This window comes from Sphingomonas natans, from assembly GCF_030546695.1.
Classification (GTDB): domain Bacteria; phylum Pseudomonadota; class Alphaproteobacteria; order Sphingomonadales; family Sphingomonadaceae; genus Sphingomonas_I; species Sphingomonas_I natans.
Genome location: NZ_JAUOTP010000002.1, coordinates 339,652 through 393,850 on the forward strand (window position 1 = coordinate 339,652; position 54,199 = coordinate 393,850).

A 54,199-nucleotide genomic window follows, 5' to 3' on the forward strand; every position below is an offset into this window, starting at 1 on the left:
CCGCAGCTCAGCGCATGCTGCTTCCACGAATAATTGAGGCCGGCCTTGGCGGTCACCGGGCCGAAGGTGCGCGAGACGTTGGCATAAGGCTCGAAGAAGTCGGTATTCCCGCTCGGGCCCGGATAGTAATAATAAAGCAGGCCGACATCGACGGTCGTGCCGTCATAGGTCTTCTTGTAGCCGGCATAGAGATCAATCTCCTGGTCGCTGCCCGCCGCGACATAATCGTCGATCGAGGAGCCCCAGGTGCCGACGTAAAAGCCGCTCGAATGGCTGACGCCGAGCGTGCCCTGGATCGCCGGATTCTTGTCCGTCTGGCTGATGCCGCGGAAGCGATAGTCGCTGGTCAGCGTCGCGCCGCCGGTGATCGTGAAGTCGCTGGCGGGCGCGTCCTGCGCCAGCACGGGCGCCGCGTAGAGCGCCGCGGCGAGGAGAGTGGAGCCGACGAGAATCGAGCGCATGGATGTCCCTTTCGCAAATTGCGTCATGTTCCGCTGCGCGCCGGTCGCGTCCTCACCTCTGCCTCCTTTTGGGAGCGGGGGAACTGCGTTCCGGCCCACCGGCATTGACGCAATATGTTGCTGGGCACAACGGCGGGAAGCCGCGCTTTCCTCAGGAAGTCACGCTTCCGTTGCGATTCAGCAACAGTTTAGAAACGTGGGATGAACGAATGCGGGAATCCGGCAACGAACGGCCGACTGCCGTCGTGAAACTGTGCGGTCCTCGTAGTGGCGCGAGGCCTGGACCCCGCCGGTCGTCAGCCCGCGATCCGCGCGAACCCCGCCTCCAGATCGGCGATCAGGTCGTCCGCATCCTCCAGCCCGATGTGCAGTCGCACGAACGCGCCCTCCGTGGTCCAGGGCCTTGCCGTGCGGATCGGCCGCGGATCGATCGGCAAGGCCAAGCTCTCGTAACCACCCCACGAATAGCCGATCCCGAAATGGCGCAGTCCATCGATGAAGCGCGTCCGGCCGGCATCGTCGGCCTGCTTCAGCGAGAAACTGAACAACCCCGACGATCCGCGGAAATCGCGCGCCCACAGATCGTGCCCCGGGCAGGACGGCAGCGCCGGGTGCAGCACCACGCCCACCTCCGCCCGCCCCCCGAGCCAGCGCGCGACCTTCAGCGCCCCCGCCTCGTGCGCGCGCAGCCGCAGCTCCATCGTCCGCAAGCCGCGCAGGCACAAAGCGGCATCGTCCGGCCCGACCACCTGGCCCAGCCCCTGGCTCGTCTTGCGCACCGTCTCGAAGAATCCGGCCCGCGCGGTCGTCGCCCCCATCATCAGGTCCGAATGGCCGCCGACATATTTGGTCAGCGCGGTGATCGAAATATCCACGCCCAGCGAAATCGCGGGCAGCAGCAGCGAGGTCGCCCACGTATTGTCGATGAGACTGACGATCCCCGCCGCGCGCGCCTTCGCCGCGATCCCTGGCACGTCCTGCACCTCGAAGGTCAGGCTGCCCGGGCTTTCGAGGAACACCGCCTTCGTGTTCGGCCCGAACAACGCCGCCACCGCGTCCGCGTTGAGCAGCGGATCGTAATAACGCGTGACGATCCCGATCTTCTTGAGGATCCCGCCGCACACCGCGCGCGTCGGCTCATAGGCCGTATCCACCATCAGCAGCTCGTCGCCCGGCGCGAGCACCGCGAGCAACGCCGTCGCCACCGCCTGCGCGCCGGACGAATGGAGCACCGTGCCCGCCGCGCCCGGCTCCAGCTGCGTCAGCGCCTCGGCCAGCGCCCATTGCGTCGGCGTGCCGCGCCGCCCGTAATAGAGGCCCGCATCAGGATTGCGCCCCGCCGCGCGCAGCGCCGCGACATCGTCGAACAGGATCGTCGAGGCGTGCCACACCGGCGGATTGACGATCCCGCGCGTCCATTCCTTGCGCCGACCGGCCGTCGCCAGCAACGTCGCCGGCCGGTCGCCCTCGTCGCTCATGTGACGCTTTCCTTGGGCGTCTGCGGCAGCGCGCCCCACTCGCTCCACGATCCGTCGTACAAAGCCCACTCGCTCTTGCCCGCCAGCGCGAGCCCGAACAGCAGGATCGATGCGGTGATCCCCGATCCGCACGTCGTCACGATCGGCGCGTCGGGATCGACACCGACGGCGCGGAAGGCGGCGAGGATCTCGTCGGCCGATCGCCAATTGCCCTCGGCATCGAACAGCTTCCCGTAGGGCAGGTTGTACGCGCCCGGCATATGCCCGCGCGCTACGCCCGGCCGCGGATCGCCCTCTTCGCCACTGAAGCGTGCCGCGCTGCGTGCATCCACGATCTGCGCCGCGCCGATCGCGACGAGCGCCTCCATCTCCTCCAGCCCGCGCACCAGCGCCGGATTGTGCCACGCGGTCGCATGGCCGCCGCCCGGCTCCCCGGCAGGTCCGGTCTCCAGCGGCCGACCTTCCGCCTTCCACCGCGCGAGCCCGCCGTCGAGCAGCGAAACATGCTCGAAGCCGAACAGCCGGAACAGCCACCAGGCGCGCGCAGCGGTCTTGTGTGGCGCCTGGTCGTAGAGCACGACGCGATCGTCGCTATCGATTCCCAGCGCACGCAGCCGCGCCTGGAACTGCTGCGCGGGCGGCGCCATGCTCGGCAGCGCGCTGGCATGGTCGTGCAGCTCGCCCAGATCGAGGAACAGGGCGCCCGGCACATGCCCGCTCTCGAAATCGGCGCGCGCGTCGCGCCCCGGCTCCAGCGCATAATAGGTCGCATCGAGGATCGTCGCGCCTGTGTCGGCGGTGAGATCGGCGGGGGTCATCAGGATCTTCATCGCCGAAAACTAGCCGCCGGCTCCCGCCACGTCACCTCCCCCGATGACGGACGCCGCCCGATTGCCTACATAAACACGATGAGCCTCACCCATCTTGGCCAGCCTTCCGCGCTGCCCGCCTCGCCCGAGGCCGCCGTCCTCGATTATGTTCCCAACCCGCGCACGGGCCGGCCCTATCTGGTCCGCTTCACCGCGCCCGAATTCACCTCGCTCTGCCCGGTCACCGGCCAGCCCGATTTCGCGCATCTCGTCATCGATTATGCACCCGGCGCGACGATCGTCGAATCCAAGTCGCTCAAGCTGTTCCTCGGCGCCTTCCGCAACCACGCCGCCTTCCACGAGGATTGCACGGTCGGCATCGGCGAGCGCCTAGTCGCCGAGATGGCGCCGCTCTGGCTGCGCATCGGCGGCTATTGGTATCCGCGCGGCGGCATTCCGATCGACGTCTTCTGGCAATCGGGCGCGCCTCCCGAGGGCCTCTGGCTCCCCGATCAGGGCGTCCCCTCCTATCGCGGCAGAGGCTGAATCCGCCACCCCACCGCGCCCCAACCCGTTCGGTTCGAGCGAAGTCGAGAACCCCCAGCATCGAGCGAAGTCGAGATGCGTCGCCACAGGAACCACGCATGAAAAAATTGCCAGCCCTCCTCGCCGCCGCCCTCCTTGCCACCCCGCTGGCCGCGCAGACCCCCGACGCCGCGATGCGCACAAGCCGCCAGATGGCGGCGCTCCCCGAGATCCAGCGCTACGCCGCGATCCGCCGCGCGATCCAGGATAACGGCCTGTGGTGCCCGCGCGTCGCCGCCGCCGCCTTTCAGCAACCGATCAAGAATCTCGCCATGTGGGTCGCACGCTGCGACGCGATCACGGCTCCGAAGAAGACGCTCGCCGGCACGATGCCTAAGTCGAGCGAAACCTACGGCGTCTTCATCGGCCCCGACGGCACCGTCCAGGCCGGCCAATGCTCGGAAATCACGAAGGTCAAATGGCCCGCCTGCCGCCCCCTGCCGGCAACGCCCGCACCGAAGAAAGGCTGACGCCGCGCTTCGAAAGACGAAAGAAGCTGATTTACGCAGAGGCGCGGAGGCGCAGAGACGTCCCGCGCGGCGCAGGCGCATCGAGTAAAATCACCGGTTACAGTAACGGACGAAGGCGTCGGCGAAGACCGACACCTCTGCGTCTCCGCGTGAATCAAATCTTCTTTAGTTCGCCACCACAGCCACGGTGATCCCCGCCGCCTTCGCCTCGCTCAGATCGAGATGCCACACGCCGGGCGCCAGATCGAAGCTCACGATCTTGGCGATGCCCGAGCAGGCCGGGCCATGCCCGTGCGCGGTCGATGGCGCCTCGCCCGCCGCGCGCAGGACCGAGATCCACGCCCCTTGCGACAAGGCGACGCGATACGTCCCCGCCTTCACCACCGTCAGCAGATAGGCGCCCGCAAAAGTGCCCGGCTTGAACGGCCGCGCGCCCGCCACCGGCGGCGGCACATCGACGCGCTTCAGCGTCAGCGCCACGGCCTTGCCGATCGCCGGCGCGCCCGTCTCCGGCCGCCCGAAGCTCTCGAACCCCGGCACGATCTCGGCGCGCACGCACACCGGCTCCGCCTTGGGCGCCTCCTGCGCGAAGACAGCGAAAGGCGCGAGCGCCGCGAGAGCCAGCCACCGCTTCATGCCAGCTTGATCTCCCGGAGCCGCTCGTAAAGATAATCATGCGCCGTGATCGGCACCGGATACAGGTTCGGCCGCTCATCGCTCACGCAGCCCGGCAGCGTCTCGATCAGATAATCGGGCCGGAAGTGGAGGAAGAACGGCATCGAGTAGCGCGCGAAGCCGCGCCGCTCGGGCGCCGGGTTGAGCACGCGGTGCGTCGTCGATCGCAGCACGTTGTTGGTCAGCCGCTGCAGCATGTCGCCGACATTGATGGCCAGCTCGCCGGGCTTGGGCTGGACGGGCAACCAATTGCCGTCGCGGTCGAGCAGTTCGAGCCCTGCTTCCTCCGCGCCGAGCAGCAGGGTGATCGTGTTGATATCCTCGTGCGCGCCCGCGCGGATACTCGGCCCGTCAGGCCCCATCGGCGGATAATGGAGCAGCCGCAGCACGCTGTTGCCGTTCAATATCGTCGCGTCGAAGAAATCGGGCGTCAGCTCCAGATAGCGCGCGATCGCCTGCAACAGCCGCCGCCCCGCTTCCTCCAGCGCGTCGTACAGCGCCAGCTCCGCGCGGCGGAAGCCGTCGATCTCCTCGGGCCAGACGTTGGGCGGCATCACCGCCTCGAGCGGATCGCCCTTCGGCAGCTCGCGCCCGACATGCCAGAATTCCTTCAGGTCGTGCGCCTTCGCGCCCTTCGCGGTCTCGATCCCGAACGGAATGTAACCGCGCTGGCCGCCGCTGCCGGCATTGGCATAGTTCCGCTTCACCTCTTCGGGCAGCGCGAAGAATGCCTTGGCCTTCGCATCCGCCTCGGCGATCAGCTCGGGCGACACGCCATGATCGGCGACGATCGCGAACCCGTAGCGCGCGAAGGATCCGCCCAGCGCCTGCGCGAATCCGTCCGGATCGCGCACTGCATCGGCGAGGCTGACGGTGGGGACGATGGGTGTGTCGAGGATCGTGGCCATGGCGATGATGTAGGCCGCTCGATCGCTCCCCTCAACCGCCCAGGTCGTAACGGGACGGGCGACGCTGGCGCCCGTCCCGACTTCGTCACGCCTTCTTGCGCGCCCGCTTCGGAGCGGCGGCGGCGGCGACATCCTCTTCCTCGTCCGGCTGGTCTTCGCCGGCCTCGGTCAGCGCCTCGCCCAGCGCCTTGAGCTTGTCGCCATATTTATCGGCCTTGTCGGCGATCTTGGTCGTCGCCACGCCCAGCCGGTGGACGAGCGCATGGACGCGGTCCGCGTCGGGCTCGGGCTTTTCGAGCTGCTTGCGGAGCGCACCGAGGTCGCGAAGAATGCCCTTCGCACCGGGAATGTCGACTTCAGCCAGCGCCGCTTCCCAATCCTCGACCATGTCCGCGCCCTTGGTCGGCTTGGTGTCGTCGAGCCCGCGATTGATCGCGTTCATCGTTCCGGCAAATTTGATCGCCATCCGTGTGATCCTCTCGTGCAGGGAAATCCCGTCTGCCAACGAGGTGCCCCGCCGTTAGGTCCGCCGGGGGAGGCCGCCTGATCGGAAAAAGACTTATGGAACAAACAGATGGTGGAGGTGTGCAGGAACGTCCGCCTTGGACGCAGAGAAACGCACCCTGCCGTTTGCGTCGTCTAGCGCTTGAACAATCCCCCCAGCAGCCCGCGCAGCAATTGCCCGCCCAATTGCCCCGCCACCTGCCGCCCCACCGACGATGCGACCGAGCGCGCCGCCGACTGGATCATCTTGTCGGTGAAGGTCGGCTTGGCCGCCTCCCTTTCGGCGGCGACTCGCGCGCGCTCCTCGGCCTTGGCCTGCGCCGCCGCCGCACGCTCGGCCTCCTTGTCGCGGCGCGCCTGCTCGGCGGCGTCGAGCTTGGCCTGCGCCGCCGCCGCCTTCGCCGCCTCCGCCTGCTGCTTGGCGAGTTCGGCATCGGCCTTGGCCTTCTCGACCGCCGCCTTCGCGTCGCCCGCCTTGGCAGCGAGCATCTCGGCCGCCGATTCGCGATTGACGGCGGTGTCGTATTTGCCCGCCACCGGAGAGGTCGAGACCATCACCGCCCGCTCCTTGTCGGTCAGCGGCCCGACCCGTGAGCAGGGTGGCCGGATCAGCGTGCGCGATACCGGCGCCGGGCTGCCGTCGGGGAGCAACAACGAGACCAAAGCCTCACCCACCTTAAGCTCGGTGATCGCGGTCGCGACATCCACGCCGGGGCTCGCGCGGAAGGTCTGCGCCGCCGCGACGACCGCCTTCTGCTCGCGCGGGGTGAAGGCGTTGAGCTTGTGCTGCACGCGGTTGCCGAGCTGCCCGGCGACATCGTCCGGCACGTCGATCGGATTCTGCGTGATGAAATAAACGCCCACCCCCTTCGAGCGGATCAGCCGGACGACCTGCTCCACCTTGTCGATCAAAGCCGGCGCGGCATCGTCGAACAGCAGATGCGCCTCGTCGAAGAAGAAGACGAGGCTGGGCTTGTCGGGATCGCCGACCTCCGGAAGCGTCTCGAACAACTCGGACAGCAGCCACAGCAGGAAGGTCGCATACAGCTTCGGCGCGGCCATCAGCTTGTCCGCGGCAAGCACGCTGATCGTCCCGCGCCCACTGTCATCGACGAGCATCATATCCTTCACGTCGAGCGCGGGCTCGCCGAAGAAGCCGTCGCCGCCCTGCGCTTCCAGCTGCAGCAATTGCCGCTGGATCGTCCCGACCGTCGCGCGCGTGACATTGCCATATTTGGCGGAAAGATCCGCGGCATTCTCGGCCGCCCACTGCAGCATCGCCTGCAGATCGGGCAGGTCGAGCAGCAGCATACCCTGCTCGTCGGCGACCTTGAAGACGAGGTTGAGCACGCCTTCTTGCACCTCGTTCAGCGCCATCAGCCGTGCCAGCAGCAGCGGCCCCATCTCGGAGATCGTGGTGCGCACCGGATGACCGCTCTGCCCGAACAGATCCCAGAAGATCACCGGATTGTCGGCATAGGCCCAAGAATCCGGACCGGGGCCGGTCATCCCGATCTCGGCCGCGCGCGCGGCGAACGCCTCGTGCGTCTTGGCCATCGCCGAGCCGGCCATCGCCAGTCCCGCCAGATCGCCCTTCACGTCGGCGACGAACACCGGCACGCCCGCTTTGGAAAAGCCCTCGGCGATCCCCTGCAGCGTCACCGTCTTGCCTGTGCCGGTCGCGCCCGCGATCAGCCCGTGACGGTTGGCACGCTTCAGCTCCAGCGTCTGGCGCTGCCCTTCGGCGGTCGCGCCGACGAAAATCCCGGTCGGATCCGCCATCTTCTTCTCCTCGTGTCGCCCGAACCTAAGCGCCGCGCCGCGGCCAAGTCGAGCCGTCGCACGCCGCCTTCACAGGAGTTTACGGTGCGCGGCCTTGCCCAAACAAAAGGGAGGCCGGATCGCTCCGCCCTCCCCGATGTCATGCGACGGACGCACGCGATCGCAGGCTTATTTGCCCGCGAGATCGACGCCCAGATATTGCGCCGGGCGCTGGCCGCGCTGGACGAGCAACAGCACGGTCTTGAGGCCCGATTTCTGCGCAGCGTCCACGGCGGCGGCAGCCTCGGCCACCGTCGTCACGCGGCGCTGGCCGACCGCGACGATGATGTCCTTCTGCTGGAGCCCCTTGCTCGCCGCATCGCTCGACGGATCGACCGTGGTGATGACGACGCCGGTCGTATTCTCCGCAACGCCGAGCTGGCGGGCGATGCCCGGGCTCATCGTCTGCAGCGTCACGCCGAGCGCATTCTTGATCGACGGCGTCTCCTGGCCGCTGCCCATCGGGCCGTCATCGTCGCCATCACCCTCGGCGCTGGCGAGCTGATCCTCGGGCGGACGCTGGCTGACGACCGCGGTCGTCGTCAGCTTCTTGCCGCCTCGCAGATAATCGACCGGCACGCGGCTGCCGATCGGCAGGCCCGCGACGATGAACGACAGCGTATTGTCGGGCGTCACGTCGGTGCCGTTGACCTTCACGATCACGTCGCCCTGCTGGATGCCCGCGCGCGCCGCCGGCTGGCCGGGCTCGACCCGCGCGACGATCTCGCCGACATCCTTAGGCAAGCCGAGGCCGGCCGCAATATCGTCGGTCATCGGCTGGATGACGACGCCGAAATAGCCGCGCTTCGGGGCCGTGCCCTTCATCAGCTGGAGGATGACGGGCTTGGCCTGCTCGGCGGGGATCGCGAAGCCGATGCCGACATTGCCGCCGGTCGGCGAATAGATGGCGGTGTTGATGCCGATCACATTGCCGTTGAGATCGAACATCGGGCCGCCCGAATTGCCCTGGTTAATCGCCGCGTCGGTCTGGATGTAGCGATCATAAGGCCCGCTCCCGATCGAACGGTGGATCGCAGAGACGATGCCCGCGGTCACCGTGCCGCCCAGCGCGAATGGATTGCCGATCGCGACGACCCAATCGCCGACGCGCGCCTTGGTCGAATCGCCGAACTGCACGAACGGCAGCCCCTTGGCCTCGATCTTGAGCACCGCGAGATCGGACACCGCATCCTTGGCAACGACGGTTGCGGTATATTCCTTGCGATCGGTCAGCGTCACCTTGATGCTGGAGACGGTCACCTTGCCCTGATCGGTCGGCACGCCCGAGATCACATGGTTGTTGGTGACGATATAACCGTCTTCGGAAATGATGAAGCCCGAGCCGAGCGATACGGCTTCGCGCGTCTGCGGCGTGGCGGGAGCGCCGCCGCCGCCCTGTCCACCCTGGCCGCCGAAGCGCTTGAAGAAATCGTCGAAGGGCGTGCCGGCAAACGGATTCTGCTGCTGGCGGACCTGCACCTTCTGCGTGGTCGAGATGTTGACCACCGCCGGCTGCAGCTTGGCGGCGAGATCGGCGAAGCTCATCGGCGCGCCGCGCGGGGCGACGGCGGCCATCTGCGACGGCGCATTCTGCGCGACCTGCGCGCCCGCGGGCTGCTGCAGGGTCACGGTCGCGGCCGCGCCGCCCAGAAGCGTGGCGGCGGTAATGGCGTAGGCGTATCGCACTTGGGCAATCCTCCTGGGAAAAAATACGCCCGGCCGTGAATCTGGAGCGTCGGGCGGCGTCGTCAACCTGTTGCGTACGGGCTGAACGTATTTTGAACGGGGACGGGCCCGCCCGGCGCGGGCCCCGTCACCTAAGGCTTGCCGCCCCGGAACTGGCGCAGATATTCGCTATCTGGCGAAAGGATGATCTGGCTGCTCCCGCGCGGCTGATCGTCGTCGGTGCCGAAGGTCGCGCGATAGCTCTGCATCGCCCGGTAGAAATCGTAGAATTGGGGATCCTTGCCGAAGCTCTCGGCATAGGTCTTGGCAGCATTGGCGTCCGCCTGGCCGGTGATGATCTGCGCCTCGCGCCGGCCCTCGGCCTCGATCGACTTGGCCTCCTGCTGGCGTGCGGTCCGCATCCGGTTGAACGCGCTTTCCAGCGGCGCGCCGTCGGGCAAATCGGCGCGCTTGATCCGCACGTCGACGATCTCGGCGCCATATTGCTGCGCGACGCGCGCCACCGCGGTCTTGATGTCTTCCATCATCTCGCCGCGCTCGGGGCTGAGCAGATCCTTGAAGGGACGCTTGCCGAGTTCGTTGCGCAGCGCAGAGCCCAGGATCGGCTTCAGCGCTTCGCCCACGCGCCGCTCGCTGCCCGCCGAGACGAACATCCGCACCGGATCGACGATCCGGTAGCGCGCGAACGCGTCAACCTCGAGCCGCAGCTGGTCGGTCGACAGGACCGCCTGGCGCTGCATATCGAAATCGAGGACGCGCTTGTCGACCCAGACGACCGATTCCATGAACGGGATGCGCGCGACGACGCCCGCGCCGGTCCGGCCGAATTCCTCCTTGGAATCATAACCGTTGGCGATCCGCTTCGGCAGGCCGAAACGCAGGATCAGCGCCTGCTTGGTCTCGGGCACGACGATGAAGATGCTGAACAGGAAGCCCAGCACGACGAGCAGGAGTCCGCCCCAGAAAAGCGGGCTGCGGCGCACGGTATCGACCAGATTCACTTCGCGGCTCCCTTGGGCGGGATCGGCAGATAGGGGGTGACGCCGCCGGCCTCGAGGATCGTCTTGTCGGTCTTGGCCAGCACCTTCTCCATCGTCTCGTAATACATGCGCCGGCGCGTCACTTCGGGCGCCAGCTTGTACTGGGCATAGGTCTGGTCGAACGCGATCGACTCGCCCGATGCCTTGGCGCCGACCTGCGTCGCATAAGCGCGCGCCTGGTTCAGATAGGATTGCGCCTGCTGCTGCGCGGCGGACACTTCCTTGAACGCGTCCATCACTTCGCTCGGCGGATCGGCCTGCTTGATCGCGACGCCCTGCACAGCGACGCCGGCGCGATATTCGTCGAGCAATTCCTGCATCCGCGCAGCGACGCGCTGCTCGATGATCGCGCGCTGCGGGCCGATCGCGGCGTTCAGCGTCACGCTGGAGATCTGCTCGCGCATCGCGCTCTCGGCGACTTCGCGGATCGTGCCGTCGGGATCGGCGAGCTCGAACATGTAGAGTTCGGGATCGCGGATGTTCCAGCGCACCGAATAAGCGAGGTCGATCATATTCTCGTCGCCGGTCAGCATCAGGTTCTGGCCCGATGCGCCGTCGGCGCCGCTCTCGATATCGATGACGTGGATATTGTCGACGTCGATCTTGCGGACGATGTCGATCGGCGCGGGCAGCGAGAAGCCCAGCCCCGGCTGGAGCATGCCGACATAGCGGCCGAAGCGCGTGATCACGCCGCGCTGCTGCGGCCCGATCGTGTGCGCGGTCGTCAGCGCGATCCACAACAGGATCAGGCCCAGCACGCCCCACAGCCAGATGGAGCCGCCCGGAAGCTGCGGAATACCGCCGCCCCCGCCGCCGCCGAAGCGCGCACGGCCGCGCCGCACGAGCGCATCGAGCGCCGAGGGACCGGGCTTGCCCGACGCGGGCTTGCCAGCGCCCGACCACGGGTTGCGCGGCGGACCGCTTCCGCCGTCCCCGCCGGACCCGCCGCCCCAGGGGCCGCCTTCGTTCATCACCGCACCGGTTTCGCCGGCCTGACCGCTTGCATCCATGAACGCGTTATAGGGGGCGAGGACACGGAAAAACAGTGCTTGGCCGATGAGAAGGATTTCGCCGCCGCCCCGGACTCCCCTCCCGCTTGCGGGAGGGGCCGGGGGTGGGCATGGCGCTGACGAGCTAAAGCCACCCCCTCTTATTGGCCGGGGCAGCCCACCCCGGCCCCTCCCGCACGCGGGAGGGGAGAAGACAATGCCCGATCAGAACCACCTCCTCGCCGCACTCGATACCGTGCCCGACCCCCTCACCGGCCAAGGCCTCGCCGCCTCCGGCCGCGCCTCGGCGGTGCGGTTGGAAGGCGCCCGCGCCGACGTGATCGTCGATGTCGCGGGCCTCGCGCCGCCTGATCGCAAGACGCTGGACGCCGCGGTTCGCGCCGTGCTCCTTGCCGTGCCCGGAGTCGCCGAGGCGCGCGTGCTGCTCACCGCCGAAAAGCCCTCGCGCCGCATCGTCGCGATCGCCAGCGGCAAGGGCGGGGTCGGCAAGTCGACCGTCGCCGCCAATATTGCGGTCGCGCTCGCGCGGATGGGGCGCAAGGTCGGATTGGTGGATGCCGATATCTACGGCCCCTCGCAGCCGCGCCTGTTCGACGCGCATGATCGCCCGGATGCCAAGGACAAGATCATGTTTCCCGTCCCCACCCGCTGGGGCGTGCCGATCCTGTCGATGGGCCAGCTGATCGAGCCGGGCAAGGCGATCGCGTGGCGCGGGCCGATGGCGGCGGGCGCGCTCAGCCAGCTCGTCGATGCGCATTGGGGCGATACCGAGCTGCTGATCCTCGATCTGCCGCCCGGCACGGGCGACGTCCAGCTGACGATGATCCAGAAGCACCGCCCCGTCGGCGCGATCATTGTCTCCACCCCGCAGGATCTCGCGCTGATCGATGCGACCCGCGCGATCGATCTGTTCTTCAAGGCGGACATCCCCATCATCGGCCTGATCGAGAATATGTCGGGCTATGCCTGCCCGCATTGCGGCGAGATCTCCGATCCGTTCGGGCAGGGTGGCGCCGAGACCGAAGCACAGGCGCTCGGCCTCCCCTTCCTCGGCCGCATTCCGCTCGCCCGCGCGATCCGCACCGCCTCGGATGCGGGCACCCCGCCCGCCTTCGGCGACGATGCCGACGCCCAGCCCTTTCACGCGATCGCGCGCGCGCTCGATGCCTGGCTGAACCCTTCGCCCTCCCCGGTGTTCTGAACCCAACACCACCCGTTTGCCCTGAGCCTGTCGAAGGGCCGTCCTGCTTCTGATCACCCGCCCGAAAAAAAGGACGGTGCTTCGACCAGCTCAGCACGAACGGGGAAAGCTGGAGGTCAGATCATGCCGCTCACCGCCGAAGCCGATATCGCCCAGTTGCTCGCCGAGACCCGCACCATCGCGGTCATCGGCGCGTCCGACCGCCCCGACCGCCCGAGCTGGGGTGTGATGCGCGTCCTGCAGGATTGGGGTTATCGCGTCCTGCCCGTGAACCCGCAGATCACGGGCGAGCATGTCCATGGCGAATATGTCTGGCGCGATCTGGAGCAGATCGGTGAGCCGATCGACATGGTCGATATCTTCCGCCGCCCCGCCGCGGCCGGCGAAGCGGTCGATCAGGCGATCGCCGCCGGCGCCAAATCGGTGTGGATGCAATTGGGCGTCGTCAACGAGGAAGCGGCCGCGCGTGCCGAGGCCGCCGGGCTGAAGGTGGTGATGGACCGCTGCCCGGCGATCGATCTGCCGCGCTTCAACGTGCCCAAGAAGGGCTGAGCAAACCCTCCCCTGCAAGGGGAGGGGAACCATGCGCAGCATGGTGGAGGGGTATCGCGCTATCGAGAGGGCGACACCCCTCCGCCATCGCTTGCGCGATGCCACCTCCCCTTGCAGGGGAGGATCAACCTACCCCAACGACCGCATCAGCAGCCGGATCGCGCTCCCTGCGAACACAAGGGCCGCGAAGAAGGCACCGGTCGCCGCCGCGACGGGGGCGACCCACACGAACAGCCCGATCACGATCAGCGCCGCGCCCATCGCCGGGAGCGAGGGTCGTCGCAGCAGCCAACCCATCGGCAGGAAATGCGCGCCGAGGACGACGAGCACCGCCGCGATCGCGCGCCCGTCCTGTCCATTGCTGCTCAGCACCCAGCCGTAGAGCAAGGCCGCCACCGCGGTGACGATGTTCACGCGCCGCACCCAGCGCGCCACCTGCGGTTCGAGCGCCTCGGGCATCGCTGGTCGGGCGCGCAGCCGCCGTGCGGCGATCACCGTCAGCCCGATCGCGAGGATCAGGAAGGCGATCGCCGGCAGCGGCGAGACGCTTCCGCCCGCCGCGAGCGAGACGAGCGCCCAGCCCGCCGCATAGCCCGCGTGGATCAAGGCGATCCGAAGGGAATCGCCGCGCGGCGCGCCTCGCATCAGCGCTGATCGGCGGCCTGCGCGCGTTCGGCGAGCCGCTCCAGCGCGGCGGGATGCAAAGCGCGGCCGCTGGCGAGGATGCCGAACACTTCGGGCACGGGCTTGTTGTAGCGAATCTCGCGGCCGAGCGGATCGGTGACGATCGCCCCGGCTTCGGCGGCGATCAAAGCCGCGGCGGCGATGTCCCATTCGCTGCCCCAGCGGAGACTCGCGCACAGATCGACCTCGTCGCTGGCGACCATCGCGATGCGCAGCGCGATCGAATTGGGGCGCGGCATCGCCACCAGATCCTGATCGACCTTGGGCAGGGTGTCGGCGGGCACGCGCGCACCGGGGATCGTCGTGCGCATGCCGGCCCGGAGGGGCATGCCGTTGAGCGTCGCCCCGCCGCCCGCCGCTGCGATCCAGGTCTGGCCGCGGGCGGGCGCTTCCAGCACGCCGATGATCGGCAGGCCGTCCTCGACCAAAGCGACCGACACCGACCAGCCCGGCCGCCCGCGGACATAATCGCGCGTACCGTCGATCGGATCGACGACCCAGACGCGCCGCGCCGCCAGCCGGTCCGCATTGTCGGCGGTCTCTTCGGAGAGCCAGGCGGCATCCGGATCGATCGCCATCAGCCGTTCGAGCAGCAGCGCATCCACCTCGAGATCGATCTCACAGACAGGATGGTTGGGCGACTTGTCCCAGCGGCGATAATCGTCCGTCGCCCGCCTTGCCGCGAGCGCCCCCGCCTCCCGGGCGGCCTCCGCGATCGCGGCGATCAGATCGGCGTCAGGCGCCGGCAACGGTCATCCCGTCGATGCGGATCGTCGGTACGTCGTGCGCGCGGCGGAAGACGAGGTCGTCGGCCGCGGTCAGATGCAGGAACATCTCGGGCAGGCAGCCCGCCGCGGTGACTTCGGCGACCGGCTCGGCGAGCTGGCCGTCGCGGATCGCGAAGCCCGAGGCGCCGCGGCTATAATCGCCCGTCACCATATTGACGCCCTGGCCGATCAGCTCGGTGACGAACAGGCCGAGCTTGATGTCGCCGATCAACTCGGCGACCGACAGCGCGCCCTTCTCCAGATAGAGATTGCTCGTCCCCGCGCCGGGCGCACCCGATCCGCCGCGCGTCGCGTGGCCAGTGGGTTGCAGATCGAGCTGGCGGGACGAGGCGCTGTCGAGCAGCCAGGTCGTCAGCACGCCATCCTCGATCAGGTCGATCGCGTGCGTCGGCAGACCCTCGCCATCGAAGGCGCGGCTGCGCAGGCCGCGCAGGCGGTGCGGATCGTCGCGGATCGTGATCCCCTTGGCGAAGACCTGCTGGCCGAGCTTGCCGAGCAGGAAGCTCGTCTTGCGCGCGATCGCGGCGCCGGTGACCGCGCCGGCCATATGGCCGATGAGGCTGGAGCCGACGCGCGGATCGAACACGACCGGCATCGGCCCCGACGGCAATTTGCCCGGATTGAGCCGCGCCACGGTGCGCTCGCCGGCGCGGCGGCCAATCTCCTCGGGCGCCTCCAGATCGGCGAAGTGGCGCGAGGAATGATAGCCGTAATCGCGCTGCATGCCCGAGCCTTCGCCCGCGATCACGCTGGCCGAAATGCCGTAGCCGCTGGACGAGAAGCTGCGCAGGAAGCCGGTGCTCGTCGCTAGCGCCATCGCGGTACGGCCGGCGCTGGCGCCCGCGCCCTCGCTGTTGACGACGCCTGTGATGCCGCGCGCCGCATCCTCGGCGGCTAGCGCCAGCGCGCGCAGGCGATCGGGCGCGGGATCTGCACCGTCGTCGCCATCAATTTCGGGCGCGTCGCCTTGCAGCAGCAACTCCGCGGGGGCGAGGCCGGCATAAGGATCCTCGGGCGCCTCGCGCGCCATCGCCACCGCGCGCTCGACGAGCGCGGACAAGGCATCGTCGGTCAGGCTGGAGGAGGAGACGCTGGCCGAACGCTGGCCGACGAACACGCGCAGCCCGATATCCTCGCCGTCCGAGCGCTGGACATCCTCGAGCAGGCCGAGCCGCACCTGCACCTGCGTGCTCTCGCTGCGATAATAAACGGCATCGGCGGCGTCGGCGCCGGCCCGGGCCGCAGCCTCGACAAGGGCGGCGACGCGATCTTCGTTGGCGGAGGTCATCGCCTGCCCTTAGGCACCTAAGCCGCCGAACGGAAGGCGGCGTGCGTGATCGGGTGTAGGCCCGCCGTGATGGGAGCTGGGGCGACTCCCGAGATGCAAGCGCCTACGACAGGGGGCACAGCCGCCTCCATCACATATCGGGAACCCGCATGACCCTCGATCATCCGCGCAAGCAGCGGCTCGCCGCCTTCATCCGGCGCGTCTGGGACGAGGGCGACGCGAGCGCGGCGGACGAATATCTCGCGGACAGCTACGTGATCCGTCACGATCCGGGCGATCCGTGGGACGGGATGACGCTCGACCGCGCCGGCTTCCGGGATCGCGTCGAACGATCGCGCGCCGCCTTTCCGGATCAGCGCTTCGATATTCAGGAGCTGTTCGCGGACGGCGACAGCGTCGTCATGTCGTGGCTGTGGGCGGCCACGCACCAGGGCGATCTTCCAGGCTTTCCGGCATCGGGCAAGACGATCCGGATGTCGGGCGCGACCGTCTATGGCTTCGACGCCGAGGATCGCCTCACCGGCCACTGGCAGATCACCGATCGGCTCGGCGTCTATCAGCAGCTTCAGCGGAATATGCTCGCCGGTTAGGGCGCCTCGCCGCGCTCCAGCCGCAATCCGGCCCAGACGAAGCTCGACGCACCCGGCGCCGCGGCCGGCGCGACCAGTTCGAGCGACTGCGCGCCGGCGAGGGACAGCGTCACCGGCGCGCCATCGGGCACGGCATCGCGGAGGCGACGGCCGTCCACATAGATTGCGTAGCGGGCGAGGCTGGTGCCCGTCGCGGTCGGGCTGATGCGGATCGCGCGAAATTCCTGATCCAGCGCGATCCGAAGCCGGGATCCCGCTGCGACACCCAGGGCCGTGCGGTCCCTCCGGCCGGCGATCGTGATCGGCTGCCCATCCGGGAGATATCCGATGCGGGCGCAGATCCAGTCGCGCTTCGTGCTGCGATCGGCAGCCTTGAAGCCGGCATCGATCACGTCGATCCGCGCCGGTATCTCGTCGGCAAACGCCGTATCGGGCTCGGCCGGCTTGCCTATGACCGTGAACAAGGTAGTTTCATGCGGTGCCAGCTGCGCCTCGATCCGGCCGCCGGGCACGCGCTTCGTCTCGCGCCGCCAGACGTCCCGCGCCTCGGCGGGTGCCGTCGGATCGAGATGCAGATCGGCCAGATCGACCGCGAGCGAAAGCGGCGTCGCTCCGCGATTGATCAAGGCGACGGCTTTCCGCCCCGCGCCGGCCAGCGGCTTGACGATGATCTCGCCTTCGTCGGTCGCCGACAGGATCACGCCCTGGTGGCCGGCGGGATCCTGATCGATCGCGATGACCTCACGATTGCCGACGAGCGCATCGATGGCGGGATCGGCCTTGGCGAAATCATAACTGAGCATCAGCGGCGCGGCGATGATCGCCCACATCGACAGATGCGCGCGGGCCTCGGTGAGATGCGCGCCATCGAAATCGCCATTGCCGATCTCCAGCAGATCCGGATCGTTCCAGTGACCGGGCCCGGCGAAGAGCGCGCGCGGCGCGGCGCTATCGAAATTGTGCAGCATCGACGCCCAGTTCGGATGGATGTCGGCGCTGGTCCGCCACATCTGCCCGGATCGCCCCGCCCAATCGTTCACGTCCGCCTCCCCCCAGGCGCAGATTGCCAGCAAGGGGGGAGCAGCCGGCGCAAAGGCCCGCAGATCCCGGACAAAAGCGGCATAGAGCGCCGCGAGGCCGGCCGGATCGGACTCCATAGGCTTGTCCCGCACGATCATCGGCGGAAAGGCCCGATACAGGCCGTCGCGCACCGCCGGCGTCGCCGCCGCATAGTCCGCGACCCCGCAGGCATCGACCTTGACGAAATCGAAGCCCCAGGCCGCGAACATCCGGGCATCGGCCGGACCATGCCCGAACAGGCCGACCTCCCGCTGATCGCGTGTGCCTTCGGGCAGGTTCGGGCTTTGCGCGTCCCAATGCTGCGAGCAGGTGTTGCGCCCGATATCGGTGTAGATTCCGGCCTTCAGGCCCATGCCGTGGAGGCGCTGGACGAACGGGCGGAAGCTGGTGCCGCCATCCGCTTGCGCGGCCGATGGAAACAGGTTGGTCCTGATCCGGATCGCCGACGGTGTGCGGCGAAGCCACCAGCCATCGTCGATATTGACGTAAAGATAGCCGGCATCGGCCAGCTTCAGCCGAACCAGCGCCTCCGCGGCCCGGAAAATATCTGCCTCGTCATAAGCGAGACGAAAGACGTTGAACGGGTTCCATCCCATGGGCGGCGTCGCCGCGAGCGGCGCGCGCGTCGACGGCGGACCGCTCGCCTCCGCTACCGTGCCGCCAATAGAGGCCAAGGCGATTCCCATCGCCAAAGAGAAGCCGCTTACTCCGATCCATCGTATGCCCGCCGCCAATGATCGCATCGCAATCCGCATCGCCACCACTTCACTCCGCCTCCGCGCGCCGATCGAAGTTCGCGCGCGCCGCCTGGATCGTCTCGTAATGCGTATCCGCCCACATCCCGATCGCCTGCATCGGCGCGCGCAGCGAATCGCCGAGCTCGGTCAAAGCATAATCGACGCGCGGCGGGATCGAGGGCGTCACGGTGCGCGTGACGAGCCCGTCGCGCTCGAGTCCGCGCAGCGAGAGCGTCAGCATGCGCTGCGAAATGCCGCCGATCTGGCGCTTGAGCTCGTTGAAGCGGCGCGGACCGCCGCCGAGAACCATCACGATCAGGATGCTCCATTTGTCGCCGATCCGTTGGAGGATAGGCGCGACGCGCGTGCAGCCAGCATGATCGGGTGCGGGCGGCAGCGCCTCCCCGGCGGTTACATCCTTGTGCGCGAGTGACAAAATAGTGCCTCCTTGTGGGCGACCGGCCTGGTCACATATCGATCCTCGGTCACATATATATACCGGGACACGTCATCATGAAACTGCTCCAGATCGATTCCAGCATCCTCGGCGAGAATTCGGTGAGCCGGCAGCTCACCGCCGCGATCGTGGATCAATTGCGCGCGTCCGATCCGTCGATCGCAATCGTCTCGCGCGATCTTGCCGCCGATCCGGTGCCGCATCTGACGCTCGCGACCTTGCCCGCGGCCAATCCGGATGCACGCGCCGACCTGGATCAGTTCAAGGCGGCCGACATCGTCGTCATCGGCGCGCCGATGTACAATTTCACGGTGCCCAGCCAGCTGAAGGCGTGGATCGATCGCATCCTCGTGGCGGGCGAAACCTTCGCTTATGGCGACAATGGTCCCAAAGGCCTTGCCGGCGGCAAGCGCGTGATCGTCGCCGTCTCGAGCGGCAACGTCTATGGCGCGGGGACGGCCTATGCGAGCTACGACCATCTCGCGACCTATCTGCGCGCGGTGTTCGGCTTCATCGGCATCGAGCCGGAGTTCGTCACCGCCGAGGGCATCGCCTTCGGGCCGGAGCAGCGCGCGGCATCGATCGAACAGGCTCTGGGGACGGTTTCGGCGCTGGCGGCTTAGGCTCTTCGCTCTCGTGCTTTCCCGCTCATCCTGAGGAGGGACTGAGCCCGACGAAGGCCTGTCTCGAAGGACCGGCACCGTCGCGCACGTCCTTCGAAACGCCATTTCGACAAGCTCAATGGCTCCTCAGGATGAGCGGGGAATTGCTTGGCCTAAGCCGAAGCCGCCCCCACCACCGCGCACGCCAAAAACATCAGCAGCCCCGCGAAGCGATTCGATCGAAAGCGGGCGAGCGCGTCGGCCGGGTTTTCCACACGGAGCCCGGCGACCTGCCAAGCGAGATGCGCCCCCATCGGCAGCAGCCCGGCCAGCGCAAGCGGCTCGGGCCGGACTTGCCAAAGGGCGATCCCCCAACACGCCAGAGCCGCCGCGTAGAATCCCGCGACGCCACCCCGCGCATGGCTCCCAAGCGCACGCGCCGAGCTCTTCACGCCGGCGAGCGCATCGTCCTCCAGATCCTGCAGCGCATAGATCGTGTCGTAGCCGATCACCCACCCGATCGATCCCGCATAGAGCCAGGCCATCGCCGGCGCGAAGCCGCCCGTCGCCGCCGGCCAGCCGACGAGTGCCGCCCACGAGAAGACGATGCCGAGCCACGCCTGCGGCCACCAGGTGATGCGCTTCATGAAGGGATAGGCCGCGACCGGAGCGATGCTCGCGAGCGCGACGATCTGCGCGGGTCGCTCCAGCCGGAGCAGGACGACGAGCCCGATCAGCGACAGCAGACCGAGCCAGGCCCAGGCGAGCTTCAGCGACAGCCTGCCGCTCGCCAGCGGCCGCGCGGCGGTGCGCGCGACGCGCCTGTCGAGATCGCGATCGACGATGTCGTTATAGACGCAGCCCGCGCCGCGCATCGCCACCGCGCCCAGCGCGAACCACAACAGCAGATCCCAGCGCGCGATCGCCTGCCCCGACAAGGCGATCGCCCAGGCGCCCGGCCAGAAGAGCAGCCACGCGCCGATCGGCCGATCGAGCCGCGCCAGCTGGACGAGATCGCGCGCGACCGCGGGCAGGCGGGCGACGCCGCGATGCTCGCTGTCGGGGACGAGGGTGTCGCTCATGCGCGAATCAGCGCAGGCGCTTGACGAAGACCCCGCCGTCGCGGTTCTCGATCTGGAAGTTCGGCACGTCCTCGATCAGATCGGACAGATGCTGATAGCCGTAATTGCGCGTGTCGAAGCTCGATCGGTTGCCCGCGAGCTGGCCGATCGCGGACAGGCTCGCATAGCCGCGCGCATCGCGCTTCACCGAATCATAGGCGTCGATCAGCAGCTTGAGCACGTCCTCGCCGACCTGCTTCTTCTTCGGCCGGCCTGCCGGCGGACGCGCGCCGATCGCGCGCGGCAGCGTATCCTCGAAGGTGAGTGGCTCCTCCTCGGGCGCGGCCGCGGCATCGGGGCCGCCCCCGCCCAAGGCGCCGACATCGATGAAGCGCGTGCAGGCCTGGCGGAAGCCCTCTGGCGTGCGCGAGGTGCCGAAGCCGTAGACCGGGATTCCGTCCTGGCGGATGCGCATCGCCAGCGGCATGAAATCGCTGTCCGACGACATGATCCCGAAGCCCTCGACGCGGCCGCGCGCGAGCAGGTCCATCGCGTCGATCGTCATCTTCATGTCGGTCGCGTTCTTGCCCTTGGTCAGATCGAACTGCTGCTGCGGCTCGATGCCGTGGCGGATCGACATGTCGCGCCAGCCCTTGAGCGCAGGCTTCGACCAGTTTCCGTAGACGCGCCGCACATTGACCGTGCCGAGCTCGGCGAGAACGGTCAGCACTGGGTCGATCGTCGAGGCGGACGCGTTGTCGGCATCGATCAGCAGCGCTACGTTGAGAGTGGCCTTGTCCATGCGGACGGTCGTCGCGCGGATCGGCGCGTGATGCAATCGCGCAGATGTCCCGGAGATCCATGCCCGCCACCCCCGCCTGGCCGCCCGCCTCCACCCCGCGCCTGTATGTCGAGGCTGTGCTGGCCGAGGGGCTGATGCTCGTGCTGGAGGGCGCGCAGGCCAATTATCTCGCCAATGTGATGCGGCTGAAGGCGGGTGATCCGGTGCGGCTGTTCGACGATTCCACCGGCGAGTGGCTGGCCGAAGTGGCGGATGCGGCCAAGCGGAACATCACCCTGCGGCTGACGACGAAGCTGCGCGCGCGCGAGGCGGTGCCCGATATCTGGCTGCTGTTCGCGCCGCTGAAGAAGGACCCGCTCCATTATCTGGTGGAGAAGGCGACCGAACTGGGCGTGGCGCGGCTCCAGCCGGTCGTCACGCACCGCACGATCGTCGACCGGCCCAATCCCGAACGGCTGCGCGCGCACATGATCGAGGCGGCCGAGCAATGCGACCGAACCGCGCTGCCCGAACTGGCCGAGCCGGTGAAGCTGGCGGCGTTGCTGGCGAGCTGGCCCGCCGGACGCGCCTTGCTGTTCGCCGACGAGGGCGGCGGCGAGCCCTTCGCCGACATCGCGCCCGGCCCGGCGGCTTTGCTGATCGGCCCCGAAGGCGGCTTCACCGAGGACGAGCGCGGCGCGATCCGCGCGCACGCCAGCGCGACGCCCATCTCGCTCGGCCCCCGCATCCTGCGCGCCGAGACCGCAGCCGCGGCCGGGCTGGCAGCGTGGATGTCGCGCTTCGGCGACTGGCGCTAGACGCCGCCTGTCAGCATATCGATCGCCGAGGTGATAGCGAGGCGATGCGCGCGTGCCGTCCCGACCGGATTGCGCAGCACCGAGCGTGGCAGAGTCGCCGGGAGATGCGCCATCAGCACGTAGCCGACGCCGTCGATCTCTAGCATCGGGTTCAGTCGACTAGGGAAGATATAGACTGTGCCTTCCGCCACGAGAGGAAGAACGAGACGGGTCGTCAGGTCGCGCAGTAGATCCGATTGGCAATCGACGAACAGACCACCCGCCCCGGCGAGCCGGTAGAGATCAAACTGCGCCACACGGCAGGATCATATATCGCGCGAGCGGGTGACCATTCTCTTCGTACCACCGATTGAGCGCTGCGATGCCGTCCGCATTCTCGGCGCGCCACGCTGACCAGCGGGCCTCGCGATCCGCGTCGCGAGTCTTGTCTTCCACGCCCGTTGCTATCGCGTCGTCGGGTTCGTGCGCAGGCCGGGGCGCGTCCATCGCCATCTCCTTCGAACCCGGAGATATCGCCTGTCGACCCGCTCGCGCAACCCGCTGGCGCAAGGCTTTGCGCCAAGCTATCTGCCCGCGCATGACGACGCGCTCCGCCGACACTGGCCCCGACCCTCTCATCGAAGGGCGCGACGATCTGATCGGCGTGTTCGTCAAGGGCGAGAAGCCCAAGGACAGGTGGCGGATCGGCACCGAGCACGAGAAGTTCGTCTACTGGACTGACGGCAGCCACCGCGCCCCCTCCTACGAGGAGAAAGGCGGAATCCACGCGCTGTTGATCGGGATGACCAAGTTCGGCTGGGAGCCGGTCTATGAGGGCGAGAATATCATCGCTCTCTCCGGCCCCGACGGCGCGATCAGCCTGGAACCGGCCGGGCAGTTCGAGCTGTCCGGCGCGCCGCTCGACAATCTGCACGAGACCTGCGCCGAGACCGGGCGGCATCTCGCCCAGGTCAAGGAGATCGGCGACAAGCTCGGCATCGGCTTCCTGGGCCTTGGCTTCTGGCCCGACAAGACGCGCGCCGAACTGCCGATCATGCCCAAGGGCCGCTACGAGATCATGCTGCGCCACATGCCGCGCGTCGGATCGCTCGGGCTCGACATGATGCTGCGCACCTGCACGATCCAGACCAACCTCGATTATTCGAGCGAGGCGGACATGGTGAAGAAATTCCGCGTGAGCCTTGCGTTGCAGCCGCTCGCGACCGCGCTCTTCGCGAATTCGCCCTTCACCGAGGGCAAGCCCAACGGCTATCTGAGCTACCGCAGCCACATCTGGACCGACACCGATCCGCACCGCACGGGCATGCTGCCGTTCGTGTTCGAGGACGGCTTCGGTTACGAGCGCTACACCGATTACATGTTGAACGTGCCGATGTACTTCGCCTTCCGCAACGGGGGCTATGTCGACGCGTCGGGGCTCGATTTCCGCGACTTCCTCGCCGGCAAGCTGCCGGTCCTGCCGGGCGAGACGCCCCGCGTCGCCGACTGGGTCGATCACCTGTCGACCGCCTTCCCCGAGGTGCGCCTCAAATCCTATCTCGAGATGCGCGGCGCCGATGGCGGCCCGTGGAACAAGATCTGCGCGCTGCCGGCCTTCTGGGTCGGCCTGCTGTACGACGATCAGGCGCTGGATGCAGCGTGGGACGAGATCAAGCACTGGACGATCGAGGACCACAACCGCATCCGCGAGCAGGTGCCGCGGCTCGGTCTCGCCACGCAGGGCCCGCGCGGGCGCAATTTCCAGGAACTGGGCAAGCGCATCCTCGACATCGCGCATGCGGGGCTTGCCGCGCGCAATCGCCTCAATGCGGCGGGCGACAACGAGACGGGCTTCCTCGATCCGCTGCGGGAGATCGTCGCCTCGGGGAAGGTGCCGGCGCAGCGCCTGCTGGATCTTTACGAAGGCGAGTGGGCGGGCGATCTGTCGCGCATCTATGCGGACATGAGCTTCTAGCGGCGGGCGCCGTCGGCGGGTCTAGCGGCTGCCCACCGCGCGCCGGTGAACCCCGTTCACCAGAGCATCGAGCCGGCCGCCCGAAATTTCCTCGCCGCCGCCGCGCCAGATCCGGAAGAAGCCGCGATTCTCGGACGGGCACAGGATCGCCTGCCCGATCGCCTCAAACAACGTGCCGGCGCCTTCGGTAAGGATCGGCAATCCGCCGCGGCGGACGCATTCCGGCTCGTTATCCCGGCGCCAGGTGACCCGCTCGTCCATGTCCAGCGGAGAGAATGACATTGGGTCTGCTCCCGATCCTTGGCCGCGCGTCTTCCAGGGCTGGAGCGGGTAGCGGGAATCGAACCCGCGTATGAAGCTTGGAAGGCTACCGCTCTACCATTGAGCTATACCCGCGCGCCGCGAGCGCTCCTGCCATCCAAGGGCGCCGCGCGTCAACGCGCTAAATCGTCCTGCCGCATCGTTGCGGAACCGTTGCTTGGCCGATGCGTCTGCCTCCCGCTCCCATCTGGGGCAGGAGACTCCTGAATGTCCATCAAGGCTTTTTTCGCGGCGGCCGGCCTCGTCGTCGCGACCGCAGCAATCGTACCCGCAGCGGTCTCGGCGCAGGGCATGCATCGCGACGATCATCGCGGCCCCGGCGGCCCGATGGTCCGTCACGATAACCGCCGCGACATGCGCCACAATATGCGCCGTCGCCCGGTTTGCCGCGTAACGTGGGTGCATCATCGCAAGGTTCGCCGCTGCCGCTAAGCGACCTTCGCCGTGCTGGCGGGCCGAGCGAATGACGCTCGCCCGCCGGCCGGGGTTGACGGCCCGCACCGGCTTCGCCAATGAGCCGCCTCCTTCGGGACAAGCCTCTGGACAGGTGGCCGAGTGGTTAAAGGCAGCAGACTGTAAATCTGCCCGTGCAAGCGTACGCTGGTTCGAATCCAGCCCTGTCCACCAGAGCTTCGAAATCGGCCCTCCCGATGAACCGAAGCGCCGGTCGCGGATTGAGCCGACATGGCCCGCACCCGCAAACTTCCGACCAAGCCCACGTCGCGGACCGCGATCGAGCAGGCCGATCTCGTCACGGCGCACAAAGCCGGGCAATGGCGCGATCATCCGATCATCAAGCGTCTCGGGACGCTGAGCGAACTGGCCGACCAGCCGCAGCTCTATGCGATCTGCGCATCGACGGTGGCGATCGGCGTGCTGCGCGGTAACGGACGGCTGGCGCGCGCCGGGCTGCGGATGCTGGCCGCGGAATGGCTGGCCACCAAGGCCAAGAGCTTCATCAAGCATCGCGTGGATCGCTCCCGTCCGCACGTGCCCGTCAATGGCGGGCATTATCGCATGCAGACTGGCCATAGCCACGAGAGCGCGCTCAACTCTTTTCCGTCCGGCCATACGGCGGGCGCCGTCGCGGTCGCGCGCGCTTATGCCAGCGAATATCCCGAACATGCCGGCCGCGCCGCGGCGATCGCCATCTTCGTCGGCGCGATCCAGATCCCGCGCTGCGCGCATTTCGTGAGCGACGTCGGCGCAGGCGCGGCGATCGGCCTGGCGGCCGGATCGCTCGCCGCAAAGAAGACGGGCCAGCCGACCGACGAGGCTTCGGCGCAGATGGGCTCGCGCTCGGGGCGATGACGCGCTAATCGCCCCGGCATGCGCCGTGGTCATCGTCCTTCCCAGCCCGTTTCCGGAAAGCCTCGCTTCTGGGGCCGTCATGCCGTCTCCGCGGCTCTCGCCAATCCCGAGCGGACGATCCGCCGGATCTGGGCGACGCGCGAGGCCGCCGCCTCGTTCGGCGCGTTTCCCGAGAGCGTGCCGATGAGCTTCGCCGAGGTCACCGATCTCGCGCGGCTCGTGCCGAGCGATGCGCCGCATCAGGGCATCGTCATCGAGGTCGATCCGCTCGAGGATATCTGGCTGGTCGATCTGCTGGAGCGCGGCGCGGGCAATGATCGCCCGCTTGTGATCCTCGATCAGGTGACCGATCCGCACAATGTCGGCGCGGTGCTGCGCTCGGCCGCCGCCTTCAACGCGCTCGGCATCGTCACGCAGGACCGGCATGCGCCGCCCGAATCGGGGGCGCTCGCGCGCTCGGCATCCGGCGCGCTAGAATTCGTGCCGTGGGTCCGCGTCGTCAATCTCGCGCGTTCGCTCGGCGAGATCAGCGAAGCGGGCTTCTGGCGGATCGGGCTGACCGGCACCGGCCGCCGCACCTTCGCCGAGGCGATCGGCACATCGCGGATCGCCTTGGTGCTCGGCGCCGAGGGCGAGGGCATGCGCCAGAATACCGAGGCGCATTGCGACGAACTCGCCAAGCTGCCGATCAGTCCGCTGGTGGAAAGCCTGAACATCTCGAACGCCGCCGCCATAGCGCTGTACGCGCTGGCGACGCGGGGGTGATTTCTCGCTTAGTCCTCTTCGGCGATCCGCACGGCGAGCCCGTCGACGGCGGCGCTGAAGGGCACCTGGCAGGAGAGGCGCGAGGTCTCGTCGCGGAAGTCGGAACTGTCGAGCAGGTCGTTCTCGTCCTCGCTCATTGCCGGCAATCGGTCGGCGAAGGCCGGATCGACATGGATGTGGCAGGTCGCGCACGAGCAGCAGCCGCCGCACAGAGCGAGCAGCTCATCGATGCCCGCGTCGCGGATGACCTCCATCACCGACAGCCCCTCTTCGCCCTCGATCTCCTGCGTGGTTCCATCGCGCAGCGTGACGATCAGCTTGGGCATGTGCGGGCTCCGAAATATGTAGCTTTGCGGCGCTCCTATGGCGGCGGATGCGGCGACGCAAGCGTAGGTGCGGCATGGGCCTGAACGCCAAGGATCTGCGCAAGGGGCTCGATGCGCTCGCCCGGATCGAGCCCGCCTTCGCGAGCGGATTGGCGGCGTTCGGCTATCCCGACACGCGGATCAGCGCGCCCGGCCATGTCAGCCTGCTGCGGACGATCGTGGGCCAGCAGGTCTCGACCGCATCGGCCAATGCGATCTACGGACGCCTCGAAGCGCTGATCGGCCCGGAGATGGATCCGGCCAAGCTGGCCGCGACGCCCGATGAGGATCTGCGCGCGGTGGGCCTGTCGCGCCAGAAGATCTCCTATGTGAAGAGCCTTGCCGGGCTGATCGCGAGCGGCGAGCTCGATCTTGCGCACCTCCCGGCCGACGATGAGGAAGCGATCGCGCAGCTGACCAAGATCAAGGGCATCGGCCGCTGGTCGGCCGAAATCTACCTGCTGTTCGCCGAGGGTCGGCCGGACATCTGGCCGGCGGGCGATCTCGCCGTGCAGATCGAGATCGGGCATCTGCTGGGACAGGAAGAGCGACCCGCCGAGAAGCTGGTGCGCAGCCTCTCGGAAGCGTGGCGGCCCCATCGCGGCGCGCTCGCGATCTTCGCCTGGCACCATTATGGGCGCCGGCTCTCCGCCAAGGGCGCGGACAAGGCCCCGATCTAGGGGCGGGCGGTGTTCAGATGATCCGTTTGCACTGAGCTTGTCGAAGTGCCGTTCTTCCTTCGACCGTCGCGAAGAAGGACCGTGCTTCGACAGGCTCAGCACGAACGGGGGCGAGGAGCCGCTGCCTTATGCTCACCCCCTCGCCGCCAATATCTGCTCGGCCAACGCGTGGTCGCTCGGCTTGTCGACGTCGATGCCGGCCTCGGCGAAAGGCAAAGCCACGGGCCGCGCGACCATACCGACCTTGCGGCCGACCGCGAGCATCGCCGCGTCCAGCGTGATCGTCCGCGTCAGCGCACGCAATGCGAGCCACGGGCCGAAATGCGCGATCAGCTTCACCGCTTTCTTGCGATCGCGTTCGACCTCGCTCCACAGGGTGAGCGCGGCCATCGCCCGATCGGAGCGGAGCACGAACAGGTTCGCGCCCGACCAGGCCTCGCCCCTGAACTTGAGCCAGGTGCGCTGGTTGCCGGGATAGGCCGCGAGCAAGGTCCGCCGGCCGACAACGCCGACCGCCACATCCGCGTCCGCCCCGCTGGCGAGCATCGCCTCGATCATCGGCACGGTCAGCAGGGGATGGTCGGCGGTCGTGACCAGCACTGGCCAGGGCGCGGTGGCGCTGCCGGCAATCGCGGCGACGCTGGTGGCAATCCCCGAGTCCGAATGGGCCGTCTCGATGCGCGGCTCGTCCGCCAGCCACGCGCAATCGCCGTCGAACAATAGCTCGGGCGACTGCGCCATGACGATCACGCGGCCGATCTCGGGCACGGCGAGCAGGGTCCGCGCGACGCGGCTCAGCATCGCCTCGCCCCCGACCTTGACCTTCGCCTTCCAGCTTTCGCCGAACGCATGCGCGAGCGGATCGACGCCGGGCCGCTGGCCCGCGAGCAGGATCGCCGTCCAGACGGGATCGCTCATCCCAGCCAGCTCTTCACGGGCCGCCCGCGCGCGCGCCAGATCAACGCCTGGAGGAGCTGGACGAGATGGACGGCGAGCGAGGCGATCGTCCAGACCGCGACCGCGATCAGCCCCCAGTCGGGTCGACCGATGAGCAGAAAGGCCGTCAGGATCGGCATGTTCGGATTGCGCCGCGCGGTGATCAGCCGGAACCAGCTGTCGAAGCGCCGCCAGACGTGGATGTGGATGCCGAACAGAGCGATGAACGCCCCTTCGATCAGCCTTTGCACGATATAACCGCCGAGGATCGCGACCATGCACGCCCAGAAGACATGGTCGGTGAGCGGCCGGCCATAAGCGACGAGGCCGACTCCCCAGCCATACCACCAGAAGGGCGGGTGAACGAGATCCATGCCGTGATCGAAGACATTGCCCCAGGCCGACGAGGTGATCGTGCAGCGCGCAAGCTTCCCATCGACCGTATCGAGGATCATCATGAACAGGCCCGCGGCGAGCCCCGGCCAGTAATCGCCGGTGAAGAAGCACCAGGTGGCGATCACGCAGAAGACCGCGCTGACCGTCGTCACCTGATTGGGGGTGACTCCCCACCGCGCGCACCAGCGCGTCATGTGGAACGCCCATTCGGGCCACATATATTTGGTCAGGATATCGGTGACGCCCTTATAGGCACCCCAATAGCTCGCCCGCTCGATCGCCCCGACCGAAGCGGGGGTCAGCTTTTCGAGGAACGGCCGCTCGCGCTTGCGCAGCGTCTGGTTCTCGAGCTCGGTCGTTTCCTGCGGGATCGCGTCCAAAGCGTGCGGATCGGGGCGCTCGGCGGTGACATGCGCGATGACCGGAACGCCGTCGCGCGTGATCGCATGGCCCGGGCGCGCCGCGGCATATTTCAGCCACAGCGGATCGAACACATAATCGAGATCGACGATCAGCGCGTCGCCGCCTGCCGCCGCCTCCGCCAGATCGAACCCCTGCGCGGCGGCGATGCGCCGCAGCCGCTCATGCGTCGAAAGGCCCCAGATTGGTGTCGCGTTCTCACCCGTCGGCACCAGCGGCGGAAAACTCATTCGCTTTTGCCCCAGATACGCAGGAACGCCTCGACCGCGGTTTCGACATCCCGTCCGGGCGTCGAACTCGGCCCGCCGACGCGATGCCAGATCACGTCCGAAAAGCAGCCCGCCTGGCACAGCGACAGGAATTGGCGGGCCGCGATCTCCGAATCTCCCACGCGCAATCGCCCCGTCGCCATCTCATCCGCGATATAGCGGGCGAGCCTCTCCCGCGTACGCGCCGGGCCGCGTTCGTAAAAGGCCTTGGCGAGCGCGGGAAAGCGATGCCCCTCGCAGGCAATCATCCGCTTCAGCGCGCGCGCATCCTCCGACAGGATCTTGGCGAGGAAGACGTCGCCGAAGCGCTTCAGCGTCGCACCGGTGCCGCCTCCGGTCAGAAGCGCCTCATCGAGCGCCTCGCTGAAATCGCCGACGAGGCGATCGACGAACGCCTGGAACAGATCCTCCTTCGAGGGAAAATGGCTCCACAAGGTCGTCTTCGATCCGCCGCAGCGCGCCGCGATCGTCGACATCGACGTCTCGGCGAATCCCTGCTCGAGGAAAGAGCGCTTGGCGATATCGATGATCGCCTCGCGCCTGTCCTCCTTGCGCCGGCTGCGCTGATCCCTCGTGGTGATATCCGACATAACGATACTATACAGTACACTTTCCTGTTGACAAGCCGCGGGCCGAAGCGCAGGCGCCGCAACCGTACTCTATGGTATCACACTCCTTCTCCTGGCGCACCGCCGCCCTGCTCCTCGCCGCCGCGCCGGCGCTGGCCGCCTGCGTGCCGAATCTCGGCCCAGCGCCCAAGCCGCGCTCGGCATCATCGCTTGCCAGCGCCAGCGCGCTTCCCGATCAGCAGGGCCAGTGGCCCGGCGAGGGCTGGTGGCAGGCTTATGGCGATCCGCAGCTCGATGCGCTGATCGCCGAAGGGCTCGCCGGATCGCCGGACATCGCCACCGCCGCCGCGCGCGTCGCGCGGGCCGAGGGCATGGCGCAGGCCGCAGGCGCCGCGGGCGGGCCGACGCTGGAGGCCAATGCCAAGGGCGGCAGCACCAAGCAGAGCTACAATAACGGCTTCCCCAAGGAATTCGTGCCCAAGGGCTGGAAGTCCACGGGCGACGCCTCGGTCCGCCTCGGGCTCGATCTCGACCTGTTCGGCCGCAACCGCGCCACTCGCCGCGCCGCCTTGAGCGAGCGCGATGCCGTGCGGCTCGACGCGTCCGCGGCGCGGCTCGCGCTCGCCGCCTCGATCGCGGGCGCCTATGCCGATCTGTCGCGCCTTTATGCCGAGCGCGACGTGGCCGAGCAGGCGGCGCGGATCCGCTCGGAGAGCGCCAAGCTCGTCGCCGATCGCGTCGCCAACGGCCTGGATACGGAGGGCGAGCGCGCGCAGGCCAATGCCTCGGTCCCCGCGACCCGTGCCGACATCTCCGCGCTCGACACGTCGATCGAGCTCGTCCGCCACCAGCTCGCCGCGCTCGTCGGCGCCGGGCCCGATCGCGGGCTGGCGCCCGCGCGGCCGAGGCTCGCGGGCTCGGGCGCGGGGTCCTTGCCCGCCAATGCCGGCATCGATCTGGTCGGCCGCAGGCCCGATGTCGCCGCCGCGCGTCTCCGCGTCGAGGCCGCGGACCAGCGCGTGAAGGCGGCGAAGGCGGCCTTCTATCCGGATGTCAGCCTCTCGGCGCTGATCGGCGTCCAGTCGCTCGGTCTGTCGAAGCTCGTCGAGCAGGATTCGATCTACGGCAATGCCGGGCCGGCCTTGTCGTTGCCCATCTTCGATTCGGGGCGCCGCTCGGGCGATTACCGCTCGTCGCGCGGCGATTACGACGCCGCCGTCGCCGATTATGACCGCGTCCTGCTGGGCGCGCTGCGCGAAGTCGCCGATGCGGTGAGCAACCGCGCCGGGCTCCAGCGCGAGGATAAGGACGTGCGCGCCTCGCTCGCGCAGAGCGAGACCGCTTATCGCATCGCCCGGCTGCGCTACGAAGGCGGGCTCTCCACCTATTTGTCGGTGCTCACCGCCGAGGATGCGGTCGTGGCCGCCCGCCGCCGCGTCGCCGATCTCGAAGCACGCGCCTTCACGATCGATGTCGCTCTCATCCGCTCGCTCGGCGGCGGCTTCGCCAGCGAACAAGGAAAAGGCTGATGGCCGAAGACAATCCCCAGATTCCGCCGGAAGTGAAGCGGCAGGAGGAAGCGGCCAAGCCGGTCGAGGCCAAGCCCGCGCCGCAGCCGGAGGCCGCCAAGCCCGATCCCGCCGAGCAGAAGGCCAAGCGCAAGCGCTGGCTGACGATCCTCGCCGCCGTCGTCGCGGTGATCGCGGTGATCTTGCTGCTCTATCATTTCCTGATCGGCGTCCGCCACGTCTCGACCGACAATGCCTATGTCGGCGCCGATACAGCGCAGATCACGCCGCTGGTCGCAGGAGCGGTGACCGAGGTTCGCGTCGCGAACACGCAATATGTGCGCCAGGGCGACATTCTCGTCGTCATCGATCCGGCCGATGCGCGCGTCGTCTCCGAGCGGACCGCGGCCGATCTCGCGCAGGCGCGCCGGGAACTGGGCCAGACCCGCGCGACGGGCGGCAAGCTCGACGCGCAGATCACGGCGCGCGATGCCGATATCGCCCGTGCCCGTGCCGAGGGTCTCTCCGCGCAGGCCGATTTCGAGAAAGCGCGCACCGATCGCGATCGCCGCGAGAAGCTGGCGGCGGCCGGCGCGGTCTCGGGTGACGAACTGACCTCGGCACGCAACGCCTTCGCCACCGCGCAGGCGCGGCTCGGCGTGGCCAAGGCCGGCCTCGACCAGGCGCGCGCGAACCGCGCCGCCGCCGTCGAGGAGCTGAAGGCCAATCAGGCGCTGACCGCCGGCCCGACCGAGACCAATCCCGACGTCGCCGCCGCGCGCGCACGGTACGACGCCGCGCAGCTGGACGTGAAGCGCACCGTCATCCGCGCGCCGATCTCGGGCATCGTCGCGCAGCGCAACGTCCAGATCGGCCAGCGCGTCGCCCCCGGCACCGCGATCATGACGATCGTTCCGGTCAACACCATGTATGTCGATGCCAATTTCAAGGAAGGCCAGCTGCGCAAGGTCCGTGTTGGCCAGCCCGCGACGATGACCGCCGATCTCTATGGCGGCGGCGTCGAATATACGGGCAAGGTCGTCGGCATGGCGGGCGGCACCGGATCGGCCTTCGCGCTGATCCCCGCGCAGAATGCGACCGGCAACTGGATCAAGGTCGTCCAGCGCATTCCGGTGCGCATCGCGCTCGATCCCAAGCAACTGGCCGATCACCCGTTGCGCGTCGGCCTCTCGATGGATGTCGATATCGACGTATCGGAGCGCTGAGCGTGGCGAGCGCGGCACCCGCAGCAAAGCCGCAGGCGGGGCCTTTGGCCAATCCCTGGCTGGTCGGCGTGGTCCTCGCGCTGTCTAACTTCATGGTGGTGCTCGATATATCGATCGCCAACGTCTCGGTGCCGCACATCGCCGGCAGCCTCGCCATCGCGCCCGATCAGGGAACGTGGGTCATCACCTCTTATTCGGTGGCCGAGGCGATCTGCGTGCCGCTGACCGGCTGGCTCGTCGCGCGCTTCGGCACGGTGCGAACCTATCTCGTCGCGATGACCGGGTTCGGCATCTTCTCGGTGCTGTGCGGCCTCTCGACGACGCTCGGCATGCTCGTCGCGTGCCGGATCGGCCAGGGGATCTGCGGCGGGCCGATCATGCCGCTGACCCAGACCCTGCTGATGGCGGTCTTCCCGCCGCAGAAGCGCGGCCAGGCGATGGGATTATGGGCGATGACCACCGTCGTCGCGCCGATCGCGGGGCCGCTGCTCGGCGGCCCGATCAGCGACAATTGGTCCTGGCACTGGATCTTCTTCATCAATATCCCGATCGCGATCATCTGCGTGGTCGGGTCCTTCTTCAACCTGCGCAATCATGAGACGCCGACGCGGGCGGCGCCGATCGACGTCGGCGGCATGGCCCTGCTGGTGATCTGGGTCGGCGCGCTCCAAATCATGCTCGATATCGGGCGCGACCATGACTGGTTCGCATCGGACATGATCAAGGCGCTCGCGATCGTCGCCGCGATCGGCTTCATCGCCTTCGTCATCTGGGAGCTGACCGCCGATCAGCCGGCCGTGAACCTGCGCGTGTTCCGCCATCGCGGCTTCTCGATGTCGCTACTTTCGCTGTCGCTGACCTATGCGATCTTCTTTTCGGCGATCGTCGTGACGCCGCAATGGCTGCAGGGCGCGATGGGCTATACCGCGACCTGGTCGGGCTATGTCGTCGCCTGGCAGGGCCTGTTCGCTGTCGTGATGTCGCCGATCGTGGGCAAATTGGTCGGCATCACAGATCCGCGCCGCGTCTATTCGCTGGGCGTGTCCTGGATGGCGATGACGATGCTCCTGCGCGCCAATTGGTCGACCGATGTCGATTACTGGCATCTCGCCGTGCCGCATCTGCTGCTCGGGATTGGCATGCCGATGTTCTTCGTGCCGGTGACGATGATCGCGCTCGCGGCGGTCGATCCCGCCGAGGTGCCGGGCGCGGCCGGTCTCCAGAATTTCGCGCGGACGCTCTCGGGCGCGTTCGGCACCTCGATCGCGACCACCATGTGGCAGAATGGCGCCGAACAGCAGCGCGCCGAACTCGCCAATATCATCAATCCCGCGATGTTCGAGCAGCAGGCGGCCGCGGCCGGCCTCAGCGCGGAGCGCATGCGCGGGCTCCTGGAGCAACTGGTGATGGGCCAGGGCTTCGCGCTGTCGCTGGTCCACATCTACCAGGTCGCGGCTGCCTTGTTGTTCGTGAGCGCGACGTTCGTCTGGTTCGCGCCGCGCCCGCGCGGTAGCCCCGCCGCGGGGGGCGGACACTGAGCCGCCCGGTCGATCGCATCCCGCCGATGTCGCAAAAGCGCCTTATTGCATGGGCAGGACCGCCAACCATATCATGACGGCCAGACAGGCCGGTGCAACAATTCGGGATACAATCGAACGTGGCGACCAAAGCGCTGAAGCCCGGTTTCTGGCGGCGGGAGCATCATCTGGACCGGATGAACCTGCGCCAGCTGGTCGTGGCCTATTTCCAGTATCCGGCGGTGATCGCCTATCTTGCGCTGAGTGCGCTCTCGATCGGGGTTTTCGTTGCCCGCCCGGCGCCCGTGCTGCCGACATTGGCCGCAGTGATCATCTCGGTGCTGCTCTACCCGCTCGTCTGGTACGGGCTGCATCGCTTCGTCCTGCACAGCCGCTGGATGTTCAAGGTACCGATGCTCGCCGCGACCTGGAAGCGGATCCACTACGATCACCACCAGAATCCGAACCATCTCGAGATATTGTTCGGCGCGCTGCACACGACGCTGCCGACTATCTTCCTCGCGACCGCCCCGATCGGCTGGGCGCTCGGCGGCCTCGGCGGAGCGGCCGCCGCCTTCGCCACCGGGCTGCTGACGACCTGCGCCTATGAATTCTGCCACTGCATCCAGCATCTGGCCTACAGCCCCAAGCATCCGATGCTGGTGATGATGAAGCAGCGCCACATGGCGCACCACTTCCACGACGAAAGTGGCAATTTCGGCATCACCAATTTCTTCTGGGATCGCCTGTTCGGCACGAGCTACGCCAAGGTGAGCGAGCGCAAGAAGAGCCAGACGGTCTTCAATCTCGGCTACACGCCCGAGATCGCGAAGCGTTGGCCGAAGGTCGCGGAACTGTCGGGCGGCGTCGCCACCGGCCACCCCGCCAGCCGCATCAAGCACTGAGCACCGGCATGAGCGAAGCGGCGACGATCCGCCCGGTCGTGACGAAGGCCGACAAGAAGGCCTTCGTCAATCTGCCGTTCCGCCTCTATGCCGAGGATCCGGCCTGGATCGCGCCGCTGAAGGATGAGGTGATGGGCCTCATCACCCCGGGCAAGAATCCGTTCTTCGAACATGCCGAGGCGCAGCTCTTCCTGGCCGAGCGCGACGGCGAAGTCGTCGGCCGCATCTCCGCCTCGATCGATCATGCCTGGACGCCGATGCCTGCCGACAAGGGCGGCGGCGCGGACAGCGGCAATTGGGGCTATCTCGACGCCGAGGACCAGGAGGTCGCCCGCCTCCTGATCGCACGTGCCGAGCAGTGGCTGCGCGAACATGGGGTCAAGCGCTCGATCGGCCCGATCAGCATGTCGATCTGGGAAGAGCCGGGTCTCCTCATCAAGGGCCACGACCAGCCGCCGACGGTGATGATGGGGCATGACGATCGGCGCTACGAGGCGTGGGTCGAGGCTGCGGGCTATGCCAAGGTCAAGGACCTGCACACGTGGGAACTCGACATCCGCGTGCCCTTCCCGCCGCTCATCCAGCGTATCATCTCGTCCGGCGAGAAGAATCCGCGGATCGTCGTCCGCAAGGTCGACAAGCGCAAGTTCGCCGAGGAAGCCGCGATCATCCTCGCCATCCTCAACGATGCGTGGAGCGACAATTGGGGCTTCGTGCCCTTCACCGAGAGCGAGATCGCCTTCGCCGGCAAGAAGATGAAGCCGATCATCTTCAACGATCTGGTCCGCATCGCCGAGCTGGACGGCGAGCCCGTCGCCTTCATGATGACCTGGCCCGATCTCAACGAGCTGCAGGCCGATCTGAACGGCGAACTGTTCCCGTTCGGGTTCATCAAGTTGCTGTGGCGGCTCAATGGCGGCTTTTCGGGCAAGCCCAAGGTCAAGACGATGCGCGTGCCGCTGATGGGCGTGGTCAAGCGCCTCCAGGCGAGCCGGATGGCGAGCCAACTCGCCTTCATGATGATCGAATATGTCCGCCGCGACGCGGTGGCCTTCTACGGCTCGACGCGCAGCGAGATCGGCTGGATCCTCGAAGACAATCAGGGGATGAACTCGATCGCGACCTCGATCAATTGCGAGATCAACAAGACCTATCGCATCTACGAAAAGGCGCTTTAGCCTCAACGCGCGCTGTCCGAAGACGCTCGGCGGTAACCGGGCGCTTGGGCCGGACAGGTCAGCGCAGCGTGATCCATGTCGGCGCGTGGTCGCTGGCCTTCTCCTTGCCGCGCGTCGCGCGATCGACGCCGGCATCGACGAGCCGGTCCGCCGCCGCCGGGCTCAGCATCAGATGATCGATGCGGAACCCCGCGTCGCGCGGCCAGGCGTTCATCGTATAATCCCAGAAGGTATAGACCGGGCCGCGTGGATGGATCGCGCGGATCGCGTCGGTCCAGCCGGCGTGGATCAGCCGGCGGAAGCAGGCGCGGCTTTCGGGCTGCGAGAGCGCGTCCGCCGCCATCCGCGCCGCCGAGAAGACGTCGTCGCGATCGTCGGTCGGGATCACGTTCCAGTCGCCCGCCAGCACGACCGGCCGCTCGCTCGCGAACAATGTCTCCGCGCGCGCCAGCAACGCCTCGAACCAAGCGAGCTTGTAATCGAACTTGGGGCCGGGCTGCGGATTGCCGTTGGGCAGATAGAGCGAAGCGACGATGACTCCATCGACCTCGGCCTCGATATAGCGGCTGTGGCTCGGATCGGGATCGTTCGGCAGCCCGCGCATCGTCTCGATCAGCGCGGCTTCGCGCGCGAGGATGGCGACGCCGTTCCAGCTCTTCTGGCCGTGCCAGATTGCGCGATAGCCGGCGGCGGCGATCTCCATTTCGGGGAAGCGCTCGTCGGGCGCCTTCAATTCCTGGAGACAGGCGACATCGGGCTTGGTCTCGTCGAGCCATTCGAGGAGACGCGGCAGGCGCGCGCCGATGCCGTTGATGTTGAACGTCGCGATCTTCATGGGGCCGGGCATAGCGGGCGCTTGGGCCGCTCGGAAACCCTTTCCGTTCGTGCTGAGCCTGTCGAAGCACCGTTCTTCTTGTCCTGAAAGGACGGCCCTTCGACACGCTCAGGGCAAACGGCACGACATTGCCTAAATGGAGAAGCTGGTTCCGCAGCCGCAGCCGGACGCGGCATTCGGGTTGGTCACCTGGAACGAGGCCCCACCGAGATTCTCGACATAATCGACCGCGCTGCCGCGGACGAGATCGAGGCTGACCGAATCGACGACGAGCGTCACGCCGTCGCGCTGGGCGACTTCGTCGTCACCCTCGACCGCGTCGGCGAGCCCGAATTTATACTGGAAACCCGCGCAGCCGCCGCCTTCGACGGCGAGGCGCAGAATCGCGGGCTTGCCTTGCTTGCCCGCGATCGTCGCCACGCGCTTGGCGGCGGAAGGGGTGATATCGATCGCGGTGTCGCTCATGTCGTCGAGATAGGGTGCGCCGCTACCGGCGGCAAGCTCACTCGACGTCGTCGGGGCCACCAAGCGCGATCGTGGTGGCGCGCTGCTGCTGCGCGACGACATAGTCGCCCGCCTGCAGGAAGGGCACCGGGTTGACGGCATGGCCGTCGATGCGGACTTCGTAATGGAGGTGCGGGCCGGTCGAGCGGCCGGTGGAGCCGACGAGCGCAATCAGATCGCCGCGGTGCACGAGCTGGCCCGAATGGACGAGGATGCGCGAGAGGTGGCCGAAGCGCGTCTGCACGCCCTTGCCGTGCGCGACCTCGACGAGATTGCCATAGCCGTTCGACCATTCGGCCTTGTCGACGATGCCGTCCGCGGTGGCATAGACCGCGGTGCCCTGGGGTGCCGCGAGATCGATGCCGGCGTGCATCGCGGCCGAACCGCGGAACGGATCGGAGCGGACGCCGTAGCCCGAGGTGAAGGTCGCGGCGTTGATCGGCTTGGCGGAGGGGACGGCGATCACGCCCTGGCCGATCTGGTCCTGCTTCTTCCAGCCCATGAACATCGCGTGGAAGGCATCGTCACCGCCGGAAATCGCGGCCGCATCCTCGATCGAGTCGAGCGCGGCGCCGTCGGCGACGATCTTGTCGCCGACCTGCGGGGTCATCACGGTATCGGCAAAGGCCGGAGCTGCGGCGGTCAGCAGGCCGAAGGCGGCGAAGAGACGGACAATCGAGCGGACGGTCTTCGAACGTGATGCAGTCATGCGATCCCCGGCGTTGGCTTGTCCCGCATGAGAGCCCCCGCTCCCGCACGATCAGGTTAAGCGTCCGTCCTGGAGAATGCCCCTCCCGCGACGACGACTGGGGTCTGTCGCTTTGGTTCCGGGGCTGCAAGCGATGCGTAAAATTCCGGCGTCAGACCGGCAGCTAGCCGCGCCGAGTCGTTGAAAGGGGCTTTTATCGCGCCTTTAAAGTGTCGCACGACGAGCTCGCGCCACTGTTCGGCGGGCTCGCGGCCCGCATTCCGCGCGGACGATTCGAACCATTTCATCCCCGTGGCGACGTGTTTGATCTCGTCGCTAAGGATGCGCGCCAGAATCCGCGACGAAACAGCGTCCCCGACCGCATCGAACCGCACGATCATCTGCGGCGTGACGTCGAGCCCGCGCGCCTCCAGCACGAGCGGGACGACCGCGAGCCGCGCGCCGGCATCATGCGCGGTTGCCTCGGCCGCTTCCCACAATCCGTCGTGCGCGGGCAGGTCGCCATAGGCCGCCCCCAGCGCGCGCAGCCGCCGGTCGATCAGCGCGAAATGCATCGCCTCCTCGGCCGCGACCCGCATCCAGTCGTCGGCGAAGGCGCGCGGGAACTGCCCGCCGAAGCGGCCGACCAGATCGACTGCGAGATCGATCGCGACGCATTCGATATGCGCGATCGCATGGAGCAGGGCGATCCGGTTGGTGAGGCTCCCGCCCTTCTTGCGCTTGGGCATGTGCGAGGGCGGGAGCAGTTCGGGCCGCCCGGTGCGCGCCGGACGCGCGGGCATCGCCACATCGAAGACATGCGCCAGCTGCCCGGCGTGCCAGCCGCGCGCCGCCGCCCGCGCCGCCATCACCTTGGCGCGCGGATCGGCGGTGAGCAGGACATCGCGACAGGCGGCGCTAAGGGTCGCCGGTGGGATCAAGCGCTCTTCAACGCGCGCGCTGCCGCCAGCACCGTCTCGACATGGCCCGGCACCTTCACCTTGCGCCAGATCTTCGCGATCGTGCCGTCGGCCGCGATCAGGAAGGTCGCGCGATCGATGCCCATATATTTGCGGCCGTAGAGGCTCTTCTCGATCCACGTGCCGAAAGCCTCGCACACCGATCCGTCCGCGTCGGTCGCGAGCGGCACGGTCAGCGCATGTTTGGCAGCGAACTTGGCATGATCTTTGGGACTGTTCTTCGAAATGCCGAGCAGGCCGGCCCCCTCCAGCTCGAACGCGGCGAGATGCTGCGAGAAGTCGATCGCCTCGCGCGTGCAGCCCGACGTATCGTCCTTCGGATAGAAAAACAGGACAAGCGTGCGCCCGAGCAGCGAGGAGAGCGGCATCGCGCTGCCGTCGCCGGCCTGCAGCGTCACGTCGGGGGCCTTGTCGCCTTCGTTGAGCATCGCATCGTCTCCTCGGTCGCGCCCCCTCTAGCCGAGCCCGGCGACGCGGCGCCACTCCCCCGCGATCAGCGCGCGCGCCTCCTCATAAGCCGGCACGAAATCCCCCCACGCGGCGAGCCCGCACGCCTCGGCGACAAGCGCACGCGAAGCCTCGGAGGGCGCGGCCCCGCCAGGCGCGACCAGCCGCAGCACGATCAGCATCCGCGTCAGGAGCGCCAGCGCATCGGCGAAGCCAGACGCAAGCAAGGCGGCCGTCTCCAGCGCCGCCGCCGCGGCAGCGAGATCGGGCGTGATCGCCTGCCGTTCGCGCAGCTGGAGCAGATGCACCGCGAATTCGGCGTCGATCAATCCGCCCTCGATCAGCTTGACGTCGAACGGTCCCGCCGGCGGCTTGTGGATCGCGATGTCGGCCCGCATCTTTACGACGTCGGCCGCCAAGTTCGCCGGATCGCGCGGCCGGCGCAGCACCTGATCGATGATCGCCGCCAGCGCCGCCCGTGCGCCCTCCGATCCGAAGACGGGCCGCGCGCGCTCCAGCGCCATATGCTCCCACGTCCAGGCGCTCTCCGCCTGGTAGCGCGCGAAGCTGTCGAGCGAGACGGCGAGCAGCCCCTGCGTGCCCGAAGGCCGCAGCCGCGTATCCACCTCGTAGAGCGGACCGGCCGGCGTCGGCACCGACATCGCCGCCGAGACGCGGCTGGCGAGGCGGTTGAAATAATGCGTCGCGCCGAGCGGCCTTGGGCCGTCCGATTCCGCGAGAAAATCGCCGGTGAAAAGATAGACGAGATCGAGATCCGAGGCATGCGTCAGCGTGCCCCCGCCGAACCGGCCGAGCGCGAGGATCACGAGTTCGCCACCCGCGATCCGGCCATGCGCGCGCTCGAACTCGGCGACCGTCGCCGCCGCGAGCACGCCGAGCGCGGCCTCGGCAACGCGCGCATAGCCCGCGCCGATCGCGAGCGGATCGGCGCTGCCCGCAATCGCCTGCACGCCGAGCGCAAAGCGGCGCTCGCCGACCTGCGCGCGGACTCGATCGAGCAGACCCTGATAATCCTCGCGATCCTCGCCCCGCGCGAGGATCGCCGCGAGCGCGGGCGTATCGGGCTGCGCCTCCAGCGCGCTCGCATCGATGAGCCCGTCGAGCAGGCTGGCGCGCCGCGCGAGATCGGCTGCGAGGGCCGGCGCCAGGGCGAGCACGCGCACGAGCAAAGAGAGCAGGCTCGGCCGCGCCTCCAGCAGGCGAAACAGATTGAGCGCGCTCGGCAGCCGCCCGACCAGATCGTCGAAGCGCATCAACGCCGCCTGCGGGTCTGCGGCCTCAGCAAAGGCCGCGAGCAATGTCGGCAGCACCGCTTCCAGCGCGGCGCGCGCGGGTGCGCTGCGGGTCGTGCGCAACTGGCCGGTCCGCCACGTCTCGATCCGCGCCGCCCCCTGCGCGGGATCGGGGAAACCGCGCGCGGCGAGCATCTCTTCCAGCGCCGGGCGCGAGTCCGGCAGCGGCGAGGCGTCGTCCGATTCCAGCGCGTCGTAGAGCCGGCCGACCGCTTCGGTCGGCGGCGTCAGCAGCGCGACCAGCGCCGCGCCGTCCGCAAGACCGGCGAGCCGCGCGACATTGTCGAGTTCGGCCGGGTCTTCGGGCAGGAGATGCGTCTGGCGATCCTCGGCCATCTGCAGGCGATGCTCGATCGTACGCAGCAGGCGATAAGTCTGGCCGAGCGCCACGGCTTCGGACGCATCGATCCGGCCGGCGGATGTTAGCGCGGCCAGCGCATCCAGAGTCGCCGGGGTCCGCAATGCCGGCTCTCGGCCGCCGTGGATCAACTGGTGGATCTGCGCGAAGAATTCGATCTCGCGGATGCCGCCGCGCCCGCGCTTCACATCGTAGCCGGGCGCCGGCGCCTGGATCTTGCCGTGATGATCGCGGATCCGGCGCGAGAGATCGCGGAGCTCGCCGATCGCCCCATAATCGAGAGAGCGCCGCCAGACGAACGGGCGCAGATGATCGAGCATCGCCTGTCCCAGCGCGATGTCCCCCGCCGCCGCACGCGCGCGGATGAAGGCGGCGCGCTCCCAAGGCAGCGCGCTCGATTCATAATGGGTGATCGCCAGATCGATCGGTACGGCGAGCGGCGTCGCCTCGGCGGCGGGGCGCAGGCGTAGATCAACGCGCAGCACATAGCCCTCGGCGGTCTGCTGCTGGAGCAACTCGACGATCCGCCGCGCGATCCGCTGCGCCGCCTCGCCCGGCTCCTCGCGCGGGCGGCACCAGAGCGTCCTTGGATCGAACAGCAGGATCGGATCCACGTCGGACGAATAATTGAGCTCGCGGCTGCCCTGCTTGCCGAGCGCCAGCGCGACGAAGCCGGCGCTGCCTTCGCCGCCGCGCTCGGCGATCGCGGCGCGGATCGCGCGGTCGAGCGCATGATCGGCAAAGGCGCTGAGCGCGGCGGTGACCGTCTCGAATGACGCTCCGGCGAGATCGGCGAGCGCCACCGCGAGCGCCACCGCCTGCCGCTCGCGGCGGAGCGCCAAACCGTCGTCGCGCTCTGCATCGCCCTCGGCGCGCGCCGCCGCCAGCGTCGCAGCGAGCCCCTCCGCCGCCAGTCGATCGACGACGTCGCGGCGGCGCGCGACGAGCCGGCGGAGGAATGGCGCATGCGCCTCGGCCAGCGCTATCGCCGACGAAAGTTCGGGGAGCCGATCCGCGTCCGTCACATGCCCCGCCGTGCCAAATTCGTCCGGACGCAACTTACGCCCGATCCGACCGTTACGCTTAACATGGGTCTAGTAAGCCATTTTGCGTCGTCCGGAGAGGGCGGAGACCGGAAACCGGCTTCGGTGCCGGCGCCTTCCGCCTATCAGGGCGTGAGTTCGGCGCTGCGCAACAGCTTCTCGCTGCCGCCGCTGTCGGACGAATTCGCGCGGTTGCTCGCAAAGCTCAAATAATCACGCCGCGTCCGGCGCGCCGGACGGGCACCGCGCCGATCATCGGCCGCGGCTGAGCGTGTCCACTTCGCTCATGATCGCCTGCAGCGCCGTTTCGTCGGGCTTGTTCGAATGCAGGCGGCGCGAGGGCAGATCGCCACCGCTCATCAACTGCTCGAGCGCCACCCGGCCGCGCGCGACACGGCTCTTGATCGTACCGACCGCGCAGCCGCAGATCTCGGCTGCTTCTTCATAGGCGAAGCCCCCCGCGCCGACGAGGATCAGCGCCTCGCGCTGCGGCTGCGGCAGATGCAGGAGCGCGCGCTGCAGATCGCCGAGATCGACATGGCGATCCTGGCTCGCGGGCGCGGCGAGGATCTTGTTCGCGGTCAGATCGTCCCACTCGCCCTTGAAGCGCGCGCGGCGCATCTGGCTGAGGAAGAGATTGCGCAGGATGATGAAGGTCCAGGCGCGCATATTGGTGCCGGCCTGGAAGCGCTGGCGCGCCGCCCATGCCTTCAGCAACGTCTCCTGGACGAGATCGTCGGCGAGATCGCGATTGCCCGAAAGCGAGCGGCCGAACGCGCGCAGGTGCGGGATGACCCGCGCCAGCTCGGCTTTGAAGTCGGTATCGGAGAGAGCGACATGCTCCACCGCTTCGGCGGGCAGGTCCTCTTGGGCTTCGGTCATATCGTGATCATTTCCCGGCGACGGGCTGACAATGCCTCGGCATCGCTCAAAGTGGGGCGGATCCGGTGGAACCGCAAGGGCCGCACCGCACGCGCCTCGGCTACCACCATATACGCAGGATCACCACGAACAGGATGATCACCAGTGCGAGGCTGATCGGCAACACATAGCGGGTGACATGGTTGGAGGAGCCGCCACGCGCCTCGGTCCGCGTCAGATGAATGTCGTCCTTGTCGGCCATAAGGCCCTCCGCATGCGATCGTTACTGAGAGCCAACGGTCGCATGCGGCGGGGGTTCCCTATGTTCAGGCGGGCACGGTCGCCGCGTCGAAGAACAAGGCCTGGCTGATCGCCGCCTTGACCGTCGAGCGCTGGAACGGCTTGGTGATCAGGAAGGTCGGCTCGGGCCGCTCGCCCGTCAGCAGGCGCTCGGGGAAGGCGGTGATGAAGATCACCGGCACCGAGAATTCGGCGAGGATGTCCTTGACGGCATCGATGCCCGAACTGTCGTCGGCGAGCTGGATGTCGGCGAGCACGAGGCCCGGGCGCTGCGCGAGCGCCTGCGCCACCGCCTCGTCGCGCGTGACCGCGACGCCGGTGACGTTGTGGCCCAGATCGCGGACGATCGTCTCCAGGTCCATCGCGATGATCGGCTCGTCCTCGATGATGAGCACGTCGGCGCGCGTCTGGCGCTCGATCTCGGCGATCGCATCGCGCACCATTTCCTCCACGTCGCTGCTCTCCTCGTCCATCAGATAGGCCGCATCTTCAGGCGTGAAGCCTTCGAGCTGCGTGAGCAGCAAGGCTTGGCGCGAGCGCGGCGTGATCTTGGCGAGCCGGGCATTGGCGATGCCGGCGTGCGGATCGCCCTCGTCCGTCTCGTCCGCGTCCTCGTTGACCGAATCCCAGATCCGCTGGAACGTGCGATACAGGCCGAGCCGGACATCGACGTCGCGCGGGAAATCCTGCGGCGCGGCGACGATCGCCTCCAGCGTGGCGCGGACATAGGCGTCGCCATGCTGCTGGGTGCCGGTCAGCGCGCGGGCATAGCGACGCAGGAACGGGAGATGAGGGGCGAGATCCTGGCCGAGCGACATGGGCGACTATGCTCCTGACGAAATGAACTGAGTTGAGATAAGCAGATTAAAGCGCGAAACGCACGAGATCGCGGATCGCCGCGACGCTCGCGCTACCAAGCAAACTTTCTTGGCGCAGGGGTGGAACCATCGTGTCACACTTTTGTTTCACCGCTGATGTGCATCCTCGCCGACAAGCCCCAATAAGGCAGTCGACGGGCCGATCTTGGCATCATCGGCGCGTCGGCGAACCGGCACGGTGTGGGGATAACAGGCGTTGAACAACCACGGACGGTCGAACCCCAGGGGTTCCAAGTGATTCAGGGGGCGAACGGCTTGGTCGCTGATAGCAAAGGGCGGGGCACCAGCGGCGGGGACAAACCTGCCCGCAAGAAGAAGCCTGGCGGTCCGGACTCGCATGTCGCGAACGCGCTGAAGACCGCTTATGAAGAGACGGTCGGCGAAAGCGTGCCGGACGAGTTCATGGATCTTCTTGGCAAGCTTAGCTGACGGCGTGTAGCCGTCGCCTCCATGTCACCCGAACTTACTGGATATCGATCCGTGATCGCCCGATTCTCGAGCGGCACGAAGATGCTCGTCATCATGACGGTGGCCCTGCTGCCGCTCGGCATCGTCGCCCTATTCGCGTCCATCCAGTCGGCGCACGACAAAAGACTCCAGCACGAAGGCGACGCGCGGCTGATCGCGACCGCCGAGGCACGCCAGCTCGATCTCGTCATCATCCGCAGCGCCAATGTCGTCCGCGCCGCCGCCTTCGCGTCGGGCGGCGACGGCACGCAATGTTCTAGGATCGTCGCCCGGGTCGCGCATGCGCTGCCGAATGACGCGCGCTTCGCCTTCTTCGGCCCCGACGGGCAATTGCGCTGCGCCAGCACGGGCTTCGGCTCGGGGGATCTGCCGCCCGTGCGCGGCAATATCGGCATCGAGCTGCTCCTGCTGGACAAGCCCGGCGGCATCCGCTTCACCGTCGGCGCCAGCGACGGCAGCTACGGCGTCGGCGAATTGCCGCAGGCGCAGCTGGCCGGATCGATCAGCGGCTCGGGGGGCAACCAGTCCGTCCTGCTGCGCCAGGGCGCGGCGCGGCTTCCGCTCGTCGGCGCGCATCCCGCCGGCCCGCTCGATCAGCCGATCACCGTCAGCGCGCCGATCGCGGGCGGCCAGATCAATCTGGTCGCGACGATCTTCGCCAGCACGATCTCGGTGATCGAGGTGCTGCTCGTCCTCCTCCCCCTGCTGATGTGGGCCGCGGCGGCGATCATCGGCTGGAGCGTCGTGCAGGGCCTGCTGCTGCGCCCGCTCGGCCAGCTCCAGCGGTCCGTCGCGCAGCTCGGATCCGAGCCTCTGTCCTTGCCCCGTCTCCAGACCCCCGCGACCGAGATCAGCGCATTGGCCGATTCCTTCCGCCACGCCGCCGAGCAGATCGCGACGCGCGAACTGGCGCTGGAAGAAGGTCTCTCCCGTCAGGTCCGCCTCACGCGCGAGGTGCATCACCGCGTCAAGAACAACCTCCAGGTCGTCGCCAGCCTGATCGCGCTTCACGCGCGGGGCTCGAACGGCGATGTCGCCGCCGCTTATGCCTCGATCCAGCGTCGGGTGGATGCGCTCGCCGTCGTCCATCGCAATCATTATGCGGAGCTCGAGGAGAATCGCGGGGTCGCCTTGCGCTCGCTGATCGGCGAGCTGACCTCCAACCTGCGCGCGACCGCGCCCCCCGAAGCCTCCCATTTCCACATCACGCTCGATATGGCGGCGGTCCATGTCAGCCAGGACGTGGCCGTGCCCGTCGCCTTCCTGCTCACCGAGATGCTGGAGCTGCTGATGATCGCGGCACCCGCCGATCCGGTGATGATCAGCGTCCGCACCACCGATCGTCCCGATCGCGCGCTGATGACGATCCGCGCCGCCGGGCTCGCCTCGGCGGCGGCGACCGGGAGCGCCGCGCGCCAGCGTTTCGATCGCATCGCCGGCGGCCTCGCGCGCCAGCTGCGATCGCCGCTGACGCTCGACGAGGATGGCGGGCGTTATGCGATCGAGATCATGATCGTGCCGGACGAGGCGCAGGAGATCGACTGAGCAAAAATTTTCGGGCCGCCGCTTATGGGCCGGAACCATGTTCGGCCTAGCTTGTTCTCACCACAGGACAGCGACCTTTTGCCCCCCCGCTCTCGCTGTCTGATCAAATGGGCCCGGACGCGCCGATCCTCCCCCCGGCGGCGCCTCCGGGCCCAAATTGTTTTTGGGGCAGACCTTCCGCCTCCATTTCCTGTTCGGACCGCCAGCGGAACAAGCCCCGATGTGGGACATTGATCGCACGGTCCCGCCGGTCGGGACGGATCATTCACGGGAGCATCACATGGTTCGCAAGACATTCGCACTGGCACTGGTCGCCGGCACCCTGCTCGTCTCGGCGTGCAACACGGTTTCGGGCGCGGGCAAGGACGTCTCGTCCGCCGGCAAGGCCGTCAGCAACACGGCCGAAAAGAGCAAGTAAGCCTCAGCCGACATGAAAAGGGCGTCGCTCGAAGGAGCGGCGCCCTTTTTCGTGCCCGTGGTCAGACGGCCGCGTCTTCCGCGGCTTCGGGCTCCTGCCGCGCGCGCTTGCGCTCGGTGAACCACATCGCGATCAGCGCCAGTTCGTAGAGCAGGATCAGCGGCAGCCCGAGCATGATCATCGATCCGATGTCGGGCGGCGACAGCACCGCCGCCACCGCCGTATTGCCGACGATCGCATAGCGCCGCACCGACACGAGCTGCTTGCGCGTGACGAGCCCCGCCTGCTCCAGCAGCATCAGCAGCACCGGCACGAGGAAGGCGAGCCCGAAGCCGAACAGGAACTGCATGATAAAGCTGAGATAATTGCCGACCGAGGGCAGAGCTTCCTGCTGGATCCCGCCGAGATTGCCCTGGAAGCCGAGCAGGAAGTGCAACGCCATCGGCACCGCGACATAATAAGCGAGCGCCGCGCCCATGATGAACAGCACCGGCGTGGCGATCAGGAAGGGCAGGAACGCATTGCGCTCCTTCTTGTAGAGGCCCGGTGCCACGAACTGCCAGATCTGGTTGGCGATGACCGGAAAGCTCAGCATCGCCGCGGCGAAGAAGGCGACCTTTACCTCGACGAAGAAGGCCTCGAAAATCTGGGTGTAGACGATCTTGCCCTGGCCCGCGCGCACCAGCGGCTGGACGAGGAAGGCGAAAATCGGCCGCGCGAAATAGAGGCAGACCCCGAAGGTCACCGCCAGCGAGACAATGCACCAGAGCAGCCGCCGGCGCAGTTCGATCAGATGATCGAGCAAAGGCGCGCGCGTATCGTCGAGATCTTCGCTCATGATCGCGCCGGGGGCTCCTGTGCGTCCGCCGGGTACGGCGCGGGATCGGTATGTTCAGGCGCCGGAAGCTGGCCCGGCTCGGTGGTGACGTCGCCTGCCGGCGGCGGCAGCGGCGTCATCGCATAATGCGCGTCCTCCGATTCCTCGGGCGGCACGGTCGGCGGGTGCTCGGCCATGATCCGCGCATTTTCCGCGGCCCATTTCTTTTCCATCTCGTCGAGCTCGGACTGGCGGATCATCTCGTCGAAGCCGGAGCGGAAATGGCGCGCCACCCCTCGCGCCCGGCCGACCCACTGGCCCACGACGCGCAGCGCGCGCGGCAGATCCTTCGGGCCGATCACGACCAGTGCGACGATGGCGACGAGCATCAGCTCCGAAGGCGCGATATCGAACATGGGATCGCCCTTAGAACGGTTGAGAAGCCACGGCTATTCCCGGCCTGCGATGAGCTTGTCGATCTTGCGTCCGTCCATGTCGACGATCTCGAAACGCCAGCCATGTTGGCTGAATATTTCGCCGGTCGTCGGCAGGTGGCGCAGCACCGACAGCGCAAAGCCGGCGACCGTCGCATAATCGCGATCGTCGGGCAGATCGATGCACAGCCGATCGGAGAGGACGTCCGCCGAGGCCGATCCGGAGATCAGCCAGCTGCCGTCCTCTCGCTCCACGAACGGCGGATCATTCTCGTCGTCGCTGTCCGACGCGAACGCGCCGCCGATCGCGGCAAGCAGATCGACCGGCGTCACCAGCCCGTCGAAATGACCATATTCGTCATGGACGAACGCCATCGGCACGTCGGCCTCGCGCAGCACCTTCAGCACGTCCATCGCGTCCATTTGATCGGGCACGACGGGCACCATACGCACCAGCGTCTCGATCGCCGGCTTGGTGTCCGCCAGCGACGCGCCGAGCAGGTCGCGCGCCTGAACGACGCCGATCAGCGCATCCACCGTGCCCCGCCCGACCGGCATCCGGCTGTGCGGCATTTCGAGCAGCTGCTCGCGCACCTCCTCGGCGTCGCCGTCGAGATCGATCCACTCCACGCTCGTCCGCGGGGTCATCACCTCGCGCACCGGCCGGTCGGCGAGGCGAACGACGCCCGAGATGAAGGCGCGCTCGCTCTCCTCGATCACGCCCGCGGTCGAGGCTTCGGCGACGACGAGGTGCAGCTCCTCGGCGGTCACATGGTTCGACGATTCGCGATCGAGCCGCAGGAGATGGAAGATCAATGCGCTCGATCGATCGAGCACCCACACGAAGGGCGCGCCGACGCGCGACAGCCACAGCATCGGCCGCGCGACGAACGAAGCGATGAGCTCGGGCTGGCGCAGCGCGAACTGCTTGGGCACCAGCTCGCCGACGATCAGGCTCAGATAGGTCGTGCCGATGATGACGAGGACGAAGCCGGTCTGCGCGGCGGTATCCGGGGCCAGCCCCAGCGGCAGCAGCAGTTCGCCGACCGGCCCGCCGAGGCTCGATCCCGAATAGGCGCCGGCGAGGATGCCGATCAGCGTGATGCCGGTCTGGACCGTCGACAGGAACTTGCCCGGATCGCCGGCCAGCGCCATCGCGACGCGCGCGCCGCTGCGGCCCCTGCGCGCCAGCGCCTCCAGCCGCGGCCGGCGCGACGAGACGATCGCCAGCTCGCTCATCGCGAAGACGCCATTCAACACCATCAGGAAAAGGATGATGGCGAGATCGGACCAGGGGAAAGGGTGTGCCATGGGCGCAGACCGGCCTTACCGTCGCCGAGTGGCGCACGGCAAGGGCAACATGCGGATCAGGCCGCGAAGCTTGATGGACGTCCGGCCGCCGGGATTTCAGGGGATTGCCGATCCTTCAGGCTGTCGGCGAACTGTCCGGCGCGCTCCTGTAGCAACTCCGATCGCCGGCCGAGATCGCCCGCCACGGTGGTCAACGCCTTGGCGAGGCTTTCCGACGAGCCGATCACCCGATCCAGATGGTGGATCGCGCCGTCCGTCTCGGCGAGGTGCGAGCTCGCGCTCGCCACGGCGGCGCGGATGTCGGCGGCCACCACCGTCTGCCGATCGAGCGCGGAGCGCGAGGTCGCGGTGACCTGCGTGATCTCCTGCACGATTCCGCGGATCGCATCGATGCCCGATGTCGCGGTCTGCGTATTGCCCTGCATCGTCCGCAACACGCTCGCGATCGACTGCGTCGCCGTCGTCGTCAGGTCGGCGAGCTGGTTGACCTCGTCCGCGACGACCGCAAAGCCGCGCCCCGCCTCGCCGGCGCGCGCCGCCTCGATCCGGGCATTGACCGCGAGCATGTTGATCCGTCCGGCGAGCGCGACGACGGTCGCAACGACATCCTCGACTGCGCTGGCATTGGCGCTGAGATCGTCGAGCCGGCGCACCAGTTCGTCGATCGTCCATTCCGCCCGGCGCGTGGAATCGACCGCTTCGGTGACGCCCGCGTCGAGGCTGCCCGTCGCCAGTTCCAGCGCGGCATTGGCGGCGATGACGGTCTGGATCGCGCGCATCGATCGGGTCGCCGATTCGACGACGACCGCGGCCGCCCGCCGCCCGGCGGCCGCCTCGCTCTCCAGCTCGATCGATTGCGCGGCAAGCTTCCCGGAAATGGCCGAGACCGGGCGCAGGGCGGTGTCGAAATCCTGTTCGAACAAGGCGAGCGTCGCCAGCGCCTGCGCGCGAGCCTGCGCCTTGCGCTGTTCGCGATCGGCCTCGCGCTCTTCCGACAGGCGATGCACGGCGCCCTCCTGCTCGCGCAGGCGGATGAGCAGGGCCTCGGCATCGGCGCGGGTCGTCGCGGCCAGTGCCGATGCGGCGCGGCTGTTGCTCGCCTCCGCCTCGGCCTCCGCCTGCTTCTGGCGCAGCAGCCTGCCAAGCCGCCGCGCAAGCACGAACTGGCCGTAGCCGACGAGGATCGTCGCCACGATCAGCGCGATCATCGGCAGCGCAGCGCGCCGAAGCATCGTCGCGCCCGGGCGCCGCGGCGTCCAGACGATGCGGCCGCCCTCGGGATCGGGAAACATGTCGATCGAAGGATGTCCGCCGATTTCGGACGCGGGCACCCAACGCAGCCCCCGGATCGTCGAGGAGCCGGCGATCTCGTCGAGCAGCCGGCCGGCGACGGGTTGCAGCAGCAGCAGATAGCGTTTCGCATCGCTCTGCCGCGCCAGCGCGCGGTCCATCGGCCTGATCCGCGCGACGCCGAGAAAATAAGGCTGGGAACGATAGACGATCCGCGACACGGCGGGCGTCTCCGTCGCGTCCGCCAGCGCGCGGAGACGGCGCAGATCGAGGTGAAAATCGCGAAGCTCGGGCGCCGGTCCCTTCGCCCAATATTGGTAGCGCACCCGGTCGCTTTCGTCGGTCAGATAGACGCCGCTCATCGGCATCGTGAAGGTCGCCCACACCTCGCGGCCGATATTCGCATTCGCCCACTTTTCGTCCGACGCGACGACCATGTGCGCGAAGATCTCGTCCCAATAGGCATAGCCCTTGAGCCAGCTGCGGAAATTGGCTTCGCGTGCATCGAGCGCGGACGAGATGGCTTGCCGGCCATAGCCGAACGCGCTGCGGTCCTGCTGTCGTGCCTGGGAGAGGCCGAAGATCGTCAGCGAGCCGATCAGGATCAGCGCGACACCCGCATAGCTGAGCGCGATCTTGGTCTCGAAGGCGAGCGCCGCGCGCCAGCGCCGTGCAATTCGCCAGACGTCCACGATGTCGCGCAATCCTTCTCAGCGTGCACGGGCTTGTCGCATAACGAGGTTAACGAAGCGTTGAGCGGAGCTCAGTCGGTCATCGCCTCCGCCGCCAGCGCCTCCGCCTCGATCAGCAGCGCATCCTCGGTCGATCCCGCCGTGACCCGCTCGCGCCCGATCAGCACGAGCACGGGCACCGCGAGCGGCGAGACCTTGGGCAGATCGACATGCAGCATCGTCCCCGCCGCGCGATCGAGCAGATCGGCGAGCCTCCCCACATCGGTCATCCGCGCGCGCGCATCGTCCCACGCCGCGCGCAGCAGCAGATGATCGGGCTCGTACTTGCGCAGCACGTCGTAGATCAGGTCGGTCGAGAAGGTCACCTGCCGCCCGGTCTTGCGCTTGCCGGGATGCTGCCGCTCGACGAGCCCGCCGATCACCGCCACCTCGCGGAAGGCGCGCTTCAGCAAGCTCGATTGCTGGACCCAGTCGACGAACTCATGTTCGAGGATGTCCCTGTCGAACAAGGGCGCGGGGTCTGTCACCGGCTCGAGGCTATAGGTCGCGATCGCATAGTCGCTCGCGACAAAGCCGATCGGTTTGAGCCCCGCCGTCTCCATCCGCCGCGTGATCAGCATGCCGAGCGACTGGTGCGCGTTCCAGCCCTCGAAGCTGTACACCACCATGTAGTGCCGCCCCTCGCGCGGGAAGGTCTCGACGAGCAGTTCGCCGGGCTTGGGCAGCCGCGAGCGCCGCGCCTGCATCTCCAGCCATTCGCGCACGTCGGTCGGGAAGCGCCCCCACTGGCTCGGATCGTCGAAATAACCCCGCACCCGATCGGCGAGATTGGTCGAGATCGGCATGCGCGCGCCGCCATAGGTCGGGATGCGCGCCGGGCGGGAGGTGGCGCGCACGACCAGATCAACGGTGTCCATCCGCTCGACCTCGAGGCTGAGCCCGGCGAAGAAGAAGGTATCGCCGGGCGAGAGCGTCGCGGCGAACCCCTCCTCCACCTTTCCCAGGCCCCGCCCGTTCTTGAAGCGCACCGTCAGCATCGTCGCCTCGACGATGATCCCGGCGTTCATCCGATATTGGGCGACGAACTGCGGATGGCTCACCCGCCACATCCCGTCCTCGCCCTTCGTCAGCCGCTTGAAGCGGTCATAGGCCTTCAGCGCATAGCCGCCGGTGGCGATGAACTGCAGCACCTGGGCGAAGATGTCCTCGGCCAGCGCGCTGTATGGCAAGGCCGAGCGCACCTCGGCGAGCATCGCCTCCTCCGTGAAGGGTCCGGCGCAGGCGCAGCTCATCACATGCTGGGCGAGCACATCGAGCGCGCCGGCGCGAAACACCTCATGATCCAGCTCGTTCGCCTCGACCGCGTCCAGAGCCGCGCGCGCCTCCAGATATTCGAAGCGGTTGCCCGGCACGATCACCGCCTCGGAGGCTTCCTCCAGCCGGTGATTGGCGCGCCCGATGCGCTGGAGCAGGCGCGACGATCCCTTGGGCGCGCCCATCTGGATGACGAGATCGACATCACCCCAGTCGACTCCGAGATCGAGGCTCGCCGTCGCCACCAGCGCGCGCAGCCGTCCCGCCGCCATCGCCCCCTCCACCTTGCGCCGCGCCTCGATCGAGAGGCTGCCATGGTGGATGCCGATCGGCAGCTTCATCTCGTTGACCGCCCACAGATCCTGGAAGATCAGCTCGGCCAGGCTGCGCGTGTTGCAGAAGATGATCGTCGTGCGGTGCGTCTCGATCTCGGCCATCACCTGCGCGGCCGCATAGCGCCCCGAATGGCCCGACCAGGGCACGCGATCCTCGGGCAGCAGGATCGCGAGATTGGGCTCCGCGCCCGGATCGCCGATCACTTGGGTCACCGCATCGATATCGCCGTCGGGCGCGAGCCACGCAGCATATTGATCGGGATCGGCGACCGTCGCCGACAGCGCGACGCGCCGCATGTTCGGCGAGAGCGCCTGCAATCGCGCCATGCACAACGACAGCAGATCACCGCGCTTGCCCCCGGCAAAGGCATGAACCTCGTCGACGACGATCGTCGAAAGGTCGGCGAACATGAAGGCCGCGTCCGGGTGGCTGATCAGCAGGCTCAGCGATTCGGGCGTCGTCAGCAGCATGTGCGGCGGCTTGGCGCGCTGGCGCGCCTTGCGGTCGGAGGGCGTATCGCCGGTCCGCGTCTCGACGCGGATATCGAGCCCCATCTCGCCGATCGGATCGAGCAGATTGCGCTGCACGTCGATCGCCAGCGCCTTCAACGGCGAGACATAGAGCGTGTGAAGCCGGTCGATCGGCTGTTCCGCCAGCTCGACGAGGCTCGGAAGAAAGCCCGCCATCGTCTTGCCCGAACCCGTCGGCGCAATCAGCAGCGCATGCTGCCCGGCCTGTGCCGCGGCGAGCATCTCGCGCTGATGCCGGCGCGGCGCCCAGCCCCGCGTCGCGAACCAGTCGGCGATCGCGCGCGGCAGATCCTCCCCGGCACGGGAAGGGGGACCATCCGCAGGATGGTGGAGAGGGGGCGCCGGCGGGGTCACCCTCTCAAGCTAAGGGCATGGCAGCGTAATTACGACCGACGCTTCCATCGGCGATGCCGTGCTCCGGCGCAGGCCGG

General features: G+C 67.8%; 58 protein-coding genes and 2 tRNA genes (1 of these 60 cut by a window edge). 21 read left to right on the plus strand and 39 right to left on the minus strand.

Translation table 11 applies throughout. The features are described 5' to 3' along the window. From Q4F19_RS05315 to Q4F19_RS05325, 3 genes are all read right to left on the minus strand, one after another. Window positions 1-461, minus strand: the 5' portion of a protein-coding gene (locus tag Q4F19_RS05315) for a TorF family putative porin (RefSeq protein WP_303540492.1). 298 nt of this gene lie to the left of the window's left edge; only the first 461 of its 759 coding nucleotides appear in the window; the start codon lies at window positions 459-461; the stop codon falls past the left edge of the window. A gap of 296 nt (window positions 462-757) precedes the next feature. Continuing rightward, on the minus strand, window positions 758-1,939 hold the full coding sequence (gene metC / locus Q4F19_RS05320) for a cystathionine beta-lyase (protein ID WP_303540494.1): 1,182 nt from the start codon (window positions 1,937-1,939) through the stop codon (window positions 758-760). Beyond that, the gene (locus tag Q4F19_RS05325) at window positions 1,936-2,769 is read right to left on the minus strand and encodes a sulfurtransferase (RefSeq protein WP_303540496.1); all 834 of its coding nucleotides are present in this window, start codon (window positions 2,767-2,769) and stop codon (window positions 1,936-1,938) included. The genes metC and Q4F19_RS05325 overlap by 4 nt, the downstream gene beginning before the upstream one ends. 78 nt (window positions 2,770-2,847) lie before the next feature. Here Q4F19_RS05325 and queF point away from each other — a divergent pair, with 78 nt between their 5' ends. Both queF and Q4F19_RS05335 read left to right on the plus strand, forming a co-directional pair. Further along, window positions 2,848-3,294, plus strand: coding sequence for a preQ(1) synthase (gene queF, locus Q4F19_RS05330; protein ID WP_303540498.1), 447 nt, complete (start codon window positions 2,848-2,850; stop codon window positions 3,292-3,294). A 98-nt stretch (window positions 3,295-3,392) separates the two neighbouring features. Further along, window positions 3,393-3,803, plus strand: a complete 411-nt coding sequence (locus Q4F19_RS05335) for a hypothetical protein (protein WP_303540500.1) — start codon at window positions 3,393-3,395, stop codon at window positions 3,801-3,803. Window positions 3,804-3,968: 165 nt separating this feature from the next. Here Q4F19_RS05335 and Q4F19_RS05340 read toward each other — a convergent pair whose 3' ends face one another. The 7 genes from Q4F19_RS05340 to hflK form a co-directional block, all read right to left on the minus strand. Continuing rightward, window positions 3,969-4,439: a hypothetical protein gene (locus tag Q4F19_RS05340; protein ID WP_303540503.1), complete on the minus strand. Its 471-nt coding sequence runs from the start codon at window positions 4,437-4,439 to the stop codon at window positions 3,969-3,971. After that, a complete protein-coding gene (locus Q4F19_RS05345; protein WP_303540505.1) occupies window positions 4,436-5,386 on the minus strand; it encodes an isopenicillin N synthase family dioxygenase in 951 nt (316 codons plus the stop codon). Before Q4F19_RS05345 ends, Q4F19_RS05340 begins: the two co-directional genes overlap by 4 nt. An 85-nt stretch (window positions 5,387-5,471) precedes the next feature. After that, on the minus strand, window positions 5,472-5,852 hold the full coding sequence (locus tag Q4F19_RS05350; RefSeq protein WP_303540506.1) for a hypothetical protein: 381 nt from the start codon (window positions 5,850-5,852) through the stop codon (window positions 5,472-5,474). A gap of 173 nt (window positions 5,853-6,025) precedes the next feature. Beyond that, on the minus strand, window positions 6,026-7,672 hold the full coding sequence (locus Q4F19_RS05355) for a helicase HerA-like domain-containing protein (protein WP_303540507.1): 1,647 nt from the start codon (window positions 7,670-7,672) through the stop codon (window positions 6,026-6,028). 168 nt (window positions 7,673-7,840) lie between these two features. Next, window positions 7,841-9,397, minus strand: a complete 1,557-nt coding sequence (locus tag Q4F19_RS05360; RefSeq protein ID WP_303540509.1) for a Do family serine endopeptidase — start codon at window positions 9,395-9,397, stop codon at window positions 7,841-7,843. A gap of 131 nt (window positions 9,398-9,528) precedes the next feature. Continuing rightward, entirely contained in the window at window positions 9,529-10,398 is an 870-nt protein-coding gene (hflC, locus tag Q4F19_RS05365; protein WP_431312365.1) for a protease modulator HflC, read from the minus strand. Then, window positions 10,395-11,447: an FtsH protease activity modulator HflK gene (gene hflK, locus Q4F19_RS05370; RefSeq protein WP_303540511.1), complete on the minus strand. Its 1,053-nt coding sequence runs from the start codon at window positions 11,445-11,447 to the stop codon at window positions 10,395-10,397. Before hflK ends, hflC begins: the two co-directional genes overlap by 4 nt. 196 nt (window positions 11,448-11,643) lie before the next feature. Here hflK and Q4F19_RS05375 point away from each other — a divergent pair, with 196 nt between their 5' ends. Together Q4F19_RS05375 and Q4F19_RS05380 are read left to right on the plus strand one after the other, a co-directional pair. Next, on the plus strand, window positions 11,644-12,648 hold the full coding sequence (locus tag Q4F19_RS05375) for an Mrp/NBP35 family ATP-binding protein (RefSeq protein WP_303540513.1): 1,005 nt from the start codon (window positions 11,644-11,646) through the stop codon (window positions 12,646-12,648). A 123-nt stretch (window positions 12,649-12,771) separates the two neighbouring features. Next, on the plus strand, window positions 12,772-13,200 hold the full coding sequence (locus Q4F19_RS05380; RefSeq protein ID WP_303540515.1) for a CoA-binding protein: 429 nt from the start codon (window positions 12,772-12,774) through the stop codon (window positions 13,198-13,200). A 129-nt stretch (window positions 13,201-13,329) separates the two neighbouring features. On the opposite strand, the gene Q4F19_RS05385 is transcribed toward Q4F19_RS05380, so the two are convergent. Genes Q4F19_RS05385 through Q4F19_RS05395 form a run of 3 tightly spaced genes read right to left on the minus strand, consistent with a single transcriptional unit; the run spans window position 13,330 to window position 15,960 of the window. Then, window positions 13,330-13,806, minus strand: a complete 477-nt coding sequence (locus tag Q4F19_RS05385) for a hypothetical protein (protein ID WP_303540517.1) — start codon at window positions 13,804-13,806, stop codon at window positions 13,330-13,332. A 38-nt stretch (window positions 13,807-13,844) separates the two neighbouring features. After that, a complete protein-coding gene (locus Q4F19_RS05390; protein WP_303540519.1) occupies window positions 13,845-14,633 on the minus strand; it encodes an inositol monophosphatase family protein in 789 nt (262 codons plus the stop codon). Beyond that, a complete protein-coding gene (locus Q4F19_RS05395) occupies window positions 14,620-15,960 on the minus strand; it encodes a TldD/PmbA family protein (RefSeq protein ID WP_303540521.1) in 1,341 nt (446 codons plus the stop codon). Before Q4F19_RS05395 ends, Q4F19_RS05390 begins: the two co-directional genes overlap by 14 nt. A 149-nt stretch (window positions 15,961-16,109) precedes the next feature. On the opposite strand from Q4F19_RS05395, the gene Q4F19_RS05400 reads away from it, so the two are divergent. After that, window positions 16,110-16,550 carry an ester cyclase gene (locus tag Q4F19_RS05400; RefSeq protein WP_303540523.1) on the plus strand — a complete coding sequence of 147 codons (441 nt, stop codon included), beginning with the start codon at window positions 16,110-16,112 and terminating at the stop codon, window positions 16,548-16,550. Here Q4F19_RS05400 and Q4F19_RS05405 read toward each other — a convergent pair. Both Q4F19_RS05405 and Q4F19_RS05410 read right to left on the minus strand, forming a co-directional pair. Continuing rightward, on the minus strand, window positions 16,547-18,304 hold the full coding sequence (locus tag Q4F19_RS05405) for an alpha-galactosidase (protein ID WP_303540525.1): 1,758 nt from the start codon (window positions 18,302-18,304) through the stop codon (window positions 16,547-16,549). The genes Q4F19_RS05400 and Q4F19_RS05405 overlap by 4 nt on opposite strands. 91 nt (window positions 18,305-18,395) lie before the next feature. Continuing rightward, a complete protein-coding gene (locus Q4F19_RS05410) occupies window positions 18,396-18,803 on the minus strand; it encodes a winged helix-turn-helix transcriptional regulator (protein WP_303540527.1) in 408 nt (135 codons plus the stop codon). 77 nt (window positions 18,804-18,880) lie between these two features. Between Q4F19_RS05410 and Q4F19_RS05415 the strand changes: the two genes are divergently transcribed. Then, window positions 18,881-19,447: an FMN-dependent NADH-azoreductase gene (locus tag Q4F19_RS05415; RefSeq protein ID WP_303540529.1), complete on the plus strand. Its 567-nt coding sequence runs from the start codon at window positions 18,881-18,883 to the stop codon at window positions 19,445-19,447. A 152-nt stretch (window positions 19,448-19,599) separates the two neighbouring features. Here the strand turns inward: Q4F19_RS05415 and ubiA are convergent, their stop codons facing one another. Together ubiA and Q4F19_RS05425 are read right to left on the minus strand one after the other, a co-directional pair. Next, complete coding sequence (gene ubiA / locus Q4F19_RS05420; protein WP_303540530.1) at window positions 19,600-20,508, minus strand: 4-hydroxybenzoate octaprenyltransferase; 909 nt, start codon at window positions 20,506-20,508, stop codon at window positions 19,600-19,602. 7 nt (window positions 20,509-20,515) lie between these two features. Then, entirely contained in the window at window positions 20,516-21,289 is a 774-nt protein-coding gene (locus Q4F19_RS05425; RefSeq protein ID WP_303540531.1) for an NYN domain-containing protein, read from the minus strand. Between the two features lie 59 nt (window positions 21,290-21,348). Here Q4F19_RS05425 and Q4F19_RS05430 point away from each other — a divergent pair, with 59 nt between their 5' ends. Then, window positions 21,349-22,086 (plus strand): 16S rRNA (uracil(1498)-N(3))-methyltransferase, encoded by a 738-nt coding sequence (locus Q4F19_RS05430; protein WP_303540532.1) that lies wholly within the window; start codon window positions 21,349-21,351, stop codon window positions 22,084-22,086. Here Q4F19_RS05430 and Q4F19_RS05435 read toward each other — a convergent pair. Together Q4F19_RS05435 and Q4F19_RS05440 are read right to left on the minus strand one after the other, a co-directional pair. Then, complete coding sequence (locus Q4F19_RS05435) at window positions 22,083-22,382, minus strand: CcdB family protein (protein ID WP_303540534.1); 300 nt, start codon at window positions 22,380-22,382, stop codon at window positions 22,083-22,085. The two genes, Q4F19_RS05430 and Q4F19_RS05435, sit on opposite strands and share 4 nt — an antisense overlap. Next, complete coding sequence (locus Q4F19_RS05440) at window positions 22,369-22,572, minus strand: type II toxin-antitoxin system CcdA family antitoxin (protein WP_303540536.1); 204 nt, start codon at window positions 22,570-22,572, stop codon at window positions 22,369-22,371. Before Q4F19_RS05440 ends, Q4F19_RS05435 begins: the two co-directional genes overlap by 14 nt. Window positions 22,573-22,663: 91 nt before the next feature. On the opposite strand from Q4F19_RS05440, the gene Q4F19_RS05445 reads away from it, so the two are divergent. Then, complete coding sequence (locus Q4F19_RS05445; RefSeq protein ID WP_303540538.1) at window positions 22,664-24,040, plus strand: glutamate--cysteine ligase; 1,377 nt, start codon at window positions 22,664-22,666, stop codon at window positions 24,038-24,040. Window positions 24,041-24,061: 21 nt separating this feature from the next. Here Q4F19_RS05445 and Q4F19_RS05450 read toward each other — a convergent pair whose 3' ends face one another. Both Q4F19_RS05450 and Q4F19_RS05455 read right to left on the minus strand, forming a co-directional pair. Continuing rightward, the gene (locus tag Q4F19_RS05450) at window positions 24,062-24,322 is read right to left on the minus strand and encodes a hypothetical protein (protein ID WP_303540540.1); all 261 of its coding nucleotides are present in this window, start codon (window positions 24,320-24,322) and stop codon (window positions 24,062-24,064) included. A gap of 40 nt (window positions 24,323-24,362) precedes the next feature. Then, a tRNA-Gly gene (locus tag Q4F19_RS05455) sits at window positions 24,363-24,436 on the minus strand. A gap of 132 nt (window positions 24,437-24,568) precedes the next feature. On the opposite strand from Q4F19_RS05455, the gene Q4F19_RS05460 reads away from it, so the two are divergent. From Q4F19_RS05460 to Q4F19_RS05475, 4 genes are all read left to right on the plus strand, one after another. Then, on the plus strand, window positions 24,569-24,793 hold the full coding sequence (locus Q4F19_RS05460; RefSeq protein ID WP_303540541.1) for a hypothetical protein: 225 nt from the start codon (window positions 24,569-24,571) through the stop codon (window positions 24,791-24,793). 109 nt (window positions 24,794-24,902) lie between these two features. Beyond that, a tRNA-Tyr gene (locus Q4F19_RS05465) sits at window positions 24,903-24,988 on the plus strand. Window positions 24,989-25,045: 57 nt separating this feature from the next. Further along, entirely contained in the window at window positions 25,046-25,672 is a 627-nt protein-coding gene (locus tag Q4F19_RS05470; RefSeq protein WP_303540543.1) for a phosphatase PAP2 family protein, read from the plus strand. Window positions 25,673-25,690: 18 nt separating this feature from the next. After that, a complete protein-coding gene (locus Q4F19_RS05475; RefSeq protein WP_303540545.1) occupies window positions 25,691-26,437 on the plus strand; it encodes a TrmH family RNA methyltransferase in 747 nt (248 codons plus the stop codon). 8 nt (window positions 26,438-26,445) lie between these two features. Here the strand turns inward: Q4F19_RS05475 and Q4F19_RS05480 are convergent, their stop codons facing one another. Further along, window positions 26,446-26,763, minus strand: coding sequence for a 2Fe-2S iron-sulfur cluster-binding family protein (locus Q4F19_RS05480; protein WP_303540547.1), 318 nt, complete (start codon window positions 26,761-26,763; stop codon window positions 26,446-26,448). Window positions 26,764-26,837: 74 nt separating this feature from the next. Here Q4F19_RS05480 and Q4F19_RS05485 point away from each other — a divergent pair, with 74 nt between their 5' ends. After that, window positions 26,838-27,482 (plus strand): DNA-3-methyladenine glycosylase family protein, encoded by a 645-nt coding sequence (locus tag Q4F19_RS05485; protein ID WP_303541007.1) that lies wholly within the window; start codon window positions 26,838-26,840, stop codon window positions 27,480-27,482. A gap of 132 nt (window positions 27,483-27,614) precedes the next feature. Here Q4F19_RS05485 and mobA read toward each other — a convergent pair whose 3' ends face one another. From mobA to Q4F19_RS05500, 3 genes are read right to left on the minus strand one after another with little or no spacing between them, the layout of a single operon-like run. Further along, a complete protein-coding gene (gene mobA / locus Q4F19_RS05490) occupies window positions 27,615-28,400 on the minus strand; it encodes a molybdenum cofactor guanylyltransferase (RefSeq protein ID WP_303540548.1) in 786 nt (261 codons plus the stop codon). Then, window positions 28,397-29,464 (minus strand): CDP-alcohol phosphatidyltransferase family protein, encoded by a 1,068-nt coding sequence (locus Q4F19_RS05495; RefSeq protein WP_303540550.1) that lies wholly within the window; start codon window positions 29,462-29,464, stop codon window positions 28,397-28,399. Before Q4F19_RS05495 ends, mobA begins: the two co-directional genes overlap by 4 nt. Further along, window positions 29,461-30,093 carry a TetR/AcrR family transcriptional regulator gene (locus Q4F19_RS05500; RefSeq protein ID WP_303540551.1) on the minus strand — a complete coding sequence of 211 codons (633 nt, stop codon included), beginning with the start codon at window positions 30,091-30,093 and terminating at the stop codon, window positions 29,461-29,463. The genes Q4F19_RS05495 and Q4F19_RS05500 overlap by 4 nt, the downstream gene beginning before the upstream one ends. A gap of 71 nt (window positions 30,094-30,164) precedes the next feature. Here Q4F19_RS05500 and Q4F19_RS05505 point away from each other — a divergent pair, with 71 nt between their 5' ends. The 5 genes from Q4F19_RS05505 (at window position 30,165) to Q4F19_RS05525 (ending at window position 36,406) form a co-directional block, all read left to right on the plus strand. Next, window positions 30,165-31,601 (plus strand): efflux transporter outer membrane subunit, encoded by a 1,437-nt coding sequence (locus Q4F19_RS05505; protein WP_303540552.1) that lies wholly within the window; start codon window positions 30,165-30,167, stop codon window positions 31,599-31,601. Further along, on the plus strand, window positions 31,601-32,806 hold the full coding sequence (locus tag Q4F19_RS05510) for an HlyD family efflux transporter periplasmic adaptor subunit (protein WP_303540553.1): 1,206 nt from the start codon (window positions 31,601-31,603) through the stop codon (window positions 32,804-32,806). The genes Q4F19_RS05505 and Q4F19_RS05510 overlap by 1 nt, the downstream gene beginning before the upstream one ends. A 2-nt stretch (window positions 32,807-32,808) precedes the next feature. Next, the gene (locus tag Q4F19_RS05515; protein WP_431312366.1) at window positions 32,809-34,344 is read left to right on the plus strand and encodes a DHA2 family efflux MFS transporter permease subunit; all 1,536 of its coding nucleotides are present in this window, start codon (window positions 32,809-32,811) and stop codon (window positions 34,342-34,344) included. A gap of 176 nt (window positions 34,345-34,520) precedes the next feature. Then, on the plus strand, window positions 34,521-35,228 hold the full coding sequence (locus tag Q4F19_RS05520) for a sterol desaturase family protein (protein ID WP_303541009.1): 708 nt from the start codon (window positions 34,521-34,523) through the stop codon (window positions 35,226-35,228). An 8-nt stretch (window positions 35,229-35,236) separates the two neighbouring features. Further along, on the plus strand, window positions 35,237-36,406 hold the full coding sequence (locus tag Q4F19_RS05525) for a GNAT family N-acetyltransferase (RefSeq protein WP_303540555.1): 1,170 nt from the start codon (window positions 35,237-35,239) through the stop codon (window positions 36,404-36,406). Between the two features lie 58 nt (window positions 36,407-36,464). Here the strand turns inward: Q4F19_RS05525 and Q4F19_RS05530 are convergent, their stop codons facing one another. The 9 genes from Q4F19_RS05530 to Q4F19_RS05570 all read right to left on the minus strand — a co-directional run bounded on the left by Q4F19_RS05530 (window position 36,465) and on the right by Q4F19_RS05570 (window position 44,553). Continuing rightward, a complete protein-coding gene (locus tag Q4F19_RS05530) occupies window positions 36,465-37,241 on the minus strand; it encodes an exodeoxyribonuclease III (RefSeq protein ID WP_303540557.1) in 777 nt (258 codons plus the stop codon). A 132-nt stretch (window positions 37,242-37,373) separates the two neighbouring features. After that, window positions 37,374-37,706 carry an iron-sulfur cluster insertion protein ErpA gene (erpA, locus tag Q4F19_RS05535; RefSeq protein ID WP_303540559.1) on the minus strand — a complete coding sequence of 111 codons (333 nt, stop codon included), beginning with the start codon at window positions 37,704-37,706 and terminating at the stop codon, window positions 37,374-37,376. Between the two features lie 37 nt (window positions 37,707-37,743). Next, window positions 37,744-38,454, minus strand: coding sequence for a M23 family metallopeptidase (locus Q4F19_RS05540; RefSeq protein WP_303540561.1), 711 nt, complete (start codon window positions 38,452-38,454; stop codon window positions 37,744-37,746). A gap of 56 nt (window positions 38,455-38,510) precedes the next feature. Further along, complete coding sequence (locus Q4F19_RS05545; RefSeq protein WP_303540563.1) at window positions 38,511-39,374, minus strand: ferritin-like domain-containing protein; 864 nt, start codon at window positions 39,372-39,374, stop codon at window positions 38,511-38,513. Further along, window positions 39,371-39,841, minus strand: a complete 471-nt coding sequence (locus tag Q4F19_RS05550; RefSeq protein ID WP_303540564.1) for a peroxiredoxin — start codon at window positions 39,839-39,841, stop codon at window positions 39,371-39,373. The genes Q4F19_RS05545 and Q4F19_RS05550 overlap by 4 nt, the downstream gene beginning before the upstream one ends. Window positions 39,842-39,868: 27 nt before the next feature. Further along, window positions 39,869-42,556: a bifunctional [glutamine synthetase] adenylyltransferase/[glutamine synthetase]-adenylyl-L-tyrosine phosphorylase gene (locus tag Q4F19_RS05555; RefSeq protein ID WP_303540566.1), complete on the minus strand. Its 2,688-nt coding sequence runs from the start codon at window positions 42,554-42,556 to the stop codon at window positions 39,869-39,871. Window positions 42,557-42,826: 270 nt separating this feature from the next. Next, a complete protein-coding gene (locus tag Q4F19_RS05560; RefSeq protein WP_303540567.1) occupies window positions 42,827-43,456 on the minus strand; it encodes a sigma-70 family RNA polymerase sigma factor in 630 nt (209 codons plus the stop codon). Window positions 43,457-43,556: 100 nt separating this feature from the next. Continuing rightward, window positions 43,557-43,697 carry a hypothetical protein gene (locus Q4F19_RS05565; RefSeq protein WP_303540569.1) on the minus strand — a complete coding sequence of 47 codons (141 nt, stop codon included), beginning with the start codon at window positions 43,695-43,697 and terminating at the stop codon, window positions 43,557-43,559. 64 nt (window positions 43,698-43,761) lie between these two features. Next, window positions 43,762-44,553, minus strand: coding sequence for a response regulator (locus Q4F19_RS05570; protein WP_303540571.1), 792 nt, complete (start codon window positions 44,551-44,553; stop codon window positions 43,762-43,764). Between the two features lie 294 nt (window positions 44,554-44,847). On the opposite strand from Q4F19_RS05570, the gene Q4F19_RS05575 reads away from it, so the two are divergent. From Q4F19_RS05575 to Q4F19_RS05585, 3 genes are all read left to right on the plus strand, one after another. Next, complete coding sequence (locus tag Q4F19_RS05575) at window positions 44,848-45,042, plus strand: NepR family anti-sigma factor (protein WP_303540572.1); 195 nt, start codon at window positions 44,848-44,850, stop codon at window positions 45,040-45,042. Between the two features lie 51 nt (window positions 45,043-45,093). After that, on the plus strand, window positions 45,094-46,626 hold the full coding sequence (locus tag Q4F19_RS05580) for a sensor histidine kinase (RefSeq protein WP_303540574.1): 1,533 nt from the start codon (window positions 45,094-45,096) through the stop codon (window positions 46,624-46,626). 280 nt (window positions 46,627-46,906) lie between these two features. Beyond that, entirely contained in the window at window positions 46,907-47,044 is a 138-nt protein-coding gene (locus tag Q4F19_RS05585; RefSeq protein WP_303540575.1) for an entericidin A/B family lipoprotein, read from the plus strand. 61 nt (window positions 47,045-47,105) lie between these two features. On the opposite strand, the gene tatC is transcribed toward Q4F19_RS05585, so the two are convergent. The 5 genes from tatC to Q4F19_RS05610 are packed head-to-tail and all read right to left on the minus strand — an operon-like array spanning window position 47,106 to window position 54,044. After that, window positions 47,106-47,882: a twin-arginine translocase subunit TatC gene (gene tatC / locus Q4F19_RS05590; protein ID WP_303540577.1), complete on the minus strand. Its 777-nt coding sequence runs from the start codon at window positions 47,880-47,882 to the stop codon at window positions 47,106-47,108. Next, complete coding sequence (gene tatB, locus Q4F19_RS05595; protein WP_303540579.1) at window positions 47,879-48,277, minus strand: Sec-independent protein translocase protein TatB; 399 nt, start codon at window positions 48,275-48,277, stop codon at window positions 47,879-47,881. Before tatB ends, tatC begins: the two co-directional genes overlap by 4 nt. A 33-nt stretch (window positions 48,278-48,310) precedes the next feature. Further along, entirely contained in the window at window positions 48,311-49,606 is a 1,296-nt protein-coding gene (locus tag Q4F19_RS05600; RefSeq protein WP_303540581.1) for a hemolysin family protein, read from the minus strand. Window positions 49,607-49,662: 56 nt separating this feature from the next. Beyond that, window positions 49,663-51,600 carry a methyl-accepting chemotaxis protein gene (locus tag Q4F19_RS05605; protein ID WP_303540582.1) on the minus strand — a complete coding sequence of 646 codons (1,938 nt, stop codon included), beginning with the start codon at window positions 51,598-51,600 and terminating at the stop codon, window positions 49,663-49,665. Between the two features lie 59 nt (window positions 51,601-51,659). Further along, entirely contained in the window at window positions 51,660-54,044 is a 2,385-nt protein-coding gene (locus Q4F19_RS05610; RefSeq protein WP_303541011.1) for a ligase-associated DNA damage response DEXH box helicase, read from the minus strand. Between the last annotated feature and the right edge of the window lie 155 nt (window positions 54,045-54,199).

Bases quoted from the DNA above. Each gene is read 5' to 3' on its own strand.
- metC (WP_303540494.1), bottom strand. From the start codon at position 1,939: ATGAGCGACGAGGGCGACCGGCCGGCGACGTTGCTGGCGACGGCCGGT.
- Q4F19_RS05325 (WP_303540496.1), bottom strand. From the start codon at position 2,769: ATGAAGATCCTGATGACCCCCGCCGATCTCACCGCCGACACAGGCGCG.
- queF (WP_303540498.1), top strand. From the start codon at position 2,848: ATGAGCCTCACCCATCTTGGCCAGCCTTCCGCGCTGCCCGCCTCGCCC.
- Q4F19_RS05335 (WP_303540500.1), top strand. From the start codon at position 3,393: ATGAAAAAATTGCCAGCCCTCCTCGCCGCCGCCCTCCTTGCCACCCCG.
- Q4F19_RS05340 (WP_303540503.1), bottom strand. From the start codon at position 4,439: ATGAAGCGGTGGCTGGCTCTCGCGGCGCTCGCGCCTTTCGCTGTCTTC.
- Q4F19_RS05345 (WP_303540505.1), bottom strand. From the start codon at position 5,386: ATGGCCACGATCCTCGACACACCCATCGTCCCCACCGTCAGCCTCGCC.
- Q4F19_RS05350 (WP_303540506.1), bottom strand. From the start codon at position 5,852: ATGGCGATCAAATTTGCCGGAACGATGAACGCGATCAATCGCGGGCTC.
- Q4F19_RS05355 (WP_303540507.1), bottom strand. From the start codon at position 7,672: ATGGCGGATCCGACCGGGATTTTCGTCGGCGCGACCGCCGAAGGGCAG.
- hflK (WP_303540511.1), bottom strand. From the start codon at position 11,447: ATGGATGCAAGCGGTCAGGCCGGCGAAACCGGTGCGGTGATGAACGAA.
- Q4F19_RS05375 (WP_303540513.1), top strand. From the start codon at position 11,644: ATGCCCGATCAGAACCACCTCCTCGCCGCACTCGATACCGTGCCCGAC.
- Q4F19_RS05380 (WP_303540515.1), top strand. From the start codon at position 12,772: ATGCCGCTCACCGCCGAAGCCGATATCGCCCAGTTGCTCGCCGAGACC.
- Q4F19_RS05395 (WP_303540521.1), bottom strand. From the start codon at position 15,960: ATGACCTCCGCCAACGAAGATCGCGTCGCCGCCCTTGTCGAGGCTGCG.
- Q4F19_RS05400 (WP_303540523.1), top strand. From the start codon at position 16,110: ATGACCCTCGATCATCCGCGCAAGCAGCGGCTCGCCGCCTTCATCCGG.
- Q4F19_RS05415 (WP_303540529.1), top strand. From the start codon at position 18,881: ATGAAACTGCTCCAGATCGATTCCAGCATCCTCGGCGAGAATTCGGTG.
- ubiA (WP_303540530.1), bottom strand. From the start codon at position 20,508: ATGAGCGACACCCTCGTCCCCGACAGCGAGCATCGCGGCGTCGCCCGC.
- Q4F19_RS05425 (WP_303540531.1), bottom strand. From the start codon at position 21,289: ATGGACAAGGCCACTCTCAACGTAGCGCTGCTGATCGATGCCGACAAC.
- Q4F19_RS05430 (WP_303540532.1), top strand. From the start codon at position 21,349: ATGCCCGCCACCCCCGCCTGGCCGCCCGCCTCCACCCCGCGCCTGTAT.
- Q4F19_RS05440 (WP_303540536.1), bottom strand. From the start codon at position 22,572: ATGGACGCGCCCCGGCCTGCGCACGAACCCGACGACGCGATAGCAACG.
- Q4F19_RS05445 (WP_303540538.1), top strand. From the start codon at position 22,664: ATGACGACGCGCTCCGCCGACACTGGCCCCGACCCTCTCATCGAAGGG.
- Q4F19_RS05450 (WP_303540540.1), bottom strand. From the start codon at position 24,322: ATGTCATTCTCTCCGCTGGACATGGACGAGCGGGTCACCTGGCGCCGG.
- Q4F19_RS05460 (WP_303540541.1), top strand. From the start codon at position 24,569: ATGTCCATCAAGGCTTTTTTCGCGGCGGCCGGCCTCGTCGTCGCGACC.
- Q4F19_RS05470 (WP_303540543.1), top strand. From the start codon at position 25,046: ATGGCCCGCACCCGCAAACTTCCGACCAAGCCCACGTCGCGGACCGCG.
- Q4F19_RS05475 (WP_303540545.1), top strand. From the start codon at position 25,691: ATGCGCCGTGGTCATCGTCCTTCCCAGCCCGTTTCCGGAAAGCCTCGC.
- Q4F19_RS05480 (WP_303540547.1), bottom strand. From the start codon at position 26,763: ATGCCCAAGCTGATCGTCACGCTGCGCGATGGAACCACGCAGGAGATC.
- Q4F19_RS05485 (WP_303541007.1), top strand. From the start codon at position 26,838: ATGGGCCTGAACGCCAAGGATCTGCGCAAGGGGCTCGATGCGCTCGCC.
- mobA (WP_303540548.1), bottom strand. From the start codon at position 28,400: ATGAGCGATCCCGTCTGGACGGCGATCCTGCTCGCGGGCCAGCGGCCC.
- Q4F19_RS05495 (WP_303540550.1), bottom strand. From the start codon at position 29,464: ATGAGTTTTCCGCCGCTGGTGCCGACGGGTGAGAACGCGACACCAATC.
- Q4F19_RS05500 (WP_303540551.1), bottom strand. From the start codon at position 30,093: ATGTCGGATATCACCACGAGGGATCAGCGCAGCCGGCGCAAGGAGGAC.
- Q4F19_RS05505 (WP_303540552.1), top strand. From the start codon at position 30,165: ATGGTATCACACTCCTTCTCCTGGCGCACCGCCGCCCTGCTCCTCGCC.
- Q4F19_RS05510 (WP_303540553.1), top strand. From the start codon at position 31,601: ATGGCCGAAGACAATCCCCAGATTCCGCCGGAAGTGAAGCGGCAGGAG.
- Q4F19_RS05520 (WP_303541009.1), top strand. From the start codon at position 34,521: ATGAACCTGCGCCAGCTGGTCGTGGCCTATTTCCAGTATCCGGCGGTG.
- Q4F19_RS05525 (WP_303540555.1), top strand. From the start codon at position 35,237: ATGAGCGAAGCGGCGACGATCCGCCCGGTCGTGACGAAGGCCGACAAG.
- Q4F19_RS05530 (WP_303540557.1), bottom strand. From the start codon at position 37,241: ATGAAGATCGCGACGTTCAACATCAACGGCATCGGCGCGCGCCTGCCG.
- erpA (WP_303540559.1), bottom strand. From the start codon at position 37,706: ATGAGCGACACCGCGATCGATATCACCCCTTCCGCCGCCAAGCGCGTG.
- Q4F19_RS05540 (WP_303540561.1), bottom strand. From the start codon at position 38,454: ATGACTGCATCACGTTCGAAGACCGTCCGCTCGATTGTCCGTCTCTTC.
- Q4F19_RS05550 (WP_303540564.1), bottom strand. From the start codon at position 39,841: ATGCTCAACGAAGGCGACAAGGCCCCCGACGTGACGCTGCAGGCCGGC.
- Q4F19_RS05560 (WP_303540567.1), bottom strand. From the start codon at position 43,456: ATGACCGAAGCCCAAGAGGACCTGCCCGCCGAAGCGGTGGAGCATGTC.
- Q4F19_RS05565 (WP_303540569.1), bottom strand. From the start codon at position 43,697: ATGGCCGACAAGGACGACATTCATCTGACGCGGACCGAGGCGCGTGGC.
- Q4F19_RS05570 (WP_303540571.1), bottom strand. From the start codon at position 44,553: ATGTCGCTCGGCCAGGATCTCGCCCCTCATCTCCCGTTCCTGCGTCGC.
- Q4F19_RS05585 (WP_303540575.1), top strand. From the start codon at position 46,907: ATGGTTCGCAAGACATTCGCACTGGCACTGGTCGCCGGCACCCTGCTC.
- tatC (WP_303540577.1), bottom strand. From the start codon at position 47,882: ATGAGCGAAGATCTCGACGATACGCGCGCGCCTTTGCTCGATCATCTG.
- tatB (WP_303540579.1), bottom strand. From the start codon at position 48,277: ATGTTCGATATCGCGCCTTCGGAGCTGATGCTCGTCGCCATCGTCGCA.
- Q4F19_RS05600 (WP_303540581.1), bottom strand. From the start codon at position 49,606: ATGGCACACCCTTTCCCCTGGTCCGATCTCGCCATCATCCTTTTCCTG.